Source organism: Roseibium sp. MMSF_3544, assembly GCF_030732845.1.
Taxonomy (GTDB): Bacteria; Pseudomonadota; Alphaproteobacteria; order Rhizobiales; family Stappiaceae; genus Roseibium.
The window spans coordinates 1-57,671 of sequence record NZ_JASHKA010000028.1 but is presented as its reverse complement, the minus strand read 5'-3'; the positions used below and the strand labels follow the sequence as shown (position 1 = coordinate 57,671).

The 57,671-nt window shown below is 59.5% G+C and carries 49 protein-coding genes (1 of these 49 running past the window's edge); 35 read left to right on the top strand and 14 right to left on the bottom strand.

The window, feature by feature from the left end; all coding sequences use genetic code 11:
* The 21 genes from RBB47_RS27040 to RBB47_RS26940 form a co-directional block, all read left to right on the top strand.
* On the top strand, positions 1–140 hold the 3' end of the coding sequence (locus RBB47_RS27040; RefSeq protein ID WP_305989035.1) for an aldehyde dehydrogenase family protein. 1,291 nt of this gene lie to the left of the window's left edge; only the last 140 of its 1,431 coding nucleotides appear in the window; the start codon falls outside the window, past its left edge; it ends in the stop codon at positions 138–140.
* A gap of 149 nt (positions 141–289) precedes the next feature.
* Positions 290–1,123: a helix-turn-helix transcriptional regulator gene (locus tag RBB47_RS27035; RefSeq protein WP_305989034.1), complete on the top strand. Its 834-nt coding sequence runs from the start codon at positions 290–292 to the stop codon at positions 1,121–1,123.
* Between the two features lie 201 nt (positions 1,124–1,324).
* Positions 1,325–2,338 (top strand): branched-chain amino acid ABC transporter permease, encoded by a 1,014-nt coding sequence (locus RBB47_RS27030; protein ID WP_305989033.1) that lies wholly within the window; start codon positions 1,325–1,327, stop codon positions 2,336–2,338.
* 3 nt (positions 2,339–2,341) lie between these two features.
* Complete coding sequence (locus RBB47_RS27025) at positions 2,342–3,409, top strand: branched-chain amino acid ABC transporter permease (RefSeq protein WP_305989032.1); 1,068 nt, start codon at positions 2,342–2,344, stop codon at positions 3,407–3,409.
* A 5-nt stretch (positions 3,410–3,414) separates the two neighbouring features.
* Positions 3,415–4,221 (top strand): ABC transporter ATP-binding protein, encoded by an 807-nt coding sequence (locus RBB47_RS27020; protein WP_305989047.1) that lies wholly within the window; start codon positions 3,415–3,417, stop codon positions 4,219–4,221.
* Positions 4,214–6,382 (top strand): ABC transporter permease, encoded by a 2,169-nt coding sequence (locus tag RBB47_RS27015; protein ID WP_305989031.1) that lies wholly within the window; start codon positions 4,214–4,216, stop codon positions 6,380–6,382. Before RBB47_RS27020 ends, RBB47_RS27015 begins: the two co-directional genes overlap by 8 nt.
* A 2-nt stretch (positions 6,383–6,384) precedes the next feature.
* A complete protein-coding gene (locus RBB47_RS27010) occupies positions 6,385–7,212 on the top strand; it encodes a phosphoenolpyruvate hydrolase family protein (protein ID WP_371932863.1) in 828 nt (275 codons plus the stop codon).
* 20 nt (positions 7,213–7,232) lie between these two features.
* Positions 7,233–10,718 (top strand): flotillin family protein, encoded by a 3,486-nt coding sequence (locus RBB47_RS27005; RefSeq protein ID WP_305989029.1) that lies wholly within the window; start codon positions 7,233–7,235, stop codon positions 10,716–10,718.
* Positions 10,718–11,155 (top strand): SRPBCC family protein, encoded by a 438-nt coding sequence (locus RBB47_RS27000; RefSeq protein ID WP_305989028.1) that lies wholly within the window; start codon positions 10,718–10,720, stop codon positions 11,153–11,155. Before RBB47_RS27005 ends, RBB47_RS27000 begins: the two co-directional genes overlap by 1 nt.
* 36 nt (positions 11,156–11,191) lie before the next feature.
* The gene (locus tag RBB47_RS26995; RefSeq protein WP_305989027.1) at positions 11,192–11,650 is read left to right on the top strand and encodes a nuclear transport factor 2 family protein; all 459 of its coding nucleotides are present in this window, start codon (positions 11,192–11,194) and stop codon (positions 11,648–11,650) included.
* Positions 11,651–11,667: 17 nt separating this feature from the next.
* Positions 11,668–12,111 (top strand): SRPBCC family protein, encoded by a 444-nt coding sequence (locus RBB47_RS26990; protein WP_305989026.1) that lies wholly within the window; start codon positions 11,668–11,670, stop codon positions 12,109–12,111.
* A gap of 3 nt (positions 12,112–12,114) precedes the next feature.
* Positions 12,115–12,921: a xanthine dehydrogenase family protein subunit M gene (locus RBB47_RS26985; RefSeq protein WP_305989025.1), complete on the top strand. Its 807-nt coding sequence runs from the start codon at positions 12,115–12,117 to the stop codon at positions 12,919–12,921.
* On the top strand, positions 12,918–13,400 hold the full coding sequence (locus tag RBB47_RS26980) for a (2Fe-2S)-binding protein (RefSeq protein WP_305989024.1): 483 nt from the start codon (positions 12,918–12,920) through the stop codon (positions 13,398–13,400). Before RBB47_RS26985 ends, RBB47_RS26980 begins: the two co-directional genes overlap by 4 nt.
* Positions 13,400–15,244: a xanthine dehydrogenase family protein molybdopterin-binding subunit gene (locus RBB47_RS26975; RefSeq protein WP_305989023.1), complete on the top strand. Its 1,845-nt coding sequence runs from the start codon at positions 13,400–13,402 to the stop codon at positions 15,242–15,244. The genes RBB47_RS26980 and RBB47_RS26975 overlap by 1 nt, the downstream gene beginning before the upstream one ends.
* A 2-nt stretch (positions 15,245–15,246) precedes the next feature.
* Complete coding sequence (locus RBB47_RS26970; protein ID WP_305989022.1) at positions 15,247–16,269, top strand: xanthine dehydrogenase family protein molybdopterin-binding subunit; 1,023 nt, start codon at positions 15,247–15,249, stop codon at positions 16,267–16,269.
* 3 nt (positions 16,270–16,272) lie between these two features.
* Complete coding sequence (locus RBB47_RS26965; protein WP_305989021.1) at positions 16,273–17,154, top strand: MoxR family ATPase; 882 nt, start codon at positions 16,273–16,275, stop codon at positions 17,152–17,154.
* A complete protein-coding gene (locus tag RBB47_RS26960; RefSeq protein WP_305989020.1) occupies positions 17,151–18,254 on the top strand; it encodes a VWA domain-containing protein in 1,104 nt (367 codons plus the stop codon). The genes RBB47_RS26965 and RBB47_RS26960 overlap by 4 nt, the downstream gene beginning before the upstream one ends.
* Complete coding sequence (locus tag RBB47_RS26955; protein WP_305989019.1) at positions 18,251–19,126, top strand: amidohydrolase; 876 nt, start codon at positions 18,251–18,253, stop codon at positions 19,124–19,126. The genes RBB47_RS26960 and RBB47_RS26955 overlap by 4 nt, the downstream gene beginning before the upstream one ends.
* A gap of 44 nt (positions 19,127–19,170) precedes the next feature.
* Positions 19,171–20,019: an N-acyl homoserine lactonase family protein gene (locus RBB47_RS26950; RefSeq protein WP_305989018.1), complete on the top strand. Its 849-nt coding sequence runs from the start codon at positions 19,171–19,173 to the stop codon at positions 20,017–20,019.
* 57 nt (positions 20,020–20,076) lie between these two features.
* The gene (locus RBB47_RS26945) at positions 20,077–21,687 is read left to right on the top strand and encodes an isochorismatase family protein (protein ID WP_371932862.1); all 1,611 of its coding nucleotides are present in this window, start codon (positions 20,077–20,079) and stop codon (positions 21,685–21,687) included.
* Between the two features lie 10 nt (positions 21,688–21,697).
* Positions 21,698–22,420: an SDR family NAD(P)-dependent oxidoreductase gene (locus RBB47_RS26940; protein ID WP_305989017.1), complete on the top strand. Its 723-nt coding sequence runs from the start codon at positions 21,698–21,700 to the stop codon at positions 22,418–22,420.
* A gap of 131 nt (positions 22,421–22,551) precedes the next feature.
* On the opposite strand, the gene RBB47_RS26935 is transcribed toward RBB47_RS26940, so the two are convergent.
* The 6 genes from RBB47_RS26935 to RBB47_RS26910 all read right to left on the bottom strand — a co-directional run bounded on the left by RBB47_RS26935 (position 22,552) and on the right by RBB47_RS26910 (position 28,343).
* Positions 22,552–23,859: a TRAP transporter large permease gene (locus RBB47_RS26935; RefSeq protein ID WP_305989016.1), complete on the bottom strand. Its 1,308-nt coding sequence runs from the start codon at positions 23,857–23,859 to the stop codon at positions 22,552–22,554.
* On the bottom strand, positions 23,859–24,365 hold the full coding sequence (locus RBB47_RS26930; protein ID WP_305989015.1) for a TRAP transporter small permease: 507 nt from the start codon (positions 24,363–24,365) through the stop codon (positions 23,859–23,861). Before RBB47_RS26930 ends, RBB47_RS26935 begins: the two co-directional genes overlap by 1 nt.
* Before the next feature lie 57 nt (positions 24,366–24,422).
* Positions 24,423–25,436, bottom strand: a complete 1,014-nt coding sequence (gene dctP, locus RBB47_RS26925; RefSeq protein ID WP_305989014.1) for a TRAP transporter substrate-binding protein DctP — start codon at positions 25,434–25,436, stop codon at positions 24,423–24,425.
* Positions 25,437–25,519: 83 nt separating this feature from the next.
* Positions 25,520–26,140: a 3-isopropylmalate dehydratase small subunit gene (leuD, locus tag RBB47_RS26920; protein WP_305989013.1), complete on the bottom strand. Its 621-nt coding sequence runs from the start codon at positions 26,138–26,140 to the stop codon at positions 25,520–25,522.
* Entirely contained in the window at positions 26,137–27,543 is a 1,407-nt protein-coding gene (gene leuC / locus RBB47_RS26915) for a 3-isopropylmalate dehydratase large subunit (RefSeq protein WP_305989012.1), read from the bottom strand. Before leuC ends, leuD begins: the two co-directional genes overlap by 4 nt.
* The gene (locus tag RBB47_RS26910) at positions 27,540–28,343 is read right to left on the bottom strand and encodes a GntR family transcriptional regulator (RefSeq protein ID WP_305989011.1); all 804 of its coding nucleotides are present in this window, start codon (positions 28,341–28,343) and stop codon (positions 27,540–27,542) included. The genes leuC and RBB47_RS26910 overlap by 4 nt, the downstream gene beginning before the upstream one ends.
* A gap of 142 nt (positions 28,344–28,485) precedes the next feature.
* On the opposite strand from RBB47_RS26910, the gene RBB47_RS26905 reads away from it, so the two are divergent.
* Genes RBB47_RS26905 through RBB47_RS26880 form a run of 6 tightly spaced genes read left to right on the top strand, consistent with a single transcriptional unit; the run spans position 28,486 to position 35,643 of the window.
* Positions 28,486–29,052, top strand: a complete 567-nt coding sequence (locus tag RBB47_RS26905) for a nuclear transport factor 2 family protein (protein WP_305989010.1) — start codon at positions 28,486–28,488, stop codon at positions 29,050–29,052.
* Entirely contained in the window at positions 29,049–30,743 is a 1,695-nt protein-coding gene (locus RBB47_RS26900) for a hydantoinase B/oxoprolinase family protein (RefSeq protein WP_305989009.1), read from the top strand. Before RBB47_RS26905 ends, RBB47_RS26900 begins: the two co-directional genes overlap by 4 nt.
* Positions 30,740–32,803, top strand: coding sequence for a hydantoinase/oxoprolinase family protein (locus RBB47_RS26895; protein WP_305989008.1), 2,064 nt, complete (start codon positions 30,740–30,742; stop codon positions 32,801–32,803). Before RBB47_RS26900 ends, RBB47_RS26895 begins: the two co-directional genes overlap by 4 nt.
* Positions 32,800–33,420, top strand: coding sequence for a cysteine hydrolase family protein (locus tag RBB47_RS26890; protein WP_305989007.1), 621 nt, complete (start codon positions 32,800–32,802; stop codon positions 33,418–33,420). The genes RBB47_RS26895 and RBB47_RS26890 overlap by 4 nt, the downstream gene beginning before the upstream one ends.
* Positions 33,417–34,283 (top strand): oxaloacetate decarboxylase, encoded by an 867-nt coding sequence (locus tag RBB47_RS26885; protein WP_305989006.1) that lies wholly within the window; start codon positions 33,417–33,419, stop codon positions 34,281–34,283. The genes RBB47_RS26890 and RBB47_RS26885 overlap by 4 nt, the downstream gene beginning before the upstream one ends.
* Positions 34,273–35,643, top strand: a complete 1,371-nt coding sequence (locus RBB47_RS26880; protein ID WP_371932865.1) for an FAD-dependent oxidoreductase — start codon at positions 34,273–34,275, stop codon at positions 35,641–35,643. The genes RBB47_RS26885 and RBB47_RS26880 overlap by 11 nt, the downstream gene beginning before the upstream one ends.
* A gap of 46 nt (positions 35,644–35,689) precedes the next feature.
* Here RBB47_RS26880 and RBB47_RS26875 read toward each other — a convergent pair whose 3' ends face one another.
* The 6 genes from RBB47_RS26875 to chvE form a co-directional block, all read right to left on the bottom strand.
* Positions 35,690–36,613, bottom strand: coding sequence for a Gfo/Idh/MocA family protein (locus RBB47_RS26875; protein WP_305989004.1), 924 nt, complete (start codon positions 36,611–36,613; stop codon positions 35,690–35,692).
* Positions 36,613–38,355 carry an L-arabinonate dehydratase gene (gene araD, locus RBB47_RS26870; RefSeq protein ID WP_305989003.1) on the bottom strand — a complete coding sequence of 581 codons (1,743 nt, stop codon included), beginning with the start codon at positions 38,353–38,355 and terminating at the stop codon, positions 36,613–36,615. The genes RBB47_RS26875 and araD overlap by 1 nt, the downstream gene beginning before the upstream one ends.
* Before the next feature lie 4 nt (positions 38,356–38,359).
* On the bottom strand, positions 38,360–39,355 hold the full coding sequence (gene araD1, locus RBB47_RS26865; protein WP_305989002.1) for an AraD1 family protein: 996 nt from the start codon (positions 39,353–39,355) through the stop codon (positions 38,360–38,362).
* Between the two features lie 4 nt (positions 39,356–39,359).
* Positions 39,360–40,613 carry a multiple monosaccharide ABC transporter permease gene (gene mmsB / locus RBB47_RS26860; RefSeq protein WP_305989001.1) on the bottom strand — a complete coding sequence of 418 codons (1,254 nt, stop codon included), beginning with the start codon at positions 40,611–40,613 and terminating at the stop codon, positions 39,360–39,362.
* A gap of 9 nt (positions 40,614–40,622) precedes the next feature.
* Entirely contained in the window at positions 40,623–42,137 is a 1,515-nt protein-coding gene (mmsA, locus tag RBB47_RS26855) for a multiple monosaccharide ABC transporter ATP-binding protein (protein ID WP_305989000.1), read from the bottom strand.
* 73 nt (positions 42,138–42,210) lie between these two features.
* Entirely contained in the window at positions 42,211–43,281 is a 1,071-nt protein-coding gene (gene chvE, locus RBB47_RS26850) for a multiple monosaccharide ABC transporter substrate-binding protein (RefSeq protein ID WP_305988999.1), read from the bottom strand.
* A gap of 149 nt (positions 43,282–43,430) precedes the next feature.
* On the opposite strand from chvE, the gene RBB47_RS26845 reads away from it, so the two are divergent.
* Together RBB47_RS26845 and RBB47_RS26840 are read left to right on the top strand one after the other, a co-directional pair.
* Positions 43,431–44,402 carry a LysR substrate-binding domain-containing protein gene (locus RBB47_RS26845; protein WP_305988998.1) on the top strand — a complete coding sequence of 324 codons (972 nt, stop codon included), beginning with the start codon at positions 43,431–43,433 and terminating at the stop codon, positions 44,400–44,402.
* A gap of 111 nt (positions 44,403–44,513) precedes the next feature.
* Positions 44,514–46,568 carry a trypsin-like peptidase domain-containing protein gene (locus RBB47_RS26840; protein ID WP_305988997.1) on the top strand — a complete coding sequence of 685 codons (2,055 nt, stop codon included), beginning with the start codon at positions 44,514–44,516 and terminating at the stop codon, positions 46,566–46,568.
* Position 46,569: 1 nt separating this feature from the next.
* Here the strand turns inward: RBB47_RS26840 and RBB47_RS26835 are convergent, their stop codons facing one another.
* Positions 46,570–47,886 (bottom strand): S8 family serine peptidase, encoded by a 1,317-nt coding sequence (locus RBB47_RS26835; protein ID WP_305988996.1) that lies wholly within the window; start codon positions 47,884–47,886, stop codon positions 46,570–46,572.
* Positions 47,887–48,156: 270 nt separating this feature from the next.
* Here RBB47_RS26835 and RBB47_RS26830 point away from each other — a divergent pair, with 270 nt between their 5' ends.
* The 5 genes from RBB47_RS26830 to RBB47_RS26810 all read left to right on the top strand — a co-directional run bounded on the left by RBB47_RS26830 (position 48,157) and on the right by RBB47_RS26810 (position 54,510).
* Positions 48,157–48,795 (top strand): L,D-transpeptidase, encoded by a 639-nt coding sequence (locus tag RBB47_RS26830; protein WP_305988995.1) that lies wholly within the window; start codon positions 48,157–48,159, stop codon positions 48,793–48,795.
* A gap of 255 nt (positions 48,796–49,050) precedes the next feature.
* On the top strand, positions 49,051–50,400 hold the full coding sequence (locus tag RBB47_RS26825; protein WP_371932861.1) for a TolC family protein: 1,350 nt from the start codon (positions 49,051–49,053) through the stop codon (positions 50,398–50,400).
* Positions 50,401–50,429: 29 nt separating this feature from the next.
* Positions 50,430–52,559: a type I secretion system permease/ATPase gene (locus tag RBB47_RS26820; protein ID WP_305988993.1), complete on the top strand. Its 2,130-nt coding sequence runs from the start codon at positions 50,430–50,432 to the stop codon at positions 52,557–52,559.
* Positions 52,556–53,881 (top strand): HlyD family type I secretion periplasmic adaptor subunit, encoded by a 1,326-nt coding sequence (locus tag RBB47_RS26815; RefSeq protein ID WP_305988992.1) that lies wholly within the window; start codon positions 52,556–52,558, stop codon positions 53,879–53,881. Before RBB47_RS26820 ends, RBB47_RS26815 begins: the two co-directional genes overlap by 4 nt.
* Positions 53,881–54,510, top strand: a complete 630-nt coding sequence (locus RBB47_RS26810) for a ribbon-helix-helix domain-containing protein (protein WP_305988991.1) — start codon at positions 53,881–53,883, stop codon at positions 54,508–54,510. Before RBB47_RS26815 ends, RBB47_RS26810 begins: the two co-directional genes overlap by 1 nt.
* Before the next feature lie 26 nt (positions 54,511–54,536).
* On the opposite strand, the gene RBB47_RS26805 is transcribed toward RBB47_RS26810, so the two are convergent.
* Entirely contained in the window at positions 54,537–55,607 is a 1,071-nt protein-coding gene (locus RBB47_RS26805; RefSeq protein ID WP_305988990.1) for a transglutaminase-like cysteine peptidase, read from the bottom strand.
* Between the two features lie 262 nt (positions 55,608–55,869).
* On the opposite strand from RBB47_RS26805, the gene RBB47_RS26800 reads away from it, so the two are divergent.
* On the top strand, positions 55,870–57,671 hold a 1,802-nt coding region (locus RBB47_RS26800; protein WP_305988989.1), incomplete at its 3' end, for a DUF5801 repeats-in-toxin domain-containing protein.

Below are 57,671 nucleotides of genomic sequence, written 5' to 3'. Positions count from 1 at the left end.
TGGTCAACTTGCCGACTGCCGGCGTTGACTATCATGTCCCCTTCGGCGGCAGGAAAGGGTCGAGCTTCGGCCCACGCGAGCAGGGCCGATATGCCGCTGAATTTTTCACGACAGTCAAGACCGGATACATTCGTGCCTGAATACTGCGCTGCAGCATGAATTTCAGTCTGACTTCGTAACTCTAAGTCTCTTTGTGAGGCCGTTTGTCTTGCAAATTTCTGTTTTTGAGCGGCTTAATTCAGGAAACGAAAAAATAAAGGATCGCGATAATCCTCGGGAGGAGGGGACTATGAGCGAAGCGATATCCGTTCACCACGGTGAGTTCGGGCGCGCAGCTCTTTATAAGCTGGATAAGCCTATCATCACGCATGCCCACAGGGAGGGGCACCTGATCTTTTACCTGGGCGGGGCCGAGGCGAAAGTCAGTGTTTCCGGGAAATGGGTCGCCGCCGACCCGAACACAGGTGTGGCGGTCAGTCCGTGGGAACAGCACAGTTTTCATTTGAAGGAAAAGAATCCGGTCGAGGCCTGCATGTGCCTGGTGCTCTACATCAAGCCGATCTGGTTCCTGGAAAACAGCCAATCCGCTGAATTTGCACTGAATTTCGGCAGGTCCTTTATCTCGATGACACCGGACGTGTCCAATTGGGTGAAGCGTCTGACATCCCTGTTGCTCGACGGTGGAAACGACCATCTTTTCGATGGGTATTTGTATCGGACAACCTTGCAGTGTTTTGAACAATCCTGGCGTCATGCGGATCGCACTTCCGTCCTAAGCGACAGCCGTCACCGGTTTACCGACTACAGGGTACGTCGTTCGCTCAGGTTGATGCAGGAAAGCTATACCGAAGAAGTCGAAGTCGAATGGCTGGCGCGCGAAGTTGGCCTGTCCCGACCACATTTCTTCAAGCTTTTCAAAAAGCAGATGGGAATTACGCCAAATCTCTATCTGAACACTCTTAGAGCGGAGCAGGCGATTTCAGATCTCATGACCACCGACAAGTCGGTCACGGAAATCAGCTACGATCTGGGTTTTTCCTCGCAAGCAAGCTTTACCCGCTTCTTTTCGTCGAATGTCGGCATTCCGCCGAGCGACTATCGCCGCGTAGCCCATGTCACCTAGCTGACACGCTTCGTCTTCGCTGCAGCCCAATTATGCCGATGATGGGCCAACAGAGAAGACTATCGGGTACGTCGATTCCGGGGCTTCGCACTTAGCCTTTTCCTGAGCCAACGACCTCAACGTCGAAAGAGCTTAGGGAGGACGTCGCGTGTTGCGGCATGAACATTTCGGTCTTTGCACCGCTGCCGGAAGGAGTTTCCGATGAGAGACTTCGCATCAAGACATCCGGTCTGGACTGTCATTATCCTGCTCGCCGTAGCTGTTTTCATTTGGCTGATCTTTGCGCAGTGGCCGAAGGAACTGGTCGACGTCATCGGTCGCAAGAAGGTGTTCCTGAATGCGGTTTTCAACGGGATCACGCTTGGCGGACTCTATTTTCTGGTGGCGAGCGGCTTCACACTCATTTTCGGTCTGATGCGCAACGTCAATCTGGCGCATGGTTCACTGTATCTCCTCGGTGGTTACATCGGCTACTTCGTTGCCAGCTCCACCGGTTTCTGGCTTCTGGCCTTCCCGGTCGCTTTCGTCTTGGTCGCCATTGTCGGCATCTTCATGCAGATCTTCATCTTCCGCAGAATGGAGGGTCAGGATCTCAGGCAAACGCTCGTTACGATAGGCATCTCCATCGTCATGGCGGACCTGATGCTCTGGGGCTTTGGAGGAGATTTCTACAACATTTCTCCGCCAAGCTGGCTGAGCGGACCGATGGAGACCCTTTTCGTGACGGGCGTGAAGCGCTCGTCGGGAGAGCTCATTTATCTGAAGTATCCCGTGGTACGGGTCGTCATTTTCCTGGCCTCGGTCGTGATCGGGGTTGCCATGTGGCTGATCCTGAACCGCACGCAGATCGGCATGATGATCCGGGCCGGTGTCGATGACCGGGACATGCTGTCCGCGACGGGCGCACGCATTCAGCTTGTCTTTGTCGGCGTGTTCGCGTTCGGGGCGGGGCTCGCGGGCATCGCCGGCGTTGTCGGGGGCACATTCCAGTCTGTCGCTCCCGGCGAAGATATACGGTTTCTTCTGGCCTCCCTCGTGGTCGTCATTGTCGGCGGCATGGGATCCATCACCGGTGCTGCGTTAGGCGCACTCCTGATCGGGCTCGCTGAGCAGTTCGGATCCGTCTATTTCCCGACCTATGCCGTCGTTCTCACGTTCCTGATCATGGTCCTGGTACTGGCGTTCCGCCCGCAGGGCCTAATGGGAAGGTCGTGACCCATGGCACTGGTTGAAAGCACCCCGGCCAGCAAGGAACGTGATGCGCGTCAGCGGGATTGGTTCGAGCGCATCCCGGCCGGTTACTGGGTCGTCTGCATCGCCCTTTTGATCATGCCGGCCTTTGCAAGTGATTTCACGCTTTACCAGGTGTTCGGCTGGTCGTTCATCCTTGGCATGATTTCTCTCAGCCTCATGTTCCTCGGCGGCTACGGCGGTATGGTCAGCCTGGTTCAAATGTCGGTTGCCGGGCTCGCGGGATACATGGTCGCGATCTTCGGCGACAGTGCGATTACGGACATCAGTCTCGGTTGGCCGTGGTACATCGCCATACCGCTCGCCCTCATTGTCGCGATGATATTCGGCACGATCGTCGGGTCGCTCGCAGTGCGAACCGAGGGCATCTACACCATCATGATCACGCTGGCGGTTGCGGCGGCGTTCTTTTATTTCACCCGCCAGAACTATGCCGTTTTCAACGGCTTCTCCGGGTTCAACGGAGTGTTGCCCCCCAACCTATTCGGTGTTGATTGGCGGCAGAGCGTTCCCTTCTACTACCTGACCCTGTTTTGGGCCGCGGTCGCCTATTTCTCGGTTTTGTACATCTCCCGCGCACCGTTCGGACTTGCTTTACAGGGTGTGCGTGACAACCCGCGCCGCATGGCCGCGCTCGGCTACAATGTGAATGCACACAGGATTGCGGCCTACGCTTTCGCGGCGCTGATCGCCGGGACCGGGGGCATCCTTCTGACCTGGCAATCGGCACAGATCTCGCCGGGTACCGCAGGTATCGGTCCGGCGATCGATATTCTCGTCATCGCGGTGATCGGCGGCATGAGCCGTCCCATCGGACCGTTCATCGGTGCGCTCATCTACGTTCTCCTCAAAACCTTCGCCATCGACGTTCTTTTGTCTGTCGGTCTGAGCGGTGAGCGCTTTCAGTTGCTCATCGGCCTCGGGTTTCTTGCGATCGTCTTCTTCTCGCCCGATGGTCTGCTTGGCCTTTGGGACCGCTGGCAGGACTACCGCAAGCGTGATCCGCTGCTGGATCGCGGGGAGGACAGGCTGTGACGCTTCTGGAAGCCGCCGGCACCTCTGTATCCGACCGATTGAGCGTCACTGGCACAGCGAACGCGCTGGAGCTGCGCGGGGTCAGCAAGTTGTTCGGGGCTCTTGCGGCGCTGAGCGATATCGACCTGATCGTCAAACCGGGTGAGCGGCGTGCCGTCCTTGGATCCAACGGCGCCGGGAAAACCACGTTGTTCAACTGCATCACCGGTGACTTCGCACCGACAACCGGTTCGATCAGGTTCTTCGGCGAAGAAGTGGCCGCGTTTCCGGCGCAGGAGCGCATCCGGCGTGGATTGCGCAGAACCTACCAGATTTCGCTTCTGTTTTCCGGCCTGTCCGTACTGGACAATGTCTATCTGGCCTGTTGCGGTGTGTCCCGTGGCCGGTTTTCGTTTGTCCGCCCACGTCGCAACGATGCCCTGATGGCCAGTGCGGAAAATCTGGTCCATGTGGTTCATCTCGACGACGTTCGGGACACAAAGGTGTCCGATCTGTCCTATGGACAGCAGCGCCAGTTGGAAATCGCAATGGCGCTCTCGGGTGCGCCGAGGTTCATTCTGTTCGACGAACCGGCAGCCGGTCTCTCCCCGACGGAACGGCAGGAACTGATCGAAATCCTCACCGGACTGCCGAGCCACATGGGTTACATCATCATCGAGCACGACATGGACGTCGCCCTGCGTGTCGCCGAGTCGGTGACGATGATGCACAACGGCCAGATCTTCAAGGAAGGCAAACCGGCTGAAATTGAAGAGGACGAAGAGGTCCAGGCACTTTATCTCGGCGGCGAAGAGGGGTTGGGCCATGGCTGACCGCTCCTCCGCAGCGCTCGAGATCAAGGATCTCAACGTTTACTACGGCCAGTCCCATGCTCTGCAAGGGGTCAATCTGACACTGGACCACGGGGTTCTGTCGGTCGTCGGCCGCAACGGCATGGGCAAGACGACAACGTGCAAGGCAGTCATGGGCCTTGTTCCCGTCGCCTCGGGAACAATCAGTCTTTTCGGGCAAAACCTGGCGGGACTTGGCCCGGCTGAAATTGCACGTCTCGGGATCGGCTACGTCCCCCAGGGGCGGCGCTTGTGGAGATCGCTGACGGTCGATGAACACCTGCAGCTGGTTTCACGGCGCGGCGGAGCCTGGACACCGGAGCGGGTCTATTCCGTCTTTCCAAGACTGGCGGAGCGACGCAGCAACGGCGGAGCTCAGTTGTCGGGCGGCGAACAGCAGATGCTCGCCATCGGGCGGGCTCTGCTGCTCAATCCGAAGCTCCTCGTCATGGACGAGCCGACCGAAGGGCTCGCTCCGGTCATCGTCAATCAGGTCGCAGAAATGCTGGTGCGCCTAGGCCAGGAAGGCGACATAGACGTCCTGGTAATCGAACAGAATATCGGCGTTGCCTGCGCGGTCGCGGACCAGGTCGCGATCATGGTCAACGGCCGGATCAACAGGATCCTGCCCTCTAACCAGCTGGCGGCCGACAGGGACCTGCAGCAGGCCCTTCTCGGTGTCGGACGCCATGCGCATGACGAAACACCAGCACCGGCGCGTGAGCCCGAAACGGATCACGAAACGCCGAGCGCGCCGCATGTACAGCGTGTCTATCTTTCCAATCCCAAGACGCCGACACGATGGTCCCGCCCGGTTCCTGTCCGCGTGATTGAAAACACCGCGCGCACAACGACGGCCGTCGCGGCATCGGCGGCCAAGACTGTCACGCCGCTGTTCGCGCAGCGAACCGGTGGCGGTGCGACCGTTTATGTTGCCGGGACGCTCGATACGAAGGGCGAGGAGCTGCGCTACATCCGTGACATCATCAAGGCGGAGGAGCTGACGGTCCGGCTGGTCGACCTGTCAACGAGCGGCAAGCCGTCGGGCGCCGAGGTGCCGCCACATGCGGTTGCGGCCTTTCATCCGCGTGGTGCCAACGGCGTCTTTACCGGAGATCGGGGTACCGCGGTCGCCGGAATGACGCTGGCCTTCGAACGCTGGATGCGAGCGCAGACGGATGTTGCAGGTGTCATCTCTGCAGGCGGTTCGGGTGGAACGGCGCTGGTCAGTCCAGCCATGCGGACACTTCCGGTGGGCATTCCCAAGGTGATTGTCTCGACCGTCGCCAGCGGAAACGTGGAGCAATATGTCGGCCCGTCCGACATCATGATGCTCTATTCGGTCGCCGATGTTCAGGGTCTGAATTCGATCACGCGCGAGGTTCTCGGCAACGGCGCCGGCGCGCTTGCAGGTGCCGTGAAGTCACGCTCGAAACGCAAACCGGTTCGCAACGCCAAGCCCACGGTTGGCTTCACCATGTTCGGGGTGACGACGCCTTGTGTTCAACAGGTAACGGCTGCGCTTGAAGACGACTTCGATTGCCTGGTGTTCCATGCGACGGGCGTCGGCGGTAGATCCATGGAAAAGCTGCTGGACAGCGGCATGCTCACCGCGGTTGTCGATCTTACGACCACCGAGATCTGCGACATGGTCGCCGGAGGCGTCTTCGCAGCCAACGAGGACAGGTTCGGCGCATCGATCCGGGCAGGGCTTCCCTATATCGGCGCTTGCGGTGCGCTCGACATGGTCAACTTCAACGCTCCCGAAACGGTGCCTGAACGCTACCGCGACCGTCTTTTCTATGAGCACAATCCGCAAATCACGCTGATGCGGACCACTGTTGATGAAAACATCGAAATGGGCCGCTGGATTGGTAACCGCCTGAACGAGATGACCTCGCCGGTCCGGTTCTTCCTGCCCGAGGGCGGCGTCTCGCTGCTGGACGCGCCAGGCATGGCCTTTCATGACCCGGCCGCCAACGAAGCGCTTTTCAGATCCCTTGAGGACACGGTGCGCCAGACCAGCGAACGCAGGCTGATCCGTGTCCCCCACAATATCAACGACCCGGAATTCGCCGAGCTGATCGTCGAAACCTTCCGCGGCTTTCATTCCAGCCGGCGCAGCCGTGCAGCAGGAGATTGACGATGTTCGAACGCAAGCAACTTGTCGAAAAATATCGGGCGATGATTGCCCGCGGCGAGCCGATCATCGGGGGCGGCGCCGGCACGGGTCTTTCCGCCAAGGGAGAGGAAGCCGGCGGCATCGACCTGATCGTCATTTACAACTCTGGCCGTTACCGGATGGCGGGGCGTGGCAGTCTCGCGGGCCTGATGCCCTATGGCGATGCCAACAGCGTGGTCATGGAAATGGCCGGCGAAGTTCTGCCGGTTGTTAAAAACACGCCGGTCCTCGCAGGTGTTTGTGCTTCGGACCCGTTCCGCTTGATGGACAAGTTCCTCGACGAGGTCAAATCCGCAGGGTTTTCCGGTGTTCAGAACTTTCCGACCGTCGGACTGATTGACGGCAACTTCCGCGCAAATCTGGAAGAGACCGGCATGTCCTATCAGCTGGAGGTCGACATGATCGCGATGGCGCACCAGAAGGACATGCTCACGACGCCTTACGTGTTTTCGTCAGAGGACGCGACCGCGATGGCCCGCGCAGGTGCCGACATTATCGTGTGTCATCTCGGCCTGACCACCGGCGGCAGCATCGGCGCGGAAACCTCTTTGAAGCTGGAAGACTGCCCGGCAATCGTCGACGAGTGGTCCGCAGCGGCCCTCGCGGTCAATCCCGACGCTGTCATTCTGGTGCATGGCGGCCCGGTGGCGATGCCGGATGATGCCGAATTTGTCCTGAAGAACACGCGCAACTGTCACGGCTTTTACGGCGCCTCCTCGATGGAGCGCCTGCCGACCGAGGTCGCACTCGTCGAACAAACCAGAAAATTCAAGGAAATCCGCGGCTCTTGAGCCGGGGGGGAGGATCGAACATGGCTGGTCAGCTCATCGGGCAATTGGTGCTTTGGCTCATACTCGCGGTCATCGTCGTTTTCATCCTCTATTGGGTGATGCACTGGCTTTACCGGCGCTCGACCAAGGAAGTCGCCTTCGTGCGAACGGGTTTCCTGGGAGAGAAGGTCGTAATCGACGGCGGTGCGTTTGTCTGGCCGATCATTCACGACATCACACCCGTCAACATGAACTCCCTGCAGATGGCGCTGACCCGCGAAAAGGAAGACGCGCTCATCACCAAGGATCGTCTCAGGGTCGACGTGGACGCTGAATTCTACGTGCGTGTAGGTCAGACCAAGACGGCGGTCAGTCTGGCGGCATCGACACTCGGGCGGCGTACGCTTGAGCCGGAACGCATCCACTCCCTTCTTTCAGGCAAGTTCGTCTCCGCCTTGAGAACTGTCGCCTCGGAAATGACGATGGAGGAACTTCACGAGAGCCGCCATCTCTATGTCGACCGCGTGCTTGAGGCTGCGCAGGTGGGCCTCGACAAGAACGGTCTGGAACTTGAAAGCGTCGCGATCACGGATATCGACCAGACCGGGATCGAGTACTTCAATCCCTCAAACAGGTTTGATGCTGAGGGTCTGACCACGGTCATCCGTGAGATCGAAGATAGGAGAAAGCTCAGAAACGATATCGAACAGGATTCGATGATCCGCATCCGTTCGCGCAACCTGGAAGCAGAAAAGCAGGTTCTGGACATCGAGCGCGAAAGCGAAAATGCGCGCCTGGAGCAGGAGCGTGAGATCGAGTTCAGGCGCGCCCAGCAGCACGCCGACCTTGTCCGCGAACGTGCAGAGCAGGAAAAGGAGGCGGAACAGGCCTCGCTCTTGAGCCGGGAAGCCATTGAAACCGCCCGGATTGAAAACGAGCGGCTGATCTCGGAGGCACGCATTGCTTCTGAAAAGGAGGTTCGCCAAAAGGAAATCGACCGTCAGCGCGTCATCGACGAAGCTGAAATTGTCACCCGCGAAGCCGTTGAGAAAGCGCGGATCGGGCAGGAAAAGAACCTGACCGAAGAGCGGATCAAGACGCAGCAAATGACAGAGGCAGCCGACATCGCTGCCAAGGAAGCGGTTGAAAAGGCCCGGATAGCGCAGGAACGCGCCCTGTCCGAGGCGCGCATTGCCAAGGACCGCGAGACCGAAGCGCTCGAGATCGAGCGCCGGAAAACCATCGAGGAAACCGATATTGCTGCGCGCGAGCTGATCGAAAAGGCCAAGATTGCGCAGGAAGAAGCGGTGACCGAGGCGCGGATCACTTTCGAACGCTCGACCCGTGAACGGGAGATCGCACGCAACCTCGCTGTTGAGCAGGCCGAGATTGCGTCGCGCGAAGCAGCGGAAAAGCTTCGTGTTGCGCAGGAGCAGACGGTCAATGCCTCGCGTATCGAGGCGGATCGCGAAACCCGCCGGTTGGAAATCGAGCGCCAGAAGATCCTCGAAGAGGCGGAGATCGCCAGCCTGAAGGCAACGGAAGCGGCCAGGATCGCCCGCGAAAAGGCGCTGTCGGCGGAGCGCATCGCGTCCGAACAGGCAACGCGCGCGCTCGAGATTGAGCGTCAGCAGCAGATCGACATTGCCCAGATCGCTGCGCGCGAAGAAACCAACAAGACGCGCATTGCCCAGGAAGAGCGCATCAGGAACCTGGAAATTGCCTCCAACAAGGCGATTGACGAGGCCGAGATTACTGCGCGCGAAGCAGTTGAAAAGGCGCGCATTGCCCAGGACAAGCAGCTGTCGTTTGAACGCATCGCCGCGCAGGAAGCGACCGACGAACGTGACGTGGCCCGCCAGGCAGCCCTCGATGCGGCCAATATCGCGGCCAAGGAGGCAACCGAAGCCAAGCGCATCGCCCAGGAAAAGGTGATCGCCGCAGAACGTATCTCCTTCGAACAGGAAACACGCGGGCTGGAGATCGCACGCAACAAGGCGGTCGAGGAAGCGGAGATCGCGGCACGCGAAGCTGTCGATGCAGCCCGGATCGCCCAGGAAGCCAAGATCACGCTGCAGCGGATCGAAAGCGAGGAAGCAACACGGGAACGCGACGTCGCCCGCGCCAAGGCCATCGAGGCCGCCGAAATTGCCAAATTGGAGGCAACGGAAGCCGCGCGCATTGCCAAGGAAAAGAAGGTCGCCGCGGAACGCATCGCCTACGAGCAGGATCTGCGCGAACGCGAGATCGCCCGCAACCGGGCGGTCGACGTCGCCAACATTTCGGCACAGGAACTCGTCGAGGCTGCGCGCATCGCCCAGGAAAACAAGGTCCGCACGGCCGAGATTGCGAAGGACGCAGACATCCGCACACGCGAGATCGAAAAGACCGAGGCGATCGAAACGGCCGAGGTTGCGTCAAGACGCAGCGTCGAGCAGGCGCGCATTGCGCAGGAACAGAAAACCACCGCGGAGAAGATCGCCCGGGACGAGAAGATCAGGTCGCTGGAAATTGCCCGCAACAAGGCCATCGACGAAGCCCAGGTGGCGGCAGACCAGGCCGTGGAAGCTGCCAGGGTTGCCAAGGCAAAATCCATCGACGCGGAAAAGATCCTGGCGGAACAGGAGCTCGACGCGAAGAAGCTGGAACGCAAGAAGGTGCTGGAGCAACTCGAGATCGCCCGCGTCCAGGCTTTGCGCGAAGCCGAGATCGTCAGCCAGGAAGAGATCGAACGCGCGCAGATCGCCTCCGAACGCGGCCTGGACGATGCCCGCATAGGCCATCAGACGGAACGCAGGCGCCTGGAAATCGAACGCGAGAAATCGGTCGAGAGCGCGCAGATGGACAAGGCCATCGAGCTCTACAAGAAGTCGCTGGATGAAAGCGCCGCCGCAGTCGAAGCAGAAGCCGCCCGCGCGCGCGCCACCGAGGCAGCGGAAAAGGTCAAGACGGCGCAGGAGACGGAAGTCGCCACCCGCCGCAAGTCTGTCGATGTTGTTCTGGCCGAAAAGGAAGCAGAAGAAAAACGCATCGCGGCAGAAGCCGAACGCATCCGCAGGGCCGTGGAAGCCGAAGCGCAGAAACTCATCAACGAAGCAGAAAACGTGCTCACGGATGGCGCCCGTCATTCCCTGTTCAAGCGCAAGATGCTCGAACACGTGGAAGGCATTGTCGCTGCATCGGTCAAGCCGCTTGAGAAGATCAACGACATCAAGATCATGCAGCTTGGCGGCAACGGTTCTGGTGGTCTCGGCTTGGCAGACGGCAATGGCGGCGTCGCAGGCGGCGGTGGTGGCGGAGGCGGCGGCAGCCCGACCGACGAGGTCATCAACTCGGCGCTGCGTTACCGGGTCCAGGCCCCGATGGTCGACAGTCTGTTGAGCGATATTGGCATCGACGGCTCAAACCTTGCCAAGTCCGACGTCATGCGCACTGCCAACGACATGACCCGCGCCGCCAACGAAATGAAGCGTCTCAAGGCGGATGACAAGCCCAAAGGCTCCGGCTCCTCGAAGGAGAGCAAATAATGGCCCGGGTCTATACGTCCTCCGTAATCAACGCGCCGGCGGCAAAGGTCTGGGAACGGATCCGGGACTTTAACGGCCTGCCCAAGTGGCACCCGAGGATAAGGGAGAGCCGCATCGAGGACGCGCTACCCGCGGACAAGGTCGGCTGTATCCGCAATTTCAATCTGCAGAACGGAGACAACATCCGTGAGCAGCTGTTGGGCCTGTCCGACTACGACCTCTTCTACAGCTACTCGATGCTCGAAGGGCCGATGCCGCTCAGCGACTACATCGCCACGCTTCGCCTCACACCTGTGACGGAGGGGGACCGCACCTTTATCGAGTGGTCGGCGGAATTCGAATGCGATCCGGAAAACGAGGACGATCTCGTCAGCGGGATCGGGACGAATGTCTTTCAGGGGGGCTTTGATGCCCTGAAGAGGCACTTCGGGGGCTAAGTGCAAGGTTTCGTTGTCAAAAATGGAGGATGGACAATGACATACCGGACTGTTTTAGGCGCAATAGGCTTTGGTTTTCTGGCAACGGCCGCAACGGCTCAGGACTTGCCGCCGCTCGTCGTGCAGCCGAATGCCGAGCTTGTCACCTTTGAGCACATCGAGGCGCTGAATGCCTGTGACTGGAACCGGCTGATGGCGCAATACCCCGAAGAAGTTTTGTTCATCTTGCCGAACGGGGTCTGGATCGAAGGTCGGAAAAACATTGGTGATGTCTTCGCGGGCTTCTGCAAACCGCGCGAAGAAGGCGGCTTCAAGGGCGCCACTTTCATCGCGGAGAAGGTCAAGACGATCGGCGACACGGTCAATGTGTCCTGGCGCGTGGAAGCTGATTTCCTCGCCGAGCCTTACAAGGGCGCCGATGCCTACGTAACGCGGGACGGCCTGATGTACGCGCAGGTCACCACGTTCGACCCGAGCGACATGAAGTTCAAGTAATCGAAGGCGAAGCGGTCGTGGTCAAGGTTGTTCGCAGCACGGTTTTAAAGGCACCGGTAGAGGCGGTCTGGGACGTCCTGCGTGACTTCAATGGCCACGACCGTTGGCACCCGGCCGTTGCCACCAGCCAGATGGAGCGGGGCGAAAGCTCCGACAGGGTCGGGGCGGTGCGCCGGTTCAGGCTGCAGGACGGATCGGAACTGCGTGAACAACTGCTGACCATGTCCGATTTGGAGCAAAGCTTCTCCTACTGCCTGCTGGATACGCCGATCCCGCTCTTCAACTACGTGGCGCATGTGCGCCTGTTTCCGGTGACGGACGAGGACTGGACAATGTGGGAATGGGAAAGCCGGTTCGATACGCCGAAGGGGCGGGACAGGGAACTGGCAGACCTGGTCGGCAATGACATCTACGTCGCCGGCTTCAAGGCAGTGGCGGAACATATCGGGGTGGAGGCGTAACGCATGGTGACGGTAACGACGGTCGATACGCTCCAGGAAGCAGCGGCGAGCAGCGCCGGCGAAGCTGTCTTTCTGGGTGGCGGTACGCTCGTGATGCGCAGCGTCAACTACGGCGAACTGACGGTTCCGCAAATCGTTCGACTGCGCAGCGCCACAGCTTTGCGTGACATCAGGGCCGACGGAACGCGCATCAATATCGGGGCCGCCGCCACCATGGGCGACGTCCTTCGATCTTCCGAAGTGTCCTTCCTGCATCCGGTTGCGCGCCAGGTCGGCGGTCCGGCGATCCGGAATATGGCGACGGTCGGAGGAAACATCTTCGCGCCGCACCCCTACGGCGACTTCGCGGTCGCACTCCTTGCGCTTGACGCCAGGCTGCGCATGTCCGACGGCAGCGAAACAGATCTGGAGAGCCTGCTGGCGGCGCGCGACAGCGAGAGACGTCTCGTGGAATCGGTTTCAATTGTCCGACCCGCAGGCGATGATTTCAGGTTTCGAAAGGTCAGCCGGGTGAAGCCCAAGGGCGTATCGGTGATGAGCCTTGCCGCGTGGCTTCCACGGTCAGCGGGACGCATTTCCGGCGCGCGCATCGCATTCGGAGCCATGGCGCCGACACCCGTCAGGGCAAGGGCCGCGGAAGCGGCGCTTGAGGGGGCAACGCTCGACGAAAACGGGATCGCCGGTGCCCTATCCGCTGCTACGCAAGGCCTTAGCCCGCCCGATGACGGACTGGCGTCCGGCTGGTACCGCAGCCAAGTCGCCCCGGTCCATCTGAAAAGACTTTTGCTGGGCGGGGGGAGCCGACCATGACAAAGAAACCGGTCCAGTTTCAATTAAACGGCTCGCCTGTCGCCGTTTTCTCCGACGAGGGGCAGAACCTTCTCGACCTGTTACGCCGCGGTGTTGGCGACCTGTCACCCAAATACGGCTGTGGTCAGGGAACCTGCGGCAGCTGCACGGTGATCATTGATGGAGAACCGCGTCTGAGCTGCCTGACCCTTGCCGAAACCGTTGAAGGTCAGCACGTGGAGACCACCAACGGCCTTGCCAACGGCCCGGATCTGCACGCGCTCCAGGAAGCCTTCATGGAGAATTTCGCAGCACAGTGCGGCTACTGCACGCCCGGCATGCTCATGGCCGCGAAGGCGCTGCTTGACCGGACACCGCGCCCGAGCCGCGCGGAAATCGTCGAGGCGATCTCCGGGAACATCTGTCGGTGCACGGGCTATGAGCCGATCATTGATGCCATCCTGGCCGCAAGCGGTCAGCCGACACGGAGGACCGGCTGATGTCATCGGTTGAATTCAGAAAAGATCTCTTCGCGGATGAGCGTGACGACAACCTGCAGGAAATCGGCAAACCGACGCGCCGCCAGGACATCCTGGGGCACGTGACCGGTCGCTCGCCTTACTACGACGACCACCTGTTCGACGGTTTGCTTCACATGCGCTGCGTGCGCTCGCCGCATCACCATGCCCGCATCCGATCCATCGATACCAGCCAGGCGGAACGCATGCCCGGCGTGGTGCGTGTCGTGCTGGCGCGCGACGTGCCGAATAACCTCAACACGCTCCTCTCGCTGATCAATTTCGGCAAGGACGAGGAGAAACTGATCCAGGATACAAAGGTTGCCTATGTCGGCGAGCCCGTGGCTGCGATCATTGCCGAAACCGAGGGGCAGGCAAGAGACGCCTGCGCTGCCGTCAGAGTGGACTACGAGGTGTTGCCGCACGTTCTCGACCCGGAAGCGTCGTTGAAGCCGGACGCGCCGGTTGTCAACGAGATCTATCCCAACAACACCTTCGACTATCACGACCTTTACGACCACCAGAAGCTGCGCTTCGGGGACGTCGAGAAAGGCTTCTCCGAAGCCGACCACATTGTTGAAGGCGAATACCAGATGTCGCCGATCGAGCAAGCGCCGATCGAGACCTGCGGTGCGATCGCTGCCCCGGAAACAAACGACCGCTTCGTCTGTTACACCTCGACACAGGCGCTGTTCTTTTCACTGGGTACGACCGCCAAGCTTCTGAATATGGCGTCCTCCCGCCTGCATTTTGTCGGCGGAACGGTTGGTGGAGGCTTTGGCGGCAAGGTCGACAGTATTGTCGAACCGCTGTCTGTCCTGGGCGCGGTTCTGACAGGGCGGCCGGTCAAGTTCATGTGGGATCGCGCAGAGGAAATGCAGGTCGGCGCGCCGCGCGGCGCAGAGCGCTGGCGCATCAAGGACGGTGTTGCCCGTGATGGCCGGATCCTGGCCCGGACATTTACAGGTTTCTTCGACGCGGGTGCCTACACCCGGCTGTCCTCCTACGCCATCATCAAGTGTACAGGTCACATTCCAGGACCCTATTCGATCCCGAACGTCGCCTCGAATGTCTATTGCGTTTTCACCAACCGGACACCGGCGACCGCCATGCGCGGTTTTGGCATCACCGGCGTCGATTTCGCCATCGAATGTCACATGGACAAGGTCGCCGAGACGGTCGGCCTGAACCCGATTGAGCTCAGGATCCTGAACGCCTACCGGGACGGCGATATGAAGCCGCATCGCCGCCTGGCCAAGAACACGGCGCTGATCGAATGCTGCCAGGTGGCCAGCCAGAAATCCGGATGGGCGATCAGTGCGGATGCGGCGCGCCAGTCCAGCCTCACCGGAGGCGGTGGCTCGCGGGCAGACATCCCCGAGAGCATCACCGACAGTGTAGGCCGGATCGGCGAGCGCAGACGCACCGACATTCCGACGGAGCCCGGTATGGGCGCGGCGTCCAGGGGCCGCGTCGCGGCCGGGACGCAGGGCATCCCCATCGTTGCAGCGGCCCCTCAAGACGAGGACATGATCACCGACCCGGCGCGCATGGGCTTCCGGCACGCACCGGTAGCGCCGTCGCAGCCCGGCGCAACGCCTTCAAGCCCCGTTCCGCCGTCGGCGGCACCGTCTGCGGCGCCCGTACCGCCGCAACAAAACGCACCGGCTCCGCAACCCGCACCACCGCAGCAACCAGCGGCACCCCAGCCTCCGCAAGCCACCCCTGATCCGGCTCCGGCGCCCTACAAGCCCGAGCAGCCGTTCTCGCGCGGGGTCAAGCGGCCCGGTGTCTCCCGTTTTCTGTCCGGATCAAGGAGGCGCTGACCATGGCCATTCACAAGGGGCGCGGCTTTGCCTGCATCAACTACCCGATCGGCATGAATCTCGGCGGCGATCCGAGCCAGGCACTCGTCCACTCCACTCCCGACGGCAAGTTCATGGTGTCGTTGTCCTCGATCGATCTCGGGCAGGGCATGAAATCGGTCACGCGCCAGATCGCGGCGGAAACGCTCGGTGTTCCCGTGTCGGATGTCTATGTCGACACCGCCGACAGCGACACCGGGCCTCACTGCATGGGGTCCTTTGCCTCGCGCGGTACCCACCGGGTCGGAAATGCCGTGATCCGGGCGGCAACCGAGGCGCGCAAGGCGCTGCTGGAGGCCGCGGCCGAAGAGCTGGAAGTCAATGCGACGGATCTGGAAACGGACGGGCAGGGTAACATTCAGGTCAAGGGCGCGCCTGGCCGGACGATCACCGTTGCCGATACCGCCATCGCCGCGCAGTTCAAGCAGGGCCGGACCCTGTCCGGGCGCGGCATCTTTCTCATCCCGCCGTCCGATGTCGATCCGGATACCGGCGAAATGACACCTGTCTCCTGTTTCGCGCACGCGGCCCTGGTCGTGGATCTGGAAGTGGACGATGAAACTGGCGAGGTCTCGGTCACGGAGATCAACTCTGCCTACGAGGTGGGGCGGGCCTTGAACCCGCGTCTTGTCGAGCAGCAGCTGATCGGCGGTGCCTGGATGGGTGTCTCGCACGCTCTTTATGAAACAACCGAACCTTATTACCCGGACCGGAGCCATGGTCCGGTGGACTTCAACACCTACCTGATGCCCGGACCGGGCGAGGTGGTGAACCACAACATCGCGGTGCTGGAAAGACCCGCCGAGGACGCGCCCTTCGGGGGCAAGGGTCCGGGCGAGATGTGCGCTAATCCCGTCCTTCCGGCGATCGCCAATGCCGTCTACAACGCCGTCGGCGTCCGTTGCGACACGCTGCCCATTACGCCCGAAAAGGTCTTGCGGGGCATTCTCGCCAATGGCGGTGCTCGGCCGCAGGGAGCGCGCTGAGCCATGCCGGTCAAGCCGTCCATTGTCGGGATCGATAGCCCGGATCGCCTGCGGGACGCTCTCAATGCTGCGCAATATATCGCGGGAGACGATCTGTCGACGGCCGCCTACCTCGCCCTGGCGCTGGGCAAACCACTTCTACTGGAAGGCGCGCCGGGCGTTGGTAAGACGGAAGCGGCAAAAGCCATCTCCTCGGTTCTCGGCAGGCGCGTTGTCCGCCTGCAGTGCTTCGAAGGGATCGATGCTGCGTCCGCACTTTATGAGTGGAACTACACCCGGCAGATGCTTGCGATCCGGCAGGCTGGGGACGACTACGTCAACATCTACGAAGACCAGTTTCTGCTTCAGCGGCCGATGCTGGAGGCGTTGCGGTCGCCCGACGACTGTGTGCTCCTGATCGACGAGATCGACCGTTCGGATCAGGAATTCGAAGCCTTCCTGCTGGAGTTCCTGTCCGACTTTGCCATTTCCATTCCGGAAACCGGAACGGTGCGCGCCGCGCGTCCGCCGGTTGTCGTGCTGACCTCCAACCGCACGCGCGATCTGCATGAAGCGCTGCGGCGCCGGTGTGTCTATCACTGGATCGACTACCCGGATATTCACCTTGAGGCCCGGATTGTCATGGCGCGGGCAAGCTCTGTCGCCGAAGAAACGGCAAACGCGGTCGCCGGTGCGGTCGCGAAACTCCGGACGGAGCCGCTCGCCAAACCGCCCGGCGTTGCCGAGACGGTGGAATGGGCGGAAGCGGCAACGCTGCTGCACAATCAGGGCGCAGCTTGGCCCGAAGCTTTCCGCCGCGCCATCGGCGTCGCGCTCAAGGATCACGATGACCTGACCTTCCTCGAAGGACGGCTCGACAGCTTCATGCCGCAGGAGGCCGCATGACCCTTCCGCGCGTCAGCCGAGCCTTTGTCGAGTTCCCTGCGATTCTCAGGGCGCACGGGTTTGCTGTTGCACCTGACCAGACGATCGACTTCCTGCAATCGATCAGCCTTCTGGGGCCGCGCGGCATGGCCGATATCCGGCGCGCCGCCCTTGCCACACTGGCGATCCCGCGTGAGCGCCATGCGGAGTTCGAGGCGCTGTTCCAAGCCTATTTTCTTGGGCAGTCGCTGGCCGCGCCGATCGAGGATGAAGACGGAGACGAGGGTGTCGAGGCATTCGAACCATCCTCCGAAACGATCGAGATCGATCAGGATGAGGGCGAAGAAGAGCCGGGTGAACTTGCGACCTCGGCGGAGCTTCTGGGCCGCCGGCAGTTTGCGGCAATTGCGGACCCTGATGCCCTCAGGGATCTGGCACGGCGCGCGCAGAAGGAACTGCCGCGCAGACAGTCTTACAGGCGGTTCCTCGACAACCGGGGAACGCGGATCGATCTGCGCCGCGCCTTGCGGCAGGCTCTCCGGCGCGACGGTGAGGTCTTTGATCTTCCAAGAACAAGGCGCAAGACAAAGCAGCGCCGTATTCTGCTGCTGATCGATGTGTCCGGGTCGATGAAGGATCAGAGCGACGCGGCGCTTCGCTTTGCCCACGCGCTGGTTCAGTCGGCGGACAGTGTCGAAGTCTTCAGCCTTGGAACACGGCTGACGCGTATCACCGCGCCTCTCAGGATCAAGGACGCTGACCGGGCTCTGGATGGTGTCGGGGCGGCGGTCGCCGATTTCGACGGCGGCACGCGCATCGGTGAGGCACTCGCAGCCTTTCTGGCCGTGCCGCGCTTTGCGGCCTACGCGCGCGGGGCTGCGGCGCTTGTTTTGTCCGATGGCCTTGAGCGTGGATCGCCCGACGCTTTGATTTCAGCCGTTCGCCGGTTGTCCCGCGTGTCCTGGCGGCTCGACTGGCTGTCGCCGCTTGCCGCCGATCCACTCTACGAACCTCGCACAGAAGCCCTGTCGGCGTGTCTTCCCTATCTCGACGCGCTTGTGCCCGGCGACCGGATCGACGCCATGTGCACCCACGTTCTGTCCCTTGCGAGGCCCGCATGATCGACGCCCATCATCATATCTGGCTTCAAAAGGACCTGCCCTGGCTGCTCGGCCCTGAACAACCGCGCATCTTTGGTCCTTATGCCGCCATCAAGCGGGACTACCTGATTGACGAATTCCTGGCCGATCTGAAAGGAACCGGGATCCAGAAGTCGGTCTATGTCCAGGCGAACTGGGCGCCGAACTGGTTCGAGGATGAAGTCGCCTGGGTTCAGTCCGTCGCCGATGAGGCCGGGTGGCCGCACGGGATCGTCGGGTTCGCCGACTTTACGGTAGACGATGTCCGTCCGCAGCTGGACAGGCTGAAGAAATACCCGCTGATGCGCGGGATCCGCCAGCAGCTGCACTGGCATGAAAACCCGCTGTATCGCTTTGCCCCGCATCCGGGTCTGCCGGCAGATCCGCTCGTACGGAAAAACATCGCCCGCCTCGCCGACTATGGCTGGTCCTTTGATCTGCAGGTCTTTGCATCGCAGATGGAGGACGCCGCCGGTCTTGCCGAGAGTTGTCCGGATGTCCCGTTCATTCTCATGCATGCGGGAATGCTGGAAGATACGTCGCCCGAAGGTGTCAAGGTCTGGCGCAAGGGCATGCGCAGGCTTGCCACTTGCCCGAATGTCTTCACCAAATTGTCGGCCTTCGGCACGTTCATTCACCGGAACGATCCGGAGTTCATCGCCTTCATGATCAAGCAGAGCATGGATCTCTTCGGAGCCGAGCGCTGCATGTTCGGCTCGAACTTTCCAATCGAGAAACTCTGGACCACCTACGCGGACCTTTTCGCCGCCTTTCGCCAAGGCGCAAAGGGACTGTCGAAAATCAAACAGCAAGCGATTTTTCACGACACGGCTGAACGGATCTACCGGCTCTAGCCGCCGGTCAGCCTGCCAGCCTTTCATCTACGGGAGAAACACAAATGGCCCTTACCATCCATGTTCTGGACTACGGAGACATCGAGCTCGAGACATCCTTTCTCGTGCTCGGCCACGAATGCGGACGCATCCGGCGGGTTCCGGTCTATGGCTTCCTGATCCTTGGCGGCACGCATCCGGTTCTGGTCGACACCGGCTATCGCGACAACGCGATCATGGAAAGCCTCGGCATGCGTGGCCTGCAGTTCCATGACAACATGATCGAGAACCAGCTTGCAAAACATGGTCTGAAACTCGGCGATATCCGGTACATCCTGCATACGCATCTTCACATCGATCATGCCGGCAAGGACGACAAGTTTCCGATGAACACGACGGTGGTGCTGAACCGCAAGGAAATGGAATTCTCGGTCTCCGGCATCATGTATCCGCAATACCCGAAGCCGGACATCCTGCATCTGGTCGAACGGATCTATGAACCGGAGGCCATGCGCTTCCTTGATCTGGAAATCACCGGTGCGGAGGAGATCATTCCGGGCGTCTGGTGCGAGGCTGCCGGTGCGCATACCGAAGGCTCGATGAACGTTATCGTCGAAACCGCGGAAGGGCTGGCCTGTATCTGCGGTGACGTCATCTACGATTTCAACGATCAAATCGTCAATCACGTCCACACCAACAACTGGATGGAGCCTCGGGTGACCGGCAATCATGCCGGTTCGAAGCGTGAGGAGAAGGGCGCGATCAAGAAGCTCCTCAACAACTACACCTTCCTGCTGCCGGTGCATGACCGCCCGGCAAAGATCCAGAACCAGCAGGTTGTCGGACGCCTGTCGATGACCGTCCCGGGCCCGATGACCGAAACCGTGCCCGAGCGGCAATGGTTCCCGATGTGACGTGCGCCAGCTCCGGAAGCCTTTGCTTCTCTAGCTAGGAAAGACTGGGAGGGATCTGTGGGACATACCGTTGTCGACCCGAAATTCTTGGACCTGATGGACCAACACGCCGCTGTTGAACGGATCGGCACCGGTTTCGTTTTCACCGAGGGGCCCATCTGGCATCCGGTGGAGCATCATCTCCTGTTCTCCGACATGCCTGGCGATGTCCGGCGCAAGTGGACCCGGCAGGAGGGTGTGAGCGAATATCTGCGCCCGTCGAACAAGGGCAACGGCATGACCTATGACGCGGAGCTGAACCTCCTCGTCTGTGAGCATGCCACGAGCTCTGTCGCGCGGTTCCGGCCTGACGGCACCCGGGAACTGCTTGCGTCTCATTTCGAAGGCAGGGAACTGAATTCTCCGAACGACATTGTCGTGAGGTCGGATGGTGCGATCTTTTTCACCGATCCGACCTATGGCCGCATGGAACATTTTGGCGTTCCCCGTGCGCTTCAGCAGGGCTTTCAGGGGGTCTACATGCTGCCTCCCGGTCACCGGCCGGGTGACGAGGCGGTCCTTGTGTCCGACCGCTACATGTTCACCCAGCCGAACGGGCTTTGCTTTTCGCCCTGTGAACGCTGGATGTGGGTGAACGATACCGAGCAGGCCAATATCCGCATGTTCGACGTTGGCGAGGACGGCAGGCTCAGAAACGGACGAATCTTTGCGTCCGGCATCAAGGACGCAGTCAAGGCGGGTGTTCCGGACGGCATGAAGGCCGATGCCAATGGCAATGTCTGGGTAACAGCACCTGGCGGTGTCTGGGTCTATTCGTTCGAAGGCCTGTTGATCGGCAAGATCGAAGTCCCGGAAATGGTCGCCAATCTGCATTGGGGCGGCGAGGACTGGCAGACCCTGTTCATGTGCGCCTGCACATCCGTCTACTCCGTAAAGACGAAAGTCCGGCCGCGTCTGGAGCCCTTCATGTCGGCGACACCGGCAAGTCAATCCGGAATGGCCGAAGCGCCTGCGACCGCAGGTGCCGCAGCTGTGTCTTCCAAAGGGTTGCAGCTATCCGCATGTCCGGCGCTTGATCCGAAGAAAACCGCGCTTCTGATCCAGGATCTTCAAAACGACGTCATGATCGACGGCGGTGCGTTCGAGGGAACCGGTTCGCCGCAGCATGCGCGCGAACAGAATGTGGTCGCCAATGCCATTGCCCTTGCGGACGCGGCCCGCCGCCACGGAATTCCTGTCATCCATATCTGGATGGTCTGCGAGCCCGGTCATCCGCTCCTTGCACAGCACGCCCCGCTGTTTCAAGGACTCAAGGGGGAGAACGCCCTGGTGAGGGGAACATGGGGCGTCGCGCCCGTTCCCGGACTGGAACCGAAACCGGGAGACCTCGTCTGCGAGAAAATGTCCATGAGCGGCTGGGAGACATCGCGACTTGAAAGCTATCTGCGCCATGCAGGCGTTGATACGATCATCAACACCGGGTCCTGGACGAATATGAGCGTGGAACACACGGCGCGCACAGCGGCCGACAAGGGCTTCCGCGTTGTTGTGCCGGAGGACGCCTGCTCTACTATGAACACCGATTGGCACCGCGCGTCGATCAACTATGCCATGCAGAACGTGGCACACGTTACGTCGGTCGCATCGGTCATGTCGGCGTTGGGCTAGGAGGTGGTGCATGAGCAGGATCGCGATCGTTACCGGAGGTGCGCAGGGCATTGGTTTGGCCTGCGCGAAGAGATTGAAGACCGACGGAGCGCGTCTTGTGCTTTGGGACATGGACGAACAGGCGCTTGAAAGCGCGGCAGCCGAACTCGATGCAACAGCCATCAAGGTCGATCTTGCGGACTGGAGCGCAGTTGCGGAGGCAAATGAGCGAACGAAGTCGCTCGTGGGCAGTGCTTCCATTCTTGTCAATTCAGCCGGAATTGCCGGGCCGAACGCACCTGTCGAAGACTATCCGGTAGCCGACTGGGCGCGCATCATGGACGTAAACGCAAACGGGTCGTTTCATGTTCTGAAGGCTGTTTTGCCGGACATGAAGAAAGACAATTATGGCCGTGTTGTTCTGATAGCCTCCGTCGCCGGCAAGGAGGGCAACCCGAATGCCGCTGCGTACAGCGCCTCAAAGGCGGCGGTCATGGCGCTGGCGAAAAGTGCCGGCAAGGAGTGCGCGGGCTACGACATTGCAATCAACGCGGTGACACCGGCGGCCGCTCGCACACGCATTTTCGATCAGATGAGCCAGGAGCACATCGACTACATGCTGTCAAAGATCCCGAGAAACCGCTTTCTCGAAGTGTCCGAGGCCGCGCACATGATCGCCTGGCTTTGCAGTCCTGAAAACAGTTTTACAACGGGTGCGGTGTTCGATCTTTCGGGTGGCCGGGCGACTTATTGAACGAACACGCTGCCTCGAGCTGCCTAGACGGCGTCAGCGTAATCCTGATGCTTCAACCAGACACATCCCCGCCAAAACGACGAGGGTTTTGTTGGACAAGGCTCGTGCACTCACTTGCGTCGTTTTGGCTCCTAAAGGCCGGGCAACCAGAGTGCGATTTCCGGAAACAGCACCAGCAGGGCGACCAGCAGGAGCGAACAGCCGATGAACGGGAAGGCCGAGGTGTAGATTGTGCGCATGGTCGTGCCGGGTGGCGCGACCCCCTTCATGACGAAGAGCAACAGCCCGAACGGTGGCGTGGTGAAGCTGATTTCCAGGGCCAGCAGCATGATCAGGCCGAACCAGACCGGGTCATAGCCAAGGCTCAAGGCCAGCGGAAAGAAAATCGGCACCGTTAGCAGCATCATGGAGATTTGCTCCATGAACATGCCAAGCAGCAGCAGCACCGCGAACATGACCAACAGCATCGCAACCGGTGCGAGTTCGAAGGAGATGGCCCAATTGACGAGGCCTCTTGAGGCGCCGGAAAAGGCCAGAAGCTGGCTGAAGGTCGCCGATCCGAAAACGATCAGATAAGCCATCAGCGTGACCTTGAGCGCACCGGTGACGGATTTGCGGATCGCTTCCCAGGTCAGACATCGGAAGACGGCTGCCAGGATCAGGACACCCAGTGCCCCGAAGGCGGCCGCTTCGGACGGGGTGACAAAGCCGTTGATCATCAGGATGATGATCACGACCATCACGCCGACCATGGGAACGACTTCCCGCAGCAGCAGGGAAATCTTGCCCAGAAAGGAGATCGGTTCCACGTCATAGGCAGGGGCGGCGCTCGGATCGAGCCTGGTCTGCAGCCAGATGGTGCCGATGTAGAAACCGGCGAGGATCAGGCCCGGAATGACGCCGGCAATCAGGAGAGCGCCGACATCGATCTGTGCCAGGGTCGCCAGAAGCACCGCCAGCGCCGACGGCGGAATGATGATGGCAAGCCCGCCGGTTCCCAGGATAGGGCCGATGCTCATGTGAGACTTGTAGCCGCGCTGGTTCATTTCCGGGACCATCAGCGAGCCGAGCAGCGCGGTGGAACCCATGGAAGAGCCCGAGAGGGTTGAAAAGGCGGTGCCACCGAGAACCGTTACATAGCTCAAGCGTCCGGAGAGCCGTCCAAGCAGCTTGTCGATCGCGTTGAACATGCGCCCGCCAAGACCGGTGTGAAAGAATATCTCACCCATCAGTAGAAACAGCGGGATCGGTACAAGGGCGAATTTGGTGAGCGACCCCAGGCCGTTGTTCAAAAGCTGGCCGATGCCGCGCTCGCCGCCCATGAAAACCCAGGCGCCGACAATGTTGGCGGCCAGAAACGCAAGCGCAACCGGCATGCCCATCGCCATGAGGAACACGATCACCCCCAGGAGCAGGGCAAGAGCTTCGTACCACTCCATTATTCGTGTATCCCCGCTTCACCGGTATGCATCAGGTCCGAGCCGACGACAAAGCGCATGAATTCCGCCGCCATCAGGCCGAAGCACAGCGGAAAGGTGATCGTCAGAAGCCAGCGGGGGTAGTAGTAGGCGCGCGTGTCATAATCGCCGCGCTCTATGTTCTTCAGGAAGAGTTCCAGGCCCTGCCAGGCAAGAATGACGCAGACAAGCACGCACGCAAGCGCCACCAGGCGGCTAACAATGCGTCGCGGGCCTTCGGGAAGGGCAGACGTCACGAGCTCGATATGAACATGCCCCTTTTCGCGGACCAGCCAGGGCGCGCCAAGCATGGTCATGTACAAAAGCCCGTATTCGGATGATGTAAAGAGCCAGGCAAATGGCTGCAGGCCCAGATTGCGCATCAGGACCGAGGTCACGACAGAGACCATCAGCCAAACCAGCGTGGCCCCGGCCACCACCGCCATGGCGTCGATCAGAAACTTGTAGAACCTGGAAACAACCGTCATGCACACGCCTCGGATCGGCAAGATCAGGCCCGCCTGAGGGCGGGCCTGACAGTCTTGTTAGTTTGCGGCGTTCAGATCGTAAAAGAGTTCGATCAGCTTGTCGTAGTTGTCGGTGCCGCCCGGTTGCTCCGCCATCAGGCCTTTCATCCGCTCCCAGGTTTTTTCACGTGCTGCGGCGAGGTAGTTCGCCTTGGCTTCGCCTTCCAGAGAGACGACGGTCATGCCCGCGGCGTCCAGCGCCGCGAAATCTTCATCCCGCTTGGCGCGCAGCGCCGCGACGCTGTCTTTTTCATGCTGGATGGCAACGTCCTGAATGATCTTCTTGGATTCGTCGGACAGGGAGTTCCACTTCTCGAGATTGACGATCACACCGAGATCGGTGGAGAAGAAGCACGGCTCGATCCGGTAATTCAGGAATTCGTTCCATTTCAGATCAATGAGCCCGATCTGCGTCCAGCCGGTGGCATCCACAACGCCGCGCTGCAGCGCCGAATAGACCTCGCCAGTCGGCAAGTCGATCACCTGAGCACCAAGATAGTTGGTGAAGAAGGCGTTGTAGACATTGTTGCCGCGCAGCTTCAGTCCTTCGACTTCCAGATTGCCGTTCTCGTCAAAGGTTGGCTCGTTGCGTGTCCAGAGATTGTAGCAGACGCCGCTGTCGAACCAGCCGAGATATTTCAGCCCCATCTTTTCCTGGTGGATCTGGTCGATCAGCTCAATGCCGCCGTTCTCACGGGTCTCCACCGCCGTCAGGTTGGACGCGACCATGGCGTCCTTTTCCGGCAGGGCGCCACCGTAGAAGGAGCCAGGCGTATAGACCATGTCGACAATGCCATCACGAACCGCATCCGGCTGCTGGAACATGCCGATCGCTTCAGGACCGCCGCGCACATCGATCTGCACCACGCCTTTGCCGGCTTCATTCACCTTGTCGACAAAGGACAGAAAGCTCTTGGTGTAGATAAGGGTTTCAGGAAAGGCGTGGACAGCGGTCAAAGTATCTTCCGCCTGGGCCGATGCGCCGAACAGTGTCGATCCGGCTAGCAGGCCGGCCAGTATTAACCTCTTCATAGTCTCTCTCCACTTTGCGGGCGGCTTTTGCCGCTTCCCTCTGGTTTTCAGGATCCGTCCTGAGGCTTGCTGCTCCTGTTGGATCAAGAGCTCTTCGTGATAAGCGCGGGCCGCACCCACGGCGCGCGTCGTATTAGATCTTCTTTGTGCCGCTCGATGTCTGCCCTGTGCGCCAGGGTCAGGTCGATGTCGTCCCAGCCATTGATCAGCTTGGTGCGCCAGCCCGGATCGAGATCAAAACCGATCCGCAGGTCACCGATCTGAATGTGGCTGTTCTCCAGGCAGACCTCCGCGGCCAGGGCGGCGCCTGCGAGGGCCTGAAACAGCAGGCTCATGTCCTCCTCGCTGATCCGCGCAGGCAAGAGGCCGTTATTGATGGCATTGCCGGCGAAAATATCGCCGAAACTCGGTGCGAAAACGGCCCTGACACCGGCGTCGACCAGGGCATAGACAGCTGCTTCACGCGAGGAGCCGCTGCCGAAATTGCGTCCCGTTACCAGAACGCTGGCATGGGCATGGCGGTTCAGCGGAAAATCGGGATGCGTGTCGCCATCCGCATCCCGGCGCAGATCGTGCAGCAGAAACCGGCCATAGCCTTCGCTTCTCGGCGTCGACATGAACCGCGAGGGGATCAACTGATCCGTATCGACATTGTGGATCGGCAGCGCAATGGCATGACCCTGATGTTGGCTCCAGCCGCTCATGCCGTGCGCCCTTCCAACAGAGGGCGAACATCGGTGATCGTGCCTGTGACCGCCGCCGCTGCGACCATTGCCGGCGACATCAGGTGCGTAAGCGCACCGGGCCCCTGGCGGCCGCGGAAGTTGCGGTTGGTGGAGGATGCGCAGCGTTTGCCGGGTGCAACAAGATCGCCATTCATGCCGACGCACATGGAGCAACCGGCCGCGGCCCATTCCAGACCGGCATCGACAAAAATCCTGTCGAGCCCTTCCTCTTCCGCCTGCGCTTTGACGAGTGCCGAGCCGGGTGACACCAGTCCGGATACTTTGGCTTTCCGGCCTGAAAGAACTGCCGCCGCATGGCGCAGATCTTCGATCCGCCCGTTTGTGCACGATCCGATAAAAACCTGATCGACGGGCGTACCTTCAATCGGACGACCGGCGGAGAGCCTCATGTAGTCGAGCGCATCACGGGCGCCCTGTGCTTTGCCGTTCGCCAGTTGGTTTGGATCGGGAATTGCGGCGGTAACCGGGATCGCCTGTTCCGGGCTTGTACCCCAGGTCACGGTTGGTGCGATGTCCTCGGCATTCAGGAGAACGTCCTTGTCAAACGTTGCCGTTTCGTCGGTGGTCAACTCCGCCCAGTGGTTCAGAGCGGCCTTCCAATCTGGACCCGCTGGTGCGTAAGGACGCCCTTCCACATACGCGAAGGTTGTTTCGTCCGGCGCAACCAGGCCGAACCGCGCGCCACCTTCGATCGACAGGTTGCACAAGGTCATGCGCCCTTCCATGGAAAGCGCGCGGACGGTGCTTCCGGCATATTCCAGAGCGTGTCCCTGAGCGCCATCGGCGCCAAGCCTTGCAATCCAGTTAAGGGCGATGTCCTTGGCGGTCACGCCCGGACCAAGCTGCCCATCGATACGAATGCGCATCGCCGCAGGTTTTTTTTGCCAGATCGTCTGGGTCGCGAGAACGTGCGCGACCTCGGTTGCGCCAATACCGAAGGCGAGTGCGCCGAATGCACCATGGGTCGAGGTGTGGCTGTCGCCGCAGTTCACGAGGAGGCCGGGCAAAGTGAGCCCCTGCTCGGGACCGATCACGTGAACAATGCCTTGTCCTGGGTCCTTTAGATCGAACAGGCGCAAACTGTGCTTGTGGGCATTCTTGCGCAGCGTCTCGACCATGTATTTGATTTGCGGATCGGCAATCCGGTCCCGTCCGCGTGTCGGGGCATAGTGGTCGACGACGGCAAAGGTCAGGCCGGGTTCGGCTACCGGAACGCCCCGGGCTGCCAGCTTGCTGAAAGCATGGTGCGACCCTTCATGCACTAGATGCCGGTCAACCCACAAAAGAGAGGTGCCGTCGTCGCGTCTGCCGATCTCGTGGGCGGACCAGAGCTTGTCGAGGAGCGTGCGCGGCGCCGTCATGCCGGTTCACCGGGTGGTTTGCCGATGGCCGGTTGCCAATGGCGCGCGCTATCGTCACCGACACGCGTCAGCGGCATTTCAAGACGGAACATATCCGGTCGGTAGAGCGCGGAGAGGTATTCCACGCCGTTGTCATTGACGTCGCGCACCACGCGGCGCAGCGACAGCAAGGCCGAGCCGACGGCAATGCCAAGCGCTTCGGCGACATCGGGTCCGGCAAGGGTTGCGGAAACGGACTGATGCGCATCCTTGATCTGCACGCCGCTGAGTTCCAGAAGCTTGAAGAGAGGCGTGGTTGCCAGATCGTTTTCCGTATAGTTCTCGGCAATGCCGGCGGGAACATAGGTTGTCAGGTGCGAGAATGGCGTTCCGTCGGCGCTGCGGACCCGGGTCGCGATCTGAACCTGTTCCTTTGGCTCCAGGCGCAAGGCGCTGGCCACGAATTCCGGTGCTGCGCCATAGGAGAAGGACAACAGACGGGCTGTTGTTGTCTGTCCCATCTCGACCAGTTGCGGCATCAATGTGGCCAGGTTCATCGCCATCGGTTGCCCGACCGTGCCCGATGTCCGGACCGTTGTGCCGCTGCCCGCACGGCGCACGACAAGACCGGCTGCGGCAAGTGCGTCGAGCGCCCGGCGAATGGTGACACGGGAGACGCGGAAGATCTCGGCCAACTTCTGCTCAGGCGGGAGGCCGTCACCGTCTTCCAGGCGGCCGTCAGCGATCTGGTCGCGCAGGGAAAGATAGACCTGCCGCGCCTTTGCACCTTCCGGAAGCAGCGATTTTTCGGGCTTGTTCACGCCGGAAATTCCTCCCTAATCCGCACTTAATGTTATCGCCGGCTTCAAAAAGATCAAGCTTCTGTCCGATAAATTTGTCTTTTTCTGTATTAACAACATATATGAATCTGTATTATAAAAGATACAAATTTGGGAGAGCAGTATGCCAATCGTTGAACTGCATCTGCTGCAGGGATATGGGGCCGAAGACAAGCGCCGGCTGCATCAGGGCCTGACGGATGCCGTCCGCCTCGTGGTGCCTGCTGCGCCCGAAGCCATCACGGTTATGATCCACGAAATGGAACCTGCCAATTACTCACGCGGTGGAATTCAGCGTTCGGGTGCTCCTGCCCAAAAGGATCCAGTCAGGATCGTGAAGGACTTTCTGGGCGCCATGGAAAGGCGGGATCTCGAGGGAGCACGTGCGCTCTTGGGCGAAGGGTTTGTCATGCAGTTTCCGGGCACCTCCCCAATGCACAAGCTGGAAGAACTGATCGCCTGGGCCGAGCCCCGCTACCGCTTTGTCAAAAAGGCGTATCAGGGGGTCGACGTCATGCAGGACCCCGGCCCGGCGGCCATCGTCTATTGCCGCGGCACACTTTCTGGCGAGTGGCCCGATGGCACCGGTTTTGACGGCATTCGTTTTGTCGACAGGTTTGAAATCGAAAACGGTAGGATCACGCGCCAGGACGTCTGGAACGATCTTGCGGAGGTGAAGGCAACTGCATGAGCGAGATTGATCCCATTACCCTGTCGGTCCTATCCGGCCGCATGGAACAGATTGCGGACGAAATGGACGCCACGTTGTTTCGGGCAGCATTCAATCCGATCATCGCCGAAGCACATGATGCCAGCCATGGGCTTTACCACGCCGGCAGTGGCGACACTCTGGTCCAGGGCAAGTCGGGTCTGCCGATTTTCGTCGGTGTGATGTCATTCGCGGTCAAGGCGGTGATAGAAAAGGCTGCCGCAGACGGGGATCTGGCCGACGGTGACATCTTCATTTTCAATGACGCCCATATCGGTGGCACGCATCTTTCCGACATGCGCCTCGTCCGGCCCTATTTCCGGGACGGTGAGCTTTTTTGTTATCTCGCCTCGGTCGGCCATTGGCATGACGTCGGTGGAGCGGTGCCGGGCAACTACAATCCGGCAGCGACGGAAGTCTTTCAGGAAGCATTCGTGCTGCCGCCGGTCAGGCTGGCGCGCGCAGGCGTGATCAACCAGGACATCATTGACATTCTCTTGCGCAATACGCGTCTGCCCCAATCCGCACGGGGCGATCTGAATGGCCAGCTCGGTGCGCTTGATCTCGGTATCAGGCGCATGGATGAACTCCTGGACGAATACGGCACGGTGACGGTGCGCTCGGCGCTTGATGCGCTTGGACACCGTGCCGAAGCGTTGATGAGAGCCGAGCTCGGCGATTTGCCGGACGGGCGCTGGGAGGCGGAAGACTATCTCGACAATGACGGCATCACCGACGAACCGCTCGCCATCCGGGTCGCGCTGGAGATCAAGGGCGACAGCATGACCCTCAATTTTGCCGGATCAGCCCCGCAATGCGCCGGTCCGGTGAACATTGCGCTGCCGACCACGGTCGCAACGGCCTATGTCGCGATCAAGCACATCTTCCCCGATCTGCCGGCCAATGCCGGTGTGATGCGTCCGATTGCCGTTGAAGTTCCGGAAGGCTCCCTCCTGGCGGCAGAGTTTCCAAGCCCGACGGGCGGGTACACGGAAACCATCCTGCGCATGATCGACGTCATCTTCTCAGCCTTTGCAAAGGCAGCCCCGGAGCGCGTTGTCGCCAATGCCTATGGAACCATCAATGCGCTCTCGATCGCGGGCAAGCGCAGCGACGGCAGGCCCTGGGTCATGTTCAGTTTCTACGGTGGTGGGCACGGTGGCTCTCCTGAAGGCGATGGCCTCAATCACGGCAACGCGCCCATCTCAACGGCGACGATCCCGCCGATGGAGATTCTGGAAGCCGCCTATCCGGTGATGTTCCGCACGTGGGCGCTGCGCCCGGACAGCGCCGGGGCCGGCAAGCATCGCGGCGGCATGGGCGCTGTCTACGAGATCGAGGTTCTGGAAGAAAACGGGGCGGAGGCCTTCTTGTTCGGCGAACGCGGACGCTTTGCGCCAAAGGGCATCGCAGACGGCCAGGACGGCGCACTCAACCGGTTCTCCTTCGAACAGGACGACGGATGGAAGACACCGCCACTCGCTTCGAAGATGCGCGGCATCAAACTGCAGCAGGGCCAGGCGGTGCGTTTGGAGACCCCCGGTGGTGGCGGCTATGGCAAGGCACAAGACCGATCCGCCGTCGAAGTCGCGCGCGATGTGGCCCGCGGGCTCGTTGATGCGGAGGCAGCCGACCAGCTCTATGGCCCGGCGTGGCGGGAGGTGTCTCCATGAGCACGCGCATGATTGGCGTCGATGTCGGCGGCACGTTTACCGACATATTCGTTCTGAACGAGACGGACGGCACGGCGTCCGTCGCAAAGGTACCGACCACGCGCCCGGACCAGTCGGGCGGATTTCTCGACGGGATTTCGCAGCGGGTCACCGACCTTTCGGAGATATCCGTTGTGGTTCATGGCACGACCGCGGGCACCAATGCGCTTTTGGAGCGCAAGGGCGCGACAACAGGTGTCATCTGCACCGAGGGCCTGCGCGACGTTCTCGAAATGCGTCGCCGGGACCGGCCAAGAACCTGGGGCCTTCGAGGCGATTTTGAACCGGTTGTCGATCGTCGGAACCGGCTGGAAGTGCCGGAGCGCACGCTTGCTGATGGCACGATCCGGACACCGGTCGATCTCGAGGCAGTACGCGCGGCGGCGAGACTGCTTCAGGCGCAGGGCTGCGACGCGGTCGCAATCCTCTTTGCCAATGCCTATGCCAATCCGGAAAACGAGGCAGCGGCCGTCGCGGCCGTCCGCGAGATCTGGCAAAGCCCCCATGTGTCCGCGTCGTCTGAAATCCTGCCGGAAATCCGGGAATTCGAACGGTTTTCAACGACTGCGCTCAACGCCTATCTGCAGCCGGAAGTCTCCGGGTACCTGGACCGGCTTGAGCGCGCCCTGACATCGGGCGGTTTCGACGGTGAATTCATGATCGTGCAGTCCAATGGCGGCGTCATGGCGGTTGATACCGCTTGCCGTTTGCCCGTGAGGACGGCGCTATCAGGGCCTGCGGCTGGGGTGATCGCTGCCGGTTACATTGCCTCCTCAGCGGGGTTCGACAACGTGATCACCGGGGACATGGGCGGCACGAGCTTCGATGTCTCTCTGATCTCGGACGGCCACTCGATGCTCTCTCCTCAAACGGCAATCGATTTCGGCATGGTGGTGCGCACGCCCATGATCGAAATCACGACGATTGGCGCGGGCGGCGGGTCCATTGCCTGGGTCGACAAGGGCGGGTTGCTGAACATCGGCCCGGAGAGCGCCGGATCGAATCCTGGACCCGTTGCCTACGGATTGGGGAACACCCGCCCGACCGTGACGGATGCCAATGTCGTCCTTGGCCGTATCGATCCGGACAACCCGATTGGCGGAAAGCTTGAAAGGCTCGATGTGGCGGCTGCTTCCGAGGCCATCGATCTGCATGTCGGGCGCTCGCTCTCTCTGGACACTGTTCAGGCCGCAGAGGCCATCCTGCGGGTGGCCAATTCCCGGATGGCCGGGGCGATCCGCCTGGTAAGTATCGAACGGGGTTTTGACCCGAAACGTTTTGCCTTCATGCCCTTTGGCGGCGGCGGCGCCCTTCACGCCGGCGCGATGCTGAAGGATGTCGGTATCGCCCGGGCTATCGTCCCGCGCTATCCCGGCGTCACCTCTGCGATGGGCTGCGTCATTGCCGATATGCGCCAGGACTTTGTCCAGACGATCAATTCGCTGGTGGGCCAACTGGATGTGACCGCGCTGGCCGCTTTCATGCAGGCCCATGTGAATCAGGGTCTTGCAATGCTCGATGCGGCTCGAACACGCTTTGAGAGCCGGGTGCTGAGCTTTGAACTGGACATGGCTTATGTCGGTCAGACGCACACGGTTTCCGTGCCGCTGAGCGTCCGCACCGAGCAGAACAGCGTCCTGCCCCCCACAAAAGCGGAGATCGAAGCCGCGTTCGATGCGGCTTATGAAACGACCTTCGGCAGGCTGCTGGAAAACGGCGTGCGGCGCATCTTGAACCTGCGCAGCGCGGTAACCGGGCTCCGGCCAAAATTCGATTTGCGGGCCCTGGCGCCAACGGGCGAGGGCGCGCCGGTGCCCAGAACAACCCGCAATGTTCATTTTGGTGCAGACTGGTACGAGACTGCAATCTACGACCGTCTGGCGCTTCCCGTGGGAGCCGTCATTCAAGGACCCGCCATCCTGGAACAACCGGACACGACGGTGCTTGTCGAACCGGACCTGCAGGCGCGTGTCGACACCTTTGGCAACACGATCATCGAACCTTCCAAGGAGCAGTCATGAGCGAGCCGAACACTTGGGACCTGTCCAGGACAGCACTCCTGACGATCGATCTGCAAAACGACTTCATCCATCCGGAAGGGGCTTACGGCCGCGCCGGACAGACCGCTGACAGCATTGCCGTTCTGCCTGAGCGCATTGTGCCGCTGGTCGCAGCCTTGCGCGAGCACGGCGGCTATTACATTTCGGCGCAGTTCACGCTTGTTCCCGATGCCAGGGGTGAGCCGTTGATCGCGCCGCATCTCAAAAAGCTGCGCCCTTTTCTGGGCAAGGGAGACTTCGCGCCGGGCAGCTTCGGCAACACGCTGGTCGACGCGCTCTATCCGGCTGATTTCGTGGTCGAAAAGGTGGCGTACTCGGCTTTTTACCAGACACGGCTTGAATACATCATGCGCGCAGTCGGCATCGACAATCTGATCGTCGGCGGCATCGTGACCAATGGCGGTGTGGCCTCCACATTGCGGGACGCGCATTTGCGCAACATTGAAACGGTCCTGCTGACCGATGGCAGCGCCGCCTTCAAAGCAGACGTCCATGAGGCAACACTTCTGTCGCTGGCAACCGTGACCCACGAAATGAGCTGCCAGGACGTGCTGACCTGGCTGGAGGCAAAATCATGAGCCTGAAACAACGCCTTCAAGAAAAAAACATCCTGATCGCACCAGGCGTCTATGACGGTCTGACCGCGTCGTTGGCGACCGCGGCAGGGTTTGAAGCTCTTTATCTGAGTGGAGCTGCGGTTGCTTATACCCGCCTTGGGCGGCCCGATATCGGCCTGACGGCTGTGACGGAGATGGCCGACACCATGTCGCTGATTGCCGACCGCACTGAGTTGCCGGTCATCATCGACGCGGACACAGGCTTCGGCAACGCGCTCAATGCACAGCGCACGATGCGCCAATATGAGCGGGCCGGGGCGTCAGCACTTCAGGTGGAGGACCAGACCTATCCCAAGCGGTGCGGTCACCTTTCGGACAAGTCGCTGATCCCGGTGGAGGAAATGGCTGGCAAGGTCCGCGCAATGGCCGATGCGCGCAGCTCTGCCGAAACCCTGATCATCGCGCGTACGGATGCCATTGCGGTCGAAGACTATCAGGCGGCGCTTGACCGTGCCGAAACCTATCTGGAGGCAGGCGCCGACGTGCTCTTTATCGAAGCGCCGCAATCCCGGGAACAGTTGTCAGATATTGCCCGTCGTTTTGAGGGCCGCATTCCGCTCCTGGCCAATATGGTCGAAGGTGGCGCGACGCCAATAACCGGTGCTGAGGATCTGGAAGAGCAGGGCTACTCCATCGTCATTTTCCCGGGCGGCATAGTCCGCGCGCTCGCGCGCACTGCGCAGGACTATTACCAGAGCCTCCACCAGCATGGCAGCAACCGGCCCTTTGCAGACAGAATGTTTGATTTCGGCGGTCTGAACGGTGTGATCGGCACGGCGGAAATGCTCGCCAAGGGCGTTGCCTATGACCGCAATGAAACCTGACGTCACCGAGGCTCCTGAATCCGTCGATCTGACGTGCGAAACCCTGATCATCGGGGCCGGTGCAGGCGGACTTGTGGCCGCGCTCGCAGCCCAGGAGGCCCGACAATCGGTGCTGGTGATAGAGGCCGATCCGGTGCCGCAAGGCTCAACGGCCCTTTCCGCCGGACTGATCCCGGCCGCCGGAACAATGGCCCAGGCGGCTGCCGGTATCGAAGATACTGCGGCACAGTTTGCGGACGACATCCAGGCAAAGGCTGACGGTGAGAATGAACAAGCGCTGGTCGACCGCCTGGCGCAAGCCTCCGGTCCGGTGATCGACTGGCTGACAGATGCATTTGGGCTGCCGTTTTCCGTGGTCACCAATTTTGATTATCCGGGCCACAGCCAAAGGCGCATGCATGGTCTGCCGACACGCTCGGGCGCGGAACTGATCGACAGGTTGCGGGCAACCTGCGAGGCCGCCGGGATTGATATCGTCTGTGAACGCCGCGCCCATCGCCTATATCTGGAAAACGGTCGGATATCGGGTGTTGCGGTCACGCGTCCTGACGGCGGCGTTGAGACGATCGGTTGCGACAAGCTTGTTCTGGCCTGCAACGGCTTTGGCGGTAATCGCGACCTGGTGCATCAGCTCATGCCCGAGATTGAAAACGGTCTCTGGTTCGGTCATGACGGCAACCGAGGCGAGGCGCTGCTCTGGGGTCGGGAAATTGGCGCAGATCTGCGCCAACTGAACGCTTATCAGGGGCACGGCAATGTCGCCCATCCCCATGGCATTCTGATCACTTGGGCGGTGATCATGGAGGGCGGTGTCCAGGTCAATTGTGAGGGGCAGCGTTTCTGGAACGAGACCAAGGGCTATTCGGAAGCAGCGCGCGCGGTGCTCGCCCAGCCAAATTCAGAAGCCTATGCGATCTTCGACGGCCGGATTGCCGGCATTGCCCGGCAATTTGAAGATTTCAAGCAGGCAGAAGCTGCCGGAGCCATCAAGACTTCAGAAACGCTTGACGGTCTTGCGGCAGAATTCGGACTTCCCGCGGCCCCTTTTCTGGAGACCATGCAGGCCATTCCAACGGATGGTGCTGACGCGTTCGGCCGTATCTTCAACGGCCCTGGTCTTCACGCACCCTTTTTCGGTGTCCGTGTCACCGGGGCCCTCTTTCACACCCAGGGCGGGCTCCGAACGGGAGAAGCTGCGCGGGTCTATCGGACCGACGGCACGATGTTTCCCAATCTTTTTGCCTGCGGGGGCGCTGCCTGTGGTGTTTCCGGCAGCAGGGACAGCGGATATCTCTCCGGAAACGGCCTCTTGAGCGCGGTGGTGTTGGGAAAGCTCGCTGGCGAAACACCGGTGAATTAGAAGGTTTGCCCCCAAACACCGGAAAGCCGTTCGCCCGGCAAAGACCCTAATAGTGGAACGGGGCGGTGATAAGTCTGCGGCCGAGAGAAAGAGCGTCACAGACATGGATGAAGGGTGATAAATCCATATCACGGTCCCGGTTGCGAACCAGATCGAACATCTTTGCATAAAGGTTTGGATATTCGTTGTTGGAGCCTTCTTTGATCAGCTCGCCGTTGATCTCGAGCTTTTCTCCTCCCAGCGACAAGCGGGCGTTTCCGTCTGCGGTTTCGATTTCAATATCCCAAGTCTGCAGACCTTCCTGCCGCCAATCGAAGACGGCCGACACATCGGCTCCGGTCGGGTCGGCGAATCTGAGTTCTGCGGCGATCGGGGTTGCCCGGTTTTCCGGATATTCGAGCGTCGCCTCGCTGACGTGGACGCCGTGAGGCAGGATCTCGGTCATGATCGACAGGGCATTGATCCCGGGATCGAAAACACCCATGCCGCCCGGTTCCCAGATCCATTCCTGACCGGGATGCCAATGCCGAACGTCCTCTTTCCAGACAATGCGAAGTCGTTTGAGGTCGCGAGGCGCCAGCCAGCTCTTGAGGTCGGGCACACAATCCGCGAACCGGGAATGCCACGTTGCAAAGATCGAGACGCCCATGTTTCTCGCGAGCGTTTCGAGGGCAAAACACTCCGCCAGGCTTTGACCGGGCGGTTTTTCGAGCATGACATGTTTACCGGCCGCAAGGGCTGCTTTCGCATAGTCAAATCGGGGCTGGGGCGGAATTGCGAGCGAGATCGTCGAAATGTCCGGACGCTCTGCCAAAAGTGAACCAAGCGTTTGATAGGCGGCAATCCCGTCGACCGATGCATGCCTGCTGACAGTCGCCTCCAGTGACCAGTCGGGATTTCCGGATATTGCCGGAATGTGCTGGTCGCGGGCAATCTTGCCAATGCCGACCAGCGCCAGTTTTTCAGCCATCAGTGTGAATCCTTCGGTACCGCCGACCCGCGGCAGCCAATGAGAAAGTCGAAATCAGCCCCTGTGTCCGCACCCTGAACGTGATCGTGAAAGAGGCGGGCGTAGCCGCTTTCCGGCACAGTGTGACGAGGCACCCAGGCCTTCAGCCGTTGTTGCAGCTCCTCGTCGGAAATCTCCAGGTGAAGACTGCGATTTGGAACATCCAGTTCAATCAGGTCACCTGTACGAACGACTGCCAGGGGTCCGCCCGCCGCAGCTTCAGGTGCCGTGTGTAGAATAACCGTCCCATACGCCGTGCCCGACATTCTCGCGTCGGAAATACGGATCATGTCGGTGATGCCCTTGCGCAGGACTTTCGGGGGCAAGCCCATATTGCCGACTTCCGAGAGCCCGGGATATCCTTTGGGTCCGCAATTCTTGAGCACCATGATGCAGGTCTCGTCAATGTCGAGATCTTCATCGTTGATCCTGAGCTTGTAGTCGTCAATGTCTTCAAAGACGACCGCGCGGCCGCGGTGTTTCAACAGATGCGGAGACGCAGCTGAGGGCTTCAGGACGGCACCGTTCGGAGACAGGTTACCCTTGAGAACGGCTATGCCGCCCTGATCGGTCAGTGCTCTGTCAACGGGCAGGATAACGTCGTCGTTCCAGTTCGTGACAGTCTTCACCTGATCCCAGACTGTCTCGCCAGAGACCGTGATGGCCTCCTTGTTTAACAAACCGGCTTCGCCGAGGTGCCTGATCACGACGGGGAGGCCGCCTGCGTAGAAAAACTCCTCCATCAGGTATTTCCCGGACGGCATCAGATTGACGATCGTCGGGATGTCGCGGCCAAGCCGGTCCCAGTCATCAAGCGTGAGATCGATATCGGCGCGGCCGGCAATTGCAAGCAGATGAATGACGGCGTTGGTCGATCCGCCAATCGCACCATTGGTTCGGATCGCGTTCTCAAAGGCTTCCCGGGTCAGGATATCCGACGGTTTCAGATCGTCCTTCACCATCTGGACGATACGCCGGCCCGACAGATGCGCCATAACCCGCCGCCGGCTGTCCACTGCGGGAATGGCGGCATTTCCGGAAAGCGCCATCCCGAGAGCTTCCGCCATCGAGGCCATTGTGGACGCCGTGCCCATGGTGTTGCAGCTGCCGGGTGACCGGCTCATGGAAACCTCGGCTTCCAGAAACTCTTCGCGGGTCATTTTGCCGGCTTTGACCGCTTCGGAAAACTTCCAAAGATGCGTACCCGAACCGACACGTTCGCCGTGAAACCAGCCGTTCAGCATGGGTCCGCCAGAGACTACGATCGCCGGCAAATCGACGGATGCAGCTCCCATCAGCAGCGACGGGGTCGTCTTGTCACACCCAACCAGCAAAACGACGCCGTCCAGTGGTGTTCCGCGAATGGCTTCCTCGACATCCATGCTGGCAAGGTTGCGGAACATCATCGCTGTCGGCCGCAATGTGCTCTCGCCCGTCGAAAAGACCGGAAACTCGACCGGAAACCCGCCAGCTTCGTATATGCCGTGTTTGACGCGTTCGGCGAGGTCCCGCAGATGGGCATTGCAGGGTGTAAGCTGTGACCATGTATTGCAGATGCCGATGACCGGGCGCCCGTCGAACAGATCGTCCGGCAAACCCTGGTTCTTCATCCAGCTGCGATGGTAGATGTTGTCCCGGCTGTCGCCGCCGAACCACTCCGCCGATCTCAGTTTCCGGGGCCATTCTGCGGGTCTGAAGGCCATCGTGCTACAAGACCCGGACCGACGTCATGCTGGCGTCCTTTGCCTCAAAGGTCAGGCGATTTTTCAACGGAACACCGAAACTGGTTGCGGCGATTTCAACCACGTCCCCATGCTTGCAGGAAATGCCATCGGCAAAGGAAAGCGTCGCCGTTCCGAACATATGCACATGCACATCGCCCGGTTGGCAGAAGAGGCCGTACTTGAAGTGATGATGCTCCAGATTGGCCAGATTGTGAGACATGTTGCTTTCACCTGACAGGAAGGGCTTTTCCCACAAAACGTCACCGTCACGGATAATTCGGCTGGTCCCGGCGACGTGGTCCGGCAGGTCTCCGACGCGCAGTTCCGGCCCGAAGGACGCCGGGCGCAGCTTCGAATGGGCCAGGTAGAGATAGTTTTGCCGCTCCATGACGTGATCGGAAAACTCGTTCGCAAGCGCAAACCCGACACGGTGCGGCGTTCCGTCCGGTCCGATGACATAGATACCGGCGACCTCGGGCTCCTCGCCGCCATCGTCGCAAAAGCCCGGGCTGACCAGATCGCCGCCGGGTGCGACCGCGGTGGTTCCGTTGCCCTTGTAGAACCACTCGGGCTGCACACCGGGGTGGCCATTGGCAGGCTTGCCGTTCTCCAGGCCCATGCGGAACATCTTCATGGAATCGGTGAGTTTGGTCTCGTCGGTCTCTGTCTTTGCGTGCATGGCGTCCCGCGTTGCCGCCGACCCGAGATGGGTCAGTCCTGTTCCCGTCAAATGCATGTGCGCCGGGTCAGGGTGTTGGATCGGCAGGAGCAGGCGACCTTCGTCGGCCAGCTTCTCAAGGTCGACAGCAGGCCCCAGTTCGTGATTGCGGATACGTTCAGCAAGGCTTTGACCGCTCGCGATGGCATCCATGACGAGTTGATAGGTCGATGAGACCCCTTTGAGGACACCCGCTTCGCTGCCGTTGCGTGCGACCACGGCGCGGTTTCCTTCCGGATCCAGAATCTGAGAGAGCAACATCTGACTATCCCTGCTTGTTCTTGTTGTAGACGTCGAAAATGACGGCGGCGAGCAGGACGAGCCCCTTGATCATCTGCTGGTAATCGATGCCGATCCCCATGATTGACATCCCGTTGTTCAAAACGCCCATCAGGAATGCACCGACGACAGCGCCGATGATGGTGCCGACACCGCCGGACATGGACGCCCCGCCGATGAAGACAGCAGCGATGACGTCGAGCTCCAGTGCAAAACCGGCTTTCGGGGTCGCCGTGTTCAGACGGGCGGCAAAGACAAGGCCTGCCGCGGCCGCCAGAACGCCCATGTTGGTGAAGGCAAGGAAGGTCAGCCGCTCAGTCTTGATACCCGACAGTTTGGCAGCCTTTTCGTTGCCGCCGAGCGCATAGATGCGCCGGCCGACCGTGGTTGTTTCGGTTATAAAGGCGTAGATGATTGTCAGTACGCCCATCGTGATCAACACGTTGGGCAGTCCGCGGAACAGGGACAGTTTGTACATGACGAATATGAGCGCTGCAGCGACGATGACATTCCGCGCAATGAAGAAGATTTTCGGTTCGTCGTCGATGCCGTAGAGCCGGTTTTGTGCCCGCTGACGCAGGCCGATCCAAACCATTGTTGCCGCTGCCGCAACTCCGGTGAACAGTGCCAGCATGTTGACGTGCTTCACGCGCCGGATCTCAAGCATATTGGCCAGGGAGTCGCCCCAGCTTACGGGAAAGATGTCCGGCACAAAACCAGTTGCGAGGATCTGGAATTCTTTCGGGAAGGGCCCGACGGACTGCCCTTCCAGCAGCCAGAGCGACAGGCCCCTGAAGACCAGCATTCCGGCCAGCGTGACGATGAAGGATGGGATTTTCCAGTAGGCGACCCAATAGCCTTGTGCTGCTCCGATCAGACCGCCGACAACGAGACACGAGACAATGGTGAGCGGAACCGACTGATCCATGTTGACGATCATGACCGCGGCCAGGGCGCCGATGAAGCCCATGACCGAGCCGACCGATAGATCAATGTTCCCGGAAACGATCACGATCAGCATGCCAAGGGCCATGATGATGATGTAGGAGTTTTGCAGGAGCAGATTGGTGACGTTGACGGCGCGCAGCAGCGTTCCGTCCGTTACGATCTGAAAAAACGCCATCACCGCTATGAGCGCGAACAGGAGGCCGTACTGCCTCAAGTGCGACGACAGATATTGACCGATGCTCTTGGTCTTTACCTGTGCAGTCGGATTGGTATCACTTTGTGCCAAGTCCATATTGAAACTCTATTCGTTGACTATGAGCGACATGATGCGCTCCTGGCTGGCGTCTTCGGCATTCAGTTCACCGACGAGAGCGCCTTCGTTCATGACGTAAATCCGGTCGCACATTCCGAGCAGTTCCGGCATTTCGGATGAGATCATGACAACACCTTTGCCCTGGCGGGCCAGGTCATTGATGATGGTGTAGATCTCGTACTTGGCACCGACGTCGATGCCTCTTGTGGGCTCATCGAGGATCAGGACTTCGGGTTCAGTGAAGAGCCATTTCGCCAGAACGACCTTTTGCTGATTGCCCCCGGAAAGGTTCATGGTTTTCTGGAACACCGACGGCGTCCGGATTGCCAGGGCCTCGCGGAACCTTTCGGCGACCCTGGTTTCCTCGTTCCGTTTCAGGACCGACCCTGACGACACGTCTTCCAGGTTTGCCAGCGTGGTGTTGAACCGGATGGTTTCATCGAGCACGAGGCCAAGCGTTTTGCGGTCTTCGGTCACATAGGAGATGCCGGCATTGATGGCTTTGTCGACGGTGCTGACGTCGATTTCGTTGTCATTCAGTTTCACCGAACCTGAGATGTTCCGGCCGTAGGACCTGCCGAATATGGACATCGCGAGTTCCGTGCGTCCGGATCCCATGAGGCCGGCAATCCCGACAACCTCACCAGCGCGAACCGCGAACGAAGCGTCTCGGATGACCTGGCGCTCGGTGTGCTCCGGATGCCAGACATTCCAGTTTCTGACGTCGAGAAGGACCTTTCCGGGACTGCGTTGGTGCTCCGGGAAACGGTGGGTCATTTCCCGGCCCACCATATCGCGAACGATCTCGTCTTCGCTCAAGCCTGCCTTGGCGTCCAGACGGGAAACGGTCATGCCGTCTCGAATGACGGTAACCGTGTCGGCGACATACCGGACTTCGTTGAGTTTGTGCGAGATGATGATGCTGGTGACGCCCTGTGCCTTGAGCTCGAGCATCAGGTCCAGAAGTTTCCGGCTGTCGTTCTCCTGCAAGGCCGCAGTCGGCTCATCCAAAATAAGCAGCTTCACCTGTTTGGAGAGGGCTTTGGCAATCTCCACAAGTTGTTGTTTGCCGACGCCGATATTGTCCACGAGCGTGGAGGGTGCTTCGGACAGTCCGACCTTTGCGAGAAGCTCCTCCGTACGGCGGTTGGTCTCGCGCCAGTCGATCACACCGCTTTTGGCGCGCTCGTTGCCGAGGAAGATGTTCTCTGCGATAGAAAGTTGCGGAACTAGGGCCAGTTCCTGGTGAATGATGATGATCCCCTGGCGCTCGCTGTCTGAAATGCTGGCGAACTGTGCCGGCACGCCATCGAATTGAATTTTTCCTTCATAGGTTCCGTGCGGATAAACGCCGGACAGTATTTTCATGAGTGTGGATTTGCCCGCGCCGTTCTCGCCAACGACGGCGTGAATTTCACCCTGCTGAACATCCAGATTGACCTGATCAAGCGCTTTGACGCCCGGAAAGGTCTTGCTGATGTTTTGCATGGACAGGAGTGCCATCTGCTCCGATCTCCATATTTCAAAACCCGCCCGCAACTATAGTGTTGGGGGCGGGTCTTTTGCCGGACCAGACTTACTTGACTTGATCAGCCGTGTAGTAACCGCTGCCGATGAGGACATCTTCCCAGTTGGAAGCATCGACCGCGACTGGTTCCAGCAAATAGGACGGAACCACTTTGACACCGTTGTCGTAGGTCTTGGTGTCGTTGATTTCAGGTTCGCCGTCGTTGAGGATGGCTTCGACCATGCCGACCGTCACACGTGCAAGTTCGCGTGTATCCTTGAACACGGTCGAATGTTGCTCGCCGGCAAGAATGGACTTCACAGACGGGATTTCAGCATCCTGTCCGGAAACGATCGGCATCTTTTGGTCGCCGGATCCGTAGCCGACGCCTTTCAGTGACGACAGGATGCCGATGGAAAGGCCGTCATAGGGGCTGAGTGCACCGTGGAGCTGTTTGTCGGTGTAGTGGGCCGACAGGAGATTATCCATGCGGGCCTGGGCAACGGCCCCGTCCCAGCGAAGCGTTCCAACCGTGTCCATGCCCATCTGGCCGGATACAATATTGACCGTGCCTGCATCGATGAGAGGCTGCAGCACGGACATCGCGCCATCATAGAAGAAATAGGCGTTGTTGTCGTCCGGCGAGCCGCCGAAGAGTTCGACATTGTAGGGACCGTCACCAAAGCGTTCTTTCAAGCCATTGACCAGCGCAGTCGCTTGCTGGACACCGACCTTGAAATTGTCGAACGTCGCGTAGTAGTCGACATTGGCGCTGTCACGGATCAACCGGTCGTAAGCAATGACCTTGATCCCGGATGCCGCCGCGTTTTCCAGCGCGTTGGAAAGCGTGGTTCCGTCAATTGCCGCAATCACCAGGACATCCACGCCCTTGGTGATCATGTTTTCAATCTGTGCCAGCTGATTGGGAATATCGTCTTCTGCGTATTGCAGGTCGGTTGAATAGCCGGCGGCTGTGAACTGTTCGACCATGGAGTTTCCGTCGGAGATCCAGCGGGCAGAGGACTTGGTCGGCATGGCGATGCCGACGGATCCCTTGTCTGCGGCAAAAGACACGCCGGACATCAGTGTTGCTGTCGCTGTCGCTGCAAGCGCGACCAACGCTTTGGAAAAGAAATTCATGTGTTCCTCCCTGGTCAGCACAATACCGACCGTAAATTGTGTGGGCACAATGCGTGCCGGGGTCCAGCATGCGAAAAGAAACATGACCGTCAAATTATTCTTTGCTATCAATACTTACCGAAAAAGGTATGAATCTTTGAGGAGGCGACTTGGCGTTCGATCTGTTACGGCGCGGAATGAAGATTTCGCATTTGAGATTGCTTGCGGAACTCAGCCGACAAAGCCGATTGACAGACGCAGCGAATGCCCTGGGCATCACGCAGCCGGCGGCGTCTCGTCTCATGGCGGAAATCGAACATGTCGCAGACGCCGATATCTACGTCCGCAGCGGACGTGGAATAGAGTTGACCGATGTCGGCCGGATGCTTGGCGAGCGTTGTGTGCGGGTGCTGCAGGAATTGACCGACGCCGCACTGGACATTGAACATCACATCTCGGGTCAAAGAGGGCACGTGAATATCGGCTCGGTCACGGGTCCGGCAGTAGAATATGTTTTGCCTGCCATTCGGCACATCCGTCTGAGTTATCCGGAGATTTCCGTTTCGGTTGAGATCGGGCCAAGTACCACGCTGGCGCCAATGCTTGAGGACGGGCGGCTAGACTTTACGCTGAGCCGGGTTCCGCTGACGGCGGACCCGGATCTCTTTGATGAACGCCCATTGCGTCGCGAGCCCGCGTGCATGGTTGCCCGGTTGGATCATCCCCTGATCCGCAAATCCGCTCCAATACCTGCTGCATCGCTACTGGATTTCGACTGGGTGTTTCCGCCGGTGAGCGCGCCAATCCGGACAACGGCCGAGAAGGCTCTGAGAGATCAAGGATTGTCACTGCCTTCCAAAATTCTGACGACATCGTCTTTTCTTTTCACGCTTGCCACAATCCAGCGCACCAACGCGATCGGTCCGGTTGCGCGATCCGTCGCGGACAGCTTTGCGGCGCTTCCTGACGAGTCTCCCGGAACAATTGTCATTTTGGAGACAGACCTCCCGCTTTCTGTTGAGACGTATTCATTCCTGACGCGCCGCGGGCAGACACTCACACCTGTCGCTCAAATCGTCGCGCAGGAAATTCTGAAGACGGTTGAGGCCACCCCGCGCAACAAAAGAGATTTGACGTTATAAATAAGTGCCCCAAGCTAGTTCTTGGCTTCATTCGCGGGTCTGGACACCGGGCTGCCTGAGGCTGGCGGTTCTAGAAAGTCTAAGCAAATCAGATGCCTGGAGCACATACGATTGTCATTCTGGTCTACTCTTTCGGTTTTGAAGATTAGCTTCGTCGGCTTCTGCCTGCTGTCAGCTTCAGCGTTCGCGACACCCCGGGACGCCTTGCAGCACGTCGTGTCGGTCCTTCCGGTCTGGCCGGGCCACCAACAAGGCGGTACGGGAAGCCGGCCTGGCACCGCGCCTGAGGGAAGCGGCGTCATCCTGCGTGAAGGTGTCATTGCAACGGCATGGCATGTGGTTGAACCGGCACGGCGCATTGACATTCGTTTGCACGACGGCCGTATCCTGCCTGCGCGTATCCTGGCACATGACGAAGCCAGCGACATTGCGCTTTTGGAAGTTGCTGAACGCCTCGCGGCCATTGACTTGGCGCCGCCTCCGGAGGTCGCTCAGCCGGCTTGCGCGATCGGCAATGCCTTCGGTCTGGGACTTTCGGTCACGTGCGGCGTCGTTTCCGCGACCGGTGTCAGCAATGCCGGCTTCAATGCGGTCGAAGACTTCGTTCAGACAGATGCAGCCGCAAACCCGGGGTCGTCCGGCGGAGCACTGGTGGATGCGAATGGCAGGCTGATTGGAATGGTGTCGGCAATCTTCGCTTCGGATGCCGATGCCAATATCGGTGTGAACTTTGCCGTGTCGGCGGATCTCCTGCTGCGAGTCGCCGATGCTTTGATTGCAAATGGCAAGGTTGATTACCCGGCCCCCGGCTGGGCGCTCGGCGCCGCGGATCGGCGACAGCTCGAGACATTGGCCGCGCCGAAGGTCGATGCAATCCGGGCGGGTGGTCCTGCAGATGTTGCAGGCTTTGAAACCGGGGATCTGATCCTGGAAATTGGAGCCAGGACGGTTCGAACGCCGCGGGATGCGGTTGCGGCGCTTGCCCTGATACCGGACGCCCAGACCCAGATACGGGTCAAATATCAGCGGGACGGCCGCGAACAGGTTGCCATGCTCTCGTTCGAAACGCCGCCAGCGACGCTCCCGTCGCCTGCCGGGTCGCGTGCCACAGCCGTTGATCCCGACTGTCCGCATCCTGCGGAAATCTGCCAAGTCCGCCAGGCGGTGTTTCCGATTTCCAGTTTCGATCCGGTCGGAAGCGCGACACGCATTGCAAAAGACCTTCTTGTGACCAACCGGCATGTGGTGGGCAATTTGCAGGAAGCCACTGTTTACACGCCGGATGGTCCACGTCAGGCCGAACTGGTGCCCTCGGCGTATCGGGGCGATCTGGTGCTTCTGAAAGTTGACGGATTGCCGGATACGGGCGTGATCCCGGCTCTCGACGGATCAGCATTGTCCGCGGAGCCGTATTTCGTGGTCGGTGCCGATGTTGCCCGCCAGCAGGTGCGGGTTTTTGATCCCGGATTGCTGATTGCAAAACCTGCAGAGAATGCCGAATTCGGCAGACTTCATGTCAGGGCCCAAATGCAACCTGGCGTCAGCGGTGGCGCACTCGTGAGTGCTTCAGGCGGCCTCGCGGGCATTGCGGTCGGCGGTGGTGAAGGGCGTTTCGAGGCAATACCGATCGCCGACGTGCGTAAGCTTTTGGCCATGAGGGAAGACGATGACGCTTCCCGGGTCACACAAGACCTGGGGGCGAGTTTTGCCGAATGTGCTCAAGCGATTGAAGCGTCTTCGGCCCAGAACGCGGCGCCCTCCAGCCGTCTGGAATTGTCGGACAGTTGCGCCCGCTCTTCCAACCACGGCCAGCTCCTGAATGCCGGACGCGTGCTCGCGCGGGCGGGAGATTTTGAAAACGCCATCCGTCTTCATGGACAAGCCGCCGGCAAAGTACCGAATTCGATCAACACACGCATGACCCTTCTTGTGTCCTTGCAACTGGCCGGACGGTTCGAAGACATGACCGAACACGCGCGTTGGCTCATGCAAGCGGCACCTGATGATCCACAGGCCCTGCGGTTTTCGATCCAGTCCGGCGTTTGGGGCGGTGATCCGGACCTCGCGGAGGCCGGATATCAGGCGCTCCTGAATGCCGATCCCCGCCAGGCGCAGGCCGCGCGGCGCTTCATCGACGCCGCACCTCCTAGGCCTCCGCGCCGCTAGCTCAATCGGCCAGAGGGTCCGGAATCCAGCCTCCGGCGACAACCTTGTCGCTCTCGAATGGAGACGGTACGGCACGCGCAAGCAGACGCTGCTTGAGCTGAACCGCGCTTAAGTCGGGTTCGGCCTGCAGGATACGGGCGGCCAGGGCTGCAAGGCGCGGAACGGCGTAGCTGGACCCCGAAGCAACACCGGAAGCACCGCGAAAATCCGTAACGGCAAGGTTTTCTGCCGGCAGCATGATGTCGACGCTTTCCGCGCCCCAGTTTGAGCCATTCGCCAGCCGTCCAAAGGCATCGGCGGAGGTAACGGTGATGATGTTGTCCAGATCAAGGCTGGCAGGGAACACCGGTCGTTCGTCAATGTCGCGGCCGTTGTTGCCTGCAGAAACGATTGCAAGAATATTGGTGTCCTTGAGAGCCTCCTCGAATGCCGTCCAGTCTTCCCGCCGGTTGCTGCCGAGCGGCATCGCCAGGATCCGGATCCCGTCGGCCTCTGCCTTGTTGACGAGATCTGCCATTCGGCTCATGTCCGGCCTTGGATATCGAAAGGGAACCAGGGCAGCGTCGGGCGCTTCGCGCGCCAGGATGGAAGCGACAGCAGTTCCGTGCCGGATCGGAAGAAACGGACTTCTGGAGGTATCGCCATCATAGGGCCACGGATCGAGATCCCAGTAGTCGTATCCTATGGGTGTGCCGGATGGGTCTCGCGCCAGCCGGCTTCGAAAAAGCGGCAGATCATAGGCCAACCCTGAATCGACCAACGCCACGCGGGCGCCACTAGGATCGATGCCGGACGGCCACGGCGCTTGCAGTGTTTCGGTCCAGCGCAGGGTCGCAAGGTCACCATCCAGTTGGTCGAGATAGACCCAGGGCTCTTGTCCGAGCCGGATTTCGCGAGCGGACCGGACCGTGCAGTTGCCGTCGGCGATCGCCAGGAATCGTGGCGAGAGCTTTTCGCTTCCAGCTTCAAAGTAAGAAACTCTGAACTGGCGGAGTTGACCGCTTGCCAGCCGGGAGTCGAGTGCCAGCTCGTCGCCCATTGGCAGCACGAGCCGCATATTGATCCTGCTCGGAGCCTCGGCGCTTGGCAGGCGGCTTTCTTCCAACAGCCAGCTCTGCGGTAGGACCTCTTGCACCTGCAACCCGCTCCAGCTCACCTTTCCGCAAACTTCGGAGACCGCGGTCTCGACCCATTCCGTGATGCTTTCGGGCGTTTGCGCTCGCGCCAGGGGTGCTGCGAACTGTGCCGTCAAAAGGCAGCACCACATGAAACAGAAAAGGGCGGTGGATGGAAGCGTCGCAGATACGAGTCGCGTCATGTTCGAATGTGGTTGTCGACCGGCTAGGTGGTGTTTGTTCGCTCGGGCGTTAGCGTAGTGTGTCTGGCGACGGAGCTCCAGTTAATCCTGAAAACCAGCCATACGCATCGCAGGCGCGGGCGCACTGAGTGCGGAAGATTAACTTTTTCGGGAGCCTCTGGACGCGTCAGGAATATGGTGGCAGTATCAACGCACAAGAACAAATGGCGCCGGTTTTTATTTAGGGCATTGGAAACCGGACCAAACTGATCGACAATTGCAACCTGACCGATGTCCAACGTGATCCAAATACGCTTCCTTATTCTGATGCTGGCCTTTTTATCATTGGCCGTCTCCCCGAACATATGGTTTGCATCCGTTTCTGCCCAGGCCGAGACCGTTCTGGTCTTTGATCCTGCGAAAAACAAATGGGTTCGGAAAGAGGGGAAAAAGCCCCGGCCCGGCTTTGGCGGCAAGGCGCCGGTCGAGCGTGAGATCGTCGCCTATCAAAGCGACTACAAGCCCGGCACCATCATCATCGATACCAAGGAACGGCGACTTTATCGGGTCGAAGATGCCGGATCGGCGACACGTTACGGCATAGGGGTCGGACGAGAGGGCTTTTCCTGGAAAGGGTCGGAGCGAATCACCAGAAAGGCAGAATGGCCTTCCTGGACTCCGCCAGCCGAAATGCGAAAGCGCGAAGCGGCAAAGGGAAGAATTTTGCCAGTTCGAATGGACGGCGGGATCGAAAACCCTTTGGGCGCGCGGGCTCTTTACCTTGGGAACACGTTGTATCGGATCCACGGCACCAATCAGCCCTGGACGATCGGTCAGGCGGTGTCATCAGGTTGTATTCGCATGACAAACGAAGATGTTGTCCATCTCTACAACAATGCGCGTGTAGGCGATCTCGTGGTTGTGCGATAGGGAGTTGATGCTGGAGGTTGTGTTGCAGGGTGGCAACATCAAGTGAAGTAATTGTAGAGTTTACCTGAGATATCGTTGCCTTAACGTAATCTTTATGCGTAGGCTCCAATTTAATGCATACACTATGTATCAATTGAAACAATAGTTTAGGAAACGCTGAGGGTTATTTGCATGGCTAGCGCATTCAAGCGAGCTGTTACAACGGGGGCTCTACTTTGCAGCGTTGCAATTTGGACGCCAGCGCATGCGATTTCATTGCATGAGGCCGTCGGCACCGCGGTGGAAAGCAATCCCGAGATCGGTCAGGCTTCGGAAAATCGCGAAGCAATTGAATTTGAACTCCGCCAGGCCAGGGGGCTTTACCTACCAAGGGTTGATCTGGAAGGATCAACTGGTGTGCGAAGGCTGGACAATGACACCAGACGCGCCCTCGGCACAGAGGACGAAGCGCTGACGCCAACTGAGTTTTCGGCCGTTGTGACGCAAACGCTCTTTAACGGCGGCGGACGCCTTGCGGAGAAGAACAGGCAGGCTGCCCGCGTTGACAGCGCGTCCTTCCGTGTCCTCGAGCGAAGCGAGGCCATCGGTCTGCAGGTCGTGCGCGAATATCTGGAATATCTGCTCCAGGAAAAAATCCTGCGTGCCACGGCAAGCAATCTCAGTTTCCACCGGCAGATCGAAAACAACGTCTCTTCACTCATTTCAAGCGGTGCCTTGACTGAGGCAGACCGGCAGCAGGTTGGCGAACGCGTGCTGGCCGCTCAAGCGCGGATGCAGGAAGCGGAAAGAGAAAAATCGGCTGCGGAAATCCGGTTTCTGAAACTCGTCGGCAAACCGATCGGGACCGCCTCCATGCCGCCAAGCGTGAAAGGCAGGTTGCCCAAAAGCCTGGCTGCTGCCATCGGCTCGGCAAGGAACCAGAACCCGCGGGTTCACGTCGCGACTGCCGACGTGGATGTCGCCGAGGCGGAAGTCAATGCCGCAAGGTCCGGCCAGCTTCCGGAGTTTTTCCTGGAAGGCAGAGCGCGCACCGGATATGACATTGACGGCGATGACGGGCGCACACACGATTTCCAGGCAAGGATTGTCGGCCGTTGGCGCATTTTCAACGGCGGAATTGCCAAGGCCAACACGCAGGAGCACGTGCGCAGAGCCGGTGAAGCGCGTCTCGCTCTTCACCAGACATATCGTGAAATCGAGGAATCTGTCAGGGACTCCTGGGATCAGCGTGACCGGCAGGCGGTGTTGTCCCAGACCCTGCGCCGCCAGGCGAACCAAAGCGCCCTGCTCGTGAAGACCTACGGCGAGCAGTTCGATATCGGGCAACGCACGCTGCTTGATGTCCTGGACGCGCAAAACACCCGCTACAATGTGGAAGTCCTGGCCTACACAGCAGACTTCAGTTCGCTGTTTGCCGATTACAGGCTACTCGCGGCGACCGGGACCTTGCTTCAGACACTTGGCTTGACGGCCCCACAACAGGCCGACGCTTACGCACGCGAGGAGTTCGATGTACCGGCGACGCCGCCGACGGAAACTTACGCACGTGTTCCCTCGCGTCAGGAAAACAGTCTGCCTATGGATCTGCTGGCACCTATCCGCTGACCAGGAGACCAACTGCAAAAGAGCGATAGGTGTTGCAACCGGAACAAAACGACAGCGAAAATGCAGTAAGGCAGACAGTCGATACGCCGAGCCTTAAGCAGGCAATCAAATCGGTTGCCCGCCATTTCGGTCGACCAACATCTGAAACGGTCTTGTTTTCAGGTGTGCCGGAATTTCAGTCCGACGTTGAAGACAATGTCAGCTGGATTCTGGAACGGATCGGAATAGAGTCGAGGTTCTCCGCCGGGTCCAGAGAAATTTCCGATCCGGCGATCTATCCTTGCATCTACTGGTATACCGATGGGACGTTCCGGTTCGAACCGGCCAAACCCATCCGCTCCGCCAAGAGCTCCAGCAAGACGCTCAGCGGTGTTTTTTCTCTCAACCTGATTTATCTGAATGAATCCGAACGCGCCATGGCGGATGGCGCGTCGCAGGTAGAACGCGAACACTGGCTGTTCGGGCCGATGAAAAAGTTCTGGCGCGGCTATGTCAGTGTTGCCGTTGCTGCGCTTTTCATCAATACGCTGGCGCTTGCGTCGCCGATTTTCATCATGAATGTCTACGACCGCGTTTTGCCCAACAAGGCGACGTCCACGCTGCTGGCGCTGGCTGTTGGTGTTGGTCTGGCGATGGTGTTCGATTTCCTGCTGAAGACGGCGCGATCAGCCATCATCGACAAGACCGGCAGAGAGCTCGACAGGCGTTTGTCCTACCGCCTCTTCGACAAGGTCCTGCATTCGCGCATGGAGGCATCTCCAGCCTCGACCGGTGAATATGCCAACCGCGTCAACCAAATCGAATTCGTCCGTGAGTTTTTTGCGTCCAACACGCTTGTGACCCTCATCGACGCGCTGTTCGTCTTTGTGTTTCTCGCTGTGATCTATCTTATTGCCGGATGGTTGTTCGTCATACCGGCTGTCGCCTTCCTGCTTGCGACCATTATTGGATTGATTGCCCAGGCAAGAATTGGAAAGAAGGTTTCTCGCGCCGCCAATGAAGCGGCGCTGCGGCAGGCGTTGCTGGTTGAATCAATATCGACGCTTGAAACGGTCAAGTCGCTTCGCGCCGAGGCATCGTTCCTGGACAAATGGAGTCTGTTGACGAAACGGGCATCCGGTACGTCGGAGGAAATAAAGGCGCTCTCTTCAAATGCGTTGAACCTGACTCAGCTCGTCCAGCAGCTTGTGACGATTTTTATCGTGATTGCTGGTGCTTACGAATTCTCCGAAGGCAACATGACAACGGGAGCCATCATTGCGACGGTGATGCTGTCAAGCCGGACGGTCGCGCCACTTACGCAGATAGCGCTGACCCTTGCACGCATGAAACAGGCTCTGCTGTCGCTGCGCATTCTCGATGGCATCATGAAGCAGACGGAAGAACGGCCGACCAGCACCGGATTTGTGAACCGGCCCGTAGTGTCTGGAGACTTCGCGTTTCAGGATGTCAGCTTCAAGTATCCCGGTACTGATTCCAATGTTCTGAAGAATGTCAGCTTTTCGGCAAAGTCCGGTGAACGCATCGGTGTCATCGGCAAGATCGGGTCCGGCAAGACCACCTTGGGCCGGCTTTTGAACAACCTCTACGACACGTCCGAGGGGCGGATCCTGATCAACGGCATCGACGTCAGGCAATACCATCCTGCGGAACTGCGAGCGTCAATTGCCTATGTCGGGCAAACGGTTGACCTGTTCACAGGAACGCTCAAGTACAACTTGCAGCTTGCCGCCCCGCTAGCCCGGGACGAACAGATCATCGAGGCTGCCAGACAGACCGGTGTCGATGAGTTCGCGATGCAGCATCCAAGAGGTTACGATCTGCTTGTTGGGGAGCGAGGGGCAAGCCTTTCAGGAGGGCAAAGGCAGGCGGTTGCCATGACCCGGCTCCTGTTGTCCAAACCAAAGATCGTCTTTTTGGATGAACCGTCCGGGGCACTTGACCTTGCCACCGAACGGCAGCTCATCGGAAAACTTTCATCCGCATTCGGTCCGGATGTGACGCTCGTCATTTCAACGCATCGTTACAGTCTGCTTGAGTTGGTTGATCGGCTGATCGTGCTCGACCGTGGCATGATTGTCGCCGACGGTCCCAAGGAAAAGGTGCTTGAGAGCATGAAAGCTCAGGCAAGATCCGCACAGGCGAAACAAGCGCAATGATCGCAACAGGTACGAAGAACGACGGAACGGACGGGAGCGGTGGCCGGGATTTTACGGCTTCGGCTCCGCGGCGCCTGGTCTTTGTTTTGTGCGGACTGCTCGTTTGCGCGGTGATCTGGTCCTATTTCACCGAAGTTGACGAGATTACACGCGGCGACGGCCGTGTCATTCCGGCGTCCCGGACGCAATCCGTGCAGGCGACGGAGCCTGGTGTCGTTGAGGAAATTGCGGTCAGGATCGGCCAATCCGTGACGGCCCAGGAGCTGATCATGCGACTGGATGATACGGCAACAGCGTCCGACCTGGGTGAAATCCAGGCCAAGCTGCGTGCGCTGAAAACCAAGGTCGCCAGACTGTCAGTGGAAAGCGCCGACAGCAAGGATCTTGCATTCGTGTGTCCGGAGGAGGTGCTGCGGGACGCACCGCTCATTTGTGAAAACGAAAGCGAACTCTTGCGCACGCGCAGAAACGCCTTTCGGTCCACCCGTGGTGTCCTGGAACAACGCCTGCTTCAGCGCGAAAAGGAGCGCAACGAGGCTCTCGCCAACATAGACAGGCTGCAGACCAGTCTTTCCATCAGCGAAGAAGAGTTTGGCATCCTGTCACCCATGGCCGAAAAGAGGCTGGTGGCCAAGACAGAGGTCATTCGCGTTCAGCGCGAGATCGCCGACGCGCAGGGGCAGATCAATGCGCTTGAGGAGTCGCTGCCGCGGATCGAGGGCGCTATTGCAGAGGCAACATTTCAGCTTGAAGAGCTCGATCTCAACTTCCAGCAGGAAGCTCTGACTGAAAAAACCGCGTCGCTCGCGGAGCTGTCGGTTCTTGAACAATCCGTCCTTGGTGAGACCGATCGCGTCAGAAGGACCGACATTCGTTCCCCGGTCGACGGCATCATCAATGCACTGGAAGTCCACACGATCGGGTCTTTCGTCAACGCGGGCGATCCGGTTGCCGAAGTCGTGCCCACCTCCGATGAGCTTTTGGTGGAAGCAAGAATATCGCCGAGGGACGTTGCGTTCGTCGTCCCGGGTCAGGAAGCGCTCGTGAAGATCACGGCGTTCGACTTTTCGATCTATGGCGGTCTTCAGGGCGAAGTCGTCAACGTGAGTTCCGATTCCTTCGTCGACGAGCGCTCAGGCGAACCTTATTTCGAGGTGCAGGTTCGTACAAACAAAGCTTATTTGGAGCGAAATAACCGACAGTTCAAAATTACGCCAGGAATGATTTGTACAGTTGATATTCTGACCGGTCATAAGACAATTTTGCAATACCTACTTAAGCCGGTAAACAAAGCAAGGGAAGAAGCCTTTACGGAGCGCTAATGTCCGACGATTTTATTTCGAATTTCGAAAAGTTATTAGAAAGAGCTCACACGGAAGCATCTGAACCTCATTTCAGGGCTATTACAACAGAAAGCGGACGCCGGGCCTTGCGCCTCGAGGGATCGTTTTGGAAAGCTCTGGATTTCATCTCCAAGGAGTATCAGGTTTCGGTTGGAGAGATCATTTCCTGTATCGAGCGGGCGCATGTGAACGACAAGAACCTCGCATCGGCAGTCCGTCATGTCTGCATCCACGCCATGACCGAGCAGCTGAACGAGACGCGGAACTGGTTTTCCGGCACCAGCATCCAGAACCTGCTTAGCGCCAATCCGGCGCCGGCATTTGTCCTTTCCAAAGAGCGGCAGATCAAATTCACGAATGAGGCGTTCCTGAAATACGTCAGAACCAATTTCGCCGGCACCGGCTCCCAAGGGGAATCCCCATCGCTGCGATTGCACATAGACGCACCCATGGATGATCTGTTCATGCGCCTCAATGACAATCAGAACCGACCGATCACCGTCGGTTTCGCGATTGGAATGTATGAACGGCGTGTGCGCGGGAACATGAATGCGATGCTGGCACCCGAATGGCGCCATCAGATGCTTCTGGGATACGTGATTTCGTAAAGCGGCCGCTGGTGAGACCTGGGAATTCAGTCGCGAAACACGGGCGTAACGTCCGTTTGACCTGCGCTCGCCACGCTGGCCGGGGCCAGGAAGACGCCGGCCGGGCGGTCGGTACCCGGCGCCACCGATTCAATCGCCACCATTTTCTGCTGGGTATTGCCGGCCGGTCTGCCATGCAGCCACGAACGGTCCGCAGAAAAGGAAAACAGCGGCTGGTAGTGACTGACTTCCTTGTCCAAGTAGACCCTGTCCACGACATTGTCGAGAATGTAGTGCCCCTTGTTCGTGCTGACCGCGAGCACGGCGTGATAAAGATCGCGTTTGGTGTCCTTCAATACCACCAGCGACATGCTCTTTGCCGGAACACCCGCGTTGAGCAGCAGATTGTATTTCAGGATGGCAAAGTCTTCGCAGTCGCCAATGCCCCGCCGAGCCGTTTCGGCCGGGCTTGCCCAATAGTCGAGGCGCCTGTAAACCACGCGGTCTTCCTGATACGCAATCGACCGGTTTACAAGGCTGTTGGCTGCCTGGAGCTTCTCCAGAAACGAGGCGTCTTCAGCCGCGGCCGAAAACAGCCGGATTTTCTCCACTCTTGCCTGGCAGGCCGCCGAAAGACAGATACCGGTGAAAGAGGCATCGTCTGCAACGGCACGCACCCGGTTCCAGTCGCGGGCGGTGGCGATGTTTGAAAACCGGATCGCGGCAGTCCCGAAAAAACTGGTGCCGGAACGTCGTGTCCCCGCGGGTGGCCTTGCCCGCCGCGGCGGTGTCCGCAGCACTGTGCCGACTGAGCGCAAGGCAGCAGTTGTGTGCGCACGGACGGTCCGGTGCGAAGACCGGAACTGGTGGGAGGAGGCGTCCGCTGTCTGTCTTTTCGTCGATATCGACATTCCAACGGATGTGGTTTCGGCCGGAAACGGTTTGCCGGGCGTCAGACCGGAAATCAGGCGCGGTCTCTCGGTTTTGATTTCACGCTCATTCGGCGCCCATGCGGCCGTCTCATCCATTGCCAAAGCGACTGTGTGCAGAGACATCAAGGCAGCCGCCGCGAGCGTGCCGACCCTTGCAAGTCGTCTGGAAGGTGATGGTTGGTTCATGCGCCTCTGTCCCGTTTGCGGACGAGGCTAGGGGGCGCGGATTAATAGGCCCTTCAGAAAGGTGGCAAATTGCAACTAAAAGTTTTCGTTAAAGTTTTATGTAATTTATTGTTCGCGATCATGCATATTTATGTATACGCATACCTTAACGCTAAATTAAATTTTACTCATGATGCATAAACTTTTATGCAAATGTAATTAGAGTTTATTGATTGTTTTTTCAGGATGCATTTACCTCTCCTTAATTATAAGGAGAATTGAGATGTCCGTAGAAGACCTCAAAAGTGCTTTAGACAATACATCAGATGATCTAGTTGATACCGCAGCCCAGTCAGAATCCCAGCTTGATGACGCCTCTTCAGAGGCAGGCGATTCAGAGGCGGTTGTAGTCGCCCAGGCCGGCGACGATGCCACACCCGTTGATGCTGCAGATTCAGAATCTGCCACCGAAGCTGCGAGTGATGGCGCTTCGCCGATTATTGTGACGGCGAACGACCAAAACCAGGTTCTCCTGCCCGCAGGCACATCTCTGGACGACGTTGTCATCAGTGGCGCAGAACTCATTTTGCTGCAGCCCGATGGCACCGAAATCATTATCCGGAACGGCGCGCTCAACGTTCCGACATTCATTATCGACAACATTGAAATTCCCCAGGAAGCGCTGGTTGCCGCATTCGCCAACAGCGGCATCGACATCGCAGCGGGGCCTGACGGGACGCTGATTGCAACCGCGATACCCGAAGGGGCCGGGGCCGACTTCGTCATTCCGCCGGGCGGCATCGGGGACGCCGGTCCTCTCATTGATCTCCTTGGACGTACTGAACTTGCCTTTCCCATTCTCGAAGACCGGGAGCTCTTCGCCGACGAGCGGGAGGGCGACGACGATTCCGGCAACAATCTGGTCACCGTGGTTGCCACGTCCATCCTGAGCCCAGATGAAGTGGCACGTGAAGCCGGTATCAACCAGACCTCGAGCCAGTCCCCCGGGTCGGACGAGATTGCCGATGGCGATGGCTTCAACGACAGCAGTGATCTGGAAGTTTCCGCGATTGGACTGATCACCGTGACAGCGCCGGACGGTATTGCCGAGGTTCGGATCAATGGCGTCGTCGTGGATCTCGAAAATCCCGGCACGGTGATCGATGGGACCTATGGCTTCATCACCATTTCTTCGGTGAATGCCGACACCGGTGAGTTCGAATATTTCTACACCGCCACCAGCAATCTTGATCATCCGCTCGATCAGGACATCCTGACCGAAACCTTCACGGTTGAAGCCACCGACAGCAACGGCGACAGCTCGACAACGACCTTCCAGGTTGGAATTTTCGACGATGTGCCCTCGGTTGTTGCTGAGGCTGAAGCCGACGTTTCGGCAATTCTTGACGAAGGCGACCAGGATCAGGACAGTCCGTCCACCGGAGTAATGTCCGACATCGACACCGGGGCGATCGAAAAGGGCGATGATCCTGACGTGCCGAACACGGGCGGCGCCGCAATCGCTTCTGCGGTGACGATCGCACCGTTTGTCAACATTACCCCAATCTTCGGTGCTGACGGCGAAGCGGATTTCGATGCGACACAATTCGCATTCAAGTTTTCGTCGAATGAATCTGGCGTGACCCTGACAGACGGCTCGAAGATTGTCCTCGTTGACGTCAACGGCGACGGGTCTGTTATCGTCGGTGAGGTGACAGAGGGCACCTTCGCCGAAAAGGCAGCCTTCGCGCTGCAGATCGACCCGGGCACCGGGCTTGTCACCGTTGAACAATACCTGTCCCTGTCTCATCCCCTTCAGCATGACGGATCAGGCACGGGCCAAAGCTACGACGAATCCGTCGACCTGGCCGACAGCAGCCTTGAGGTGGTTGTCACCATAACAGACGGCGACGGCGACCAGGCCCAGGCCTCTGCAAAGGTCGGTGCTCAGATTCTGTTTGAGGATGATGGTCCTGTTGCCGAGGCGAAGGATGGAGCGACGGCTGAAACGGCGGTTCTTGACGAGTCTGACGGCAGCGGGTCCGGTTCGGACGGTGCATTGGAGGCAACGATCTCCGCTGCGCA

Coding starts and splice junctions, on each gene's coding strand:
- RBB47_RS27035 (WP_305989034.1), top strand. CDS start 290: ATGAGCGAAGCGATATCCGTTCACCACGGTGAGTTCGGGCGCGCAGCT.
- RBB47_RS27030 (WP_305989033.1), top strand. CDS start 1,325: ATGAGAGACTTCGCATCAAGACATCCGGTCTGGACTGTCATTATCCTG.
- RBB47_RS27025 (WP_305989032.1), top strand. CDS start 2,342: ATGGCACTGGTTGAAAGCACCCCGGCCAGCAAGGAACGTGATGCGCGT.
- RBB47_RS27015 (WP_305989031.1), top strand. CDS start 4,214: ATGGCTGACCGCTCCTCCGCAGCGCTCGAGATCAAGGATCTCAACGTT.
- RBB47_RS27010 (WP_371932863.1), top strand. CDS start 6,385: ATGTTCGAACGCAAGCAACTTGTCGAAAAATATCGGGCGATGATTGCC.
- RBB47_RS27005 (WP_305989029.1), top strand. CDS start 7,233: ATGGCTGGTCAGCTCATCGGGCAATTGGTGCTTTGGCTCATACTCGCG.
- RBB47_RS27000 (WP_305989028.1), top strand. CDS start 10,718: ATGGCCCGGGTCTATACGTCCTCCGTAATCAACGCGCCGGCGGCAAAG.
- RBB47_RS26995 (WP_305989027.1), top strand. CDS start 11,192: ATGACATACCGGACTGTTTTAGGCGCAATAGGCTTTGGTTTTCTGGCA.
- RBB47_RS26985 (WP_305989025.1), top strand. CDS start 12,115: ATGGTGACGGTAACGACGGTCGATACGCTCCAGGAAGCAGCGGCGAGC.
- RBB47_RS26980 (WP_305989024.1), top strand. CDS start 12,918: ATGACAAAGAAACCGGTCCAGTTTCAATTAAACGGCTCGCCTGTCGCC.
- RBB47_RS26975 (WP_305989023.1), top strand. CDS start 13,400: ATGTCATCGGTTGAATTCAGAAAAGATCTCTTCGCGGATGAGCGTGAC.
- RBB47_RS26970 (WP_305989022.1), top strand. CDS start 15,247: ATGGCCATTCACAAGGGGCGCGGCTTTGCCTGCATCAACTACCCGATC.
- RBB47_RS26965 (WP_305989021.1), top strand. CDS start 16,273: ATGCCGGTCAAGCCGTCCATTGTCGGGATCGATAGCCCGGATCGCCTG.
- RBB47_RS26960 (WP_305989020.1), top strand. CDS start 17,151: ATGACCCTTCCGCGCGTCAGCCGAGCCTTTGTCGAGTTCCCTGCGATT.
- RBB47_RS26955 (WP_305989019.1), top strand. CDS start 18,251: ATGATCGACGCCCATCATCATATCTGGCTTCAAAAGGACCTGCCCTGG.
- RBB47_RS26950 (WP_305989018.1), top strand. CDS start 19,171: ATGGCCCTTACCATCCATGTTCTGGACTACGGAGACATCGAGCTCGAG.
- RBB47_RS26940 (WP_305989017.1), top strand. CDS start 21,698: ATGAGCAGGATCGCGATCGTTACCGGAGGTGCGCAGGGCATTGGTTTG.
- RBB47_RS26935 (WP_305989016.1), bottom strand. CDS start 23,859: ATGGAGTGGTACGAAGCTCTTGCCCTGCTCCTGGGGGTGATCGTGTTC.
- RBB47_RS26930 (WP_305989015.1), bottom strand. CDS start 24,365: ATGACGGTTGTTTCCAGGTTCTACAAGTTTCTGATCGACGCCATGGCG.
- dctP (WP_305989014.1), bottom strand. CDS start 25,436: ATGAAGAGGTTAATACTGGCCGGCCTGCTAGCCGGATCGACACTGTTC.
- leuD (WP_305989013.1), bottom strand. CDS start 26,140: ATGAGCGGCTGGAGCCAACATCAGGGTCATGCCATTGCGCTGCCGATC.
- leuC (WP_305989012.1), bottom strand. CDS start 27,543: ATGACGGCGCCGCGCACGCTCCTCGACAAGCTCTGGTCCGCCCACGAG.
- RBB47_RS26905 (WP_305989010.1), top strand. CDS start 28,486: ATGCCAATCGTTGAACTGCATCTGCTGCAGGGATATGGGGCCGAAGAC.
- RBB47_RS26900 (WP_305989009.1), top strand. CDS start 29,049: ATGAGCGAGATTGATCCCATTACCCTGTCGGTCCTATCCGGCCGCATG.
- RBB47_RS26895 (WP_305989008.1), top strand. CDS start 30,740: ATGAGCACGCGCATGATTGGCGTCGATGTCGGCGGCACGTTTACCGAC.
- RBB47_RS26890 (WP_305989007.1), top strand. CDS start 32,800: ATGAGCGAGCCGAACACTTGGGACCTGTCCAGGACAGCACTCCTGACG.
- RBB47_RS26885 (WP_305989006.1), top strand. CDS start 33,417: ATGAGCCTGAAACAACGCCTTCAAGAAAAAAACATCCTGATCGCACCA.
- RBB47_RS26880 (WP_371932865.1), top strand. CDS start 34,273: ATGAAACCTGACGTCACCGAGGCTCCTGAATCCGTCGATCTGACGTGC.
- RBB47_RS26875 (WP_305989004.1), bottom strand. CDS start 36,613: ATGGCTGAAAAACTGGCGCTGGTCGGCATTGGCAAGATTGCCCGCGAC.
- araD (WP_305989003.1), bottom strand. CDS start 38,355: ATGGCCTTCAGACCCGCAGAATGGCCCCGGAAACTGAGATCGGCGGAG.
- araD1 (WP_305989002.1), bottom strand. CDS start 39,355: ATGTTGCTCTCTCAGATTCTGGATCCGGAAGGAAACCGCGCCGTGGTC.
- mmsB (WP_305989001.1), bottom strand. CDS start 40,613: ATGGACTTGGCACAAAGTGATACCAATCCGACTGCACAGGTAAAGACC.
- mmsA (WP_305989000.1), bottom strand. CDS start 42,137: ATGGCACTCCTGTCCATGCAAAACATCAGCAAGACCTTTCCGGGCGTC.
- chvE (WP_305988999.1), bottom strand. CDS start 43,281: ATGAATTTCTTTTCCAAAGCGTTGGTCGCGCTTGCAGCGACAGCGACA.
- RBB47_RS26835 (WP_305988996.1), bottom strand. CDS start 47,886: ATGACGCGACTCGTATCTGCGACGCTTCCATCCACCGCCCTTTTCTGT.
- RBB47_RS26830 (WP_305988995.1), top strand. CDS start 48,157: ATGTCCAACGTGATCCAAATACGCTTCCTTATTCTGATGCTGGCCTTT.
- RBB47_RS26815 (WP_305988992.1), top strand. CDS start 52,556: ATGATCGCAACAGGTACGAAGAACGACGGAACGGACGGGAGCGGTGGC.
- RBB47_RS26810 (WP_305988991.1), top strand. CDS start 53,881: ATGTCCGACGATTTTATTTCGAATTTCGAAAAGTTATTAGAAAGAGCT.
- RBB47_RS26805 (WP_305988990.1), bottom strand. CDS start 55,607: ATGAACCAACCATCACCTTCCAGACGACTTGCAAGGGTCGGCACGCTC.